The organism is Streptomyces sp. NPDC027185, assembly GCF_055567035.1.
Window position 1 is genome coordinate 28565 of sequence record NZ_JBVHRF010000005.1, and the last position, 56803, is coordinate 85367.

54 protein-coding genes (1 of these 54 only partly in view) are annotated in these 56803 nt (G+C 73.3%); 25 read left to right on the top strand and 29 right to left on the bottom strand.

The window, feature by feature from the left end; genetic code table 11:
* On the top strand, nt 1-200 hold a 200-nt coding region (locus ACZ4M8_RS17420; RefSeq protein ID WP_467608125.1), incomplete at its 5' end, for a hypothetical protein.
* 255 nt (nt 201-455) lie between these two features.
* On the opposite strand, the gene ACZ4M8_RS17425 is transcribed toward ACZ4M8_RS17420, so the two are convergent.
* The 5 genes from ACZ4M8_RS17425 to ACZ4M8_RS17445 all read right to left on the bottom strand — a co-directional run bounded on the left by ACZ4M8_RS17425 (nt 456) and on the right by ACZ4M8_RS17445 (nt 3164).
* The gene (locus ACZ4M8_RS17425; RefSeq protein WP_467608127.1) at nt 456-866 is read right to left on the bottom strand and encodes a rodlin; all 411 of its coding nucleotides are present in this window, start codon (nt 864-866) and stop codon (nt 456-458) included.
* Nucleotides 867-1096: 230 nt separating this feature from the next.
* Nucleotides 1097-1387, bottom strand: coding sequence for a hypothetical protein (locus ACZ4M8_RS17430; protein ID WP_467608129.1), 291 nt, complete (start codon nt 1385-1387; stop codon nt 1097-1099).
* Nucleotides 1388-1659: 272 nt separating this feature from the next.
* Complete coding sequence (locus tag ACZ4M8_RS17435) at nt 1660-1893, bottom strand: chaplin (RefSeq protein ID WP_467608132.1); 234 nt, start codon at nt 1891-1893, stop codon at nt 1660-1662.
* Nucleotides 1894-2257: 364 nt separating this feature from the next.
* The gene (locus tag ACZ4M8_RS17440; protein WP_467609127.1) at nt 2258-2665 is read right to left on the bottom strand and encodes a rodlin; all 408 of its coding nucleotides are present in this window, start codon (nt 2663-2665) and stop codon (nt 2258-2260) included.
* A gap of 250 nt (nt 2666-2915) precedes the next feature.
* Entirely contained in the window at nt 2916-3164 is a 249-nt protein-coding gene (locus ACZ4M8_RS17445; RefSeq protein ID WP_467608135.1) for a chaplin, read from the bottom strand.
* 329 nt (nt 3165-3493) lie between these two features.
* On the opposite strand from ACZ4M8_RS17445, the gene ACZ4M8_RS17450 reads away from it, so the two are divergent.
* Both ACZ4M8_RS17450 and ACZ4M8_RS17455 read left to right on the top strand, forming a co-directional pair.
* Nucleotides 3494-5173: a bifunctional 3'-5' exonuclease/DNA polymerase gene (locus tag ACZ4M8_RS17450; protein WP_467608137.1), complete on the top strand. Its 1680-nt coding sequence runs from the start codon at nt 3494-3496 to the stop codon at nt 5171-5173.
* Between the two features lie 938 nt (nt 5174-6111).
* Entirely contained in the window at nt 6112-6993 is an 882-nt protein-coding gene (locus tag ACZ4M8_RS17455) for a DeoR/GlpR family DNA-binding transcription regulator (protein ID WP_467608139.1), read from the top strand.
* A 75-nt stretch (nt 6994-7068) separates the two neighbouring features.
* On the opposite strand, the gene ACZ4M8_RS17460 is transcribed toward ACZ4M8_RS17455, so the two are convergent.
* From ACZ4M8_RS17460 to ACZ4M8_RS17510, 11 genes are all read right to left on the bottom strand, one after another.
* Complete coding sequence (locus ACZ4M8_RS17460; protein ID WP_467608141.1) at nt 7069-8250, bottom strand: acyltransferase family protein; 1182 nt, start codon at nt 8248-8250, stop codon at nt 7069-7071.
* Nucleotides 8251-8461: 211 nt separating this feature from the next.
* Nucleotides 8462-9382, bottom strand: coding sequence for a glycerophosphodiester phosphodiesterase (locus ACZ4M8_RS17465; RefSeq protein ID WP_467608143.1), 921 nt, complete (start codon nt 9380-9382; stop codon nt 8462-8464).
* A gap of 241 nt (nt 9383-9623) precedes the next feature.
* Nucleotides 9624-10892 (bottom strand): carboxylesterase family protein, encoded by a 1269-nt coding sequence (locus ACZ4M8_RS17470; RefSeq protein ID WP_467608145.1) that lies wholly within the window; start codon nt 10890-10892, stop codon nt 9624-9626.
* Nucleotides 10893-11208: 316 nt separating this feature from the next.
* Entirely contained in the window at nt 11209-12246 is a 1038-nt protein-coding gene (locus tag ACZ4M8_RS17475; RefSeq protein WP_467608147.1) for an amidohydrolase family protein, read from the bottom strand.
* Nucleotides 12243-12776, bottom strand: coding sequence for a 3-hydroxyanthranilate 3,4-dioxygenase (locus ACZ4M8_RS17480; protein WP_467608148.1), 534 nt, complete (start codon nt 12774-12776; stop codon nt 12243-12245). Before ACZ4M8_RS17480 ends, ACZ4M8_RS17475 begins: the two co-directional genes overlap by 4 nt.
* Nucleotides 12777-12805: 29 nt before the next feature.
* Nucleotides 12806-13225 (bottom strand): RidA family protein, encoded by a 420-nt coding sequence (locus ACZ4M8_RS17485; protein WP_467608150.1) that lies wholly within the window; start codon nt 13223-13225, stop codon nt 12806-12808.
* Nucleotides 13222-14067: a 2-keto-4-pentenoate hydratase gene (locus ACZ4M8_RS17490; RefSeq protein WP_467608153.1), complete on the bottom strand. Its 846-nt coding sequence runs from the start codon at nt 14065-14067 to the stop codon at nt 13222-13224. Before ACZ4M8_RS17490 ends, ACZ4M8_RS17485 begins: the two co-directional genes overlap by 4 nt.
* On the bottom strand, nt 14064-15134 hold the full coding sequence (dmpG, locus tag ACZ4M8_RS17495; RefSeq protein ID WP_467608154.1) for a 4-hydroxy-2-oxovalerate aldolase: 1071 nt from the start codon (nt 15132-15134) through the stop codon (nt 14064-14066). The genes ACZ4M8_RS17490 and dmpG overlap by 4 nt, the downstream gene beginning before the upstream one ends.
* Nucleotides 15131-16072 carry an acetaldehyde dehydrogenase (acetylating) gene (locus tag ACZ4M8_RS17500; RefSeq protein WP_467608156.1) on the bottom strand — a complete coding sequence of 314 codons (942 nt, stop codon included), beginning with the start codon at nt 16070-16072 and terminating at the stop codon, nt 15131-15133. Before ACZ4M8_RS17500 ends, dmpG begins: the two co-directional genes overlap by 4 nt.
* Entirely contained in the window at nt 16069-16977 is a 909-nt protein-coding gene (locus tag ACZ4M8_RS17505) for a 2-keto-4-pentenoate hydratase (RefSeq protein ID WP_467609128.1), read from the bottom strand. The genes ACZ4M8_RS17500 and ACZ4M8_RS17505 overlap by 4 nt, the downstream gene beginning before the upstream one ends.
* Before the next feature lie 38 nt (nt 16978-17015).
* Nucleotides 17016-18494: a 2-hydroxymuconic semialdehyde dehydrogenase gene (locus ACZ4M8_RS17510; RefSeq protein ID WP_467608158.1), complete on the bottom strand. Its 1479-nt coding sequence runs from the start codon at nt 18492-18494 to the stop codon at nt 17016-17018.
* An 84-nt stretch (nt 18495-18578) separates the two neighbouring features.
* On the opposite strand from ACZ4M8_RS17510, the gene ACZ4M8_RS17515 reads away from it, so the two are divergent.
* Nucleotides 18579-19511 carry a LysR substrate-binding domain-containing protein gene (locus ACZ4M8_RS17515; RefSeq protein ID WP_467608160.1) on the top strand — a complete coding sequence of 311 codons (933 nt, stop codon included), beginning with the start codon at nt 18579-18581 and terminating at the stop codon, nt 19509-19511.
* Nucleotides 19512-19645: 134 nt separating this feature from the next.
* Here ACZ4M8_RS17515 and ACZ4M8_RS17520 read toward each other — a convergent pair whose 3' ends face one another.
* Nucleotides 19646-20455 (bottom strand): hypothetical protein, encoded by an 810-nt coding sequence (locus ACZ4M8_RS17520; RefSeq protein WP_467608162.1) that lies wholly within the window; start codon nt 20453-20455, stop codon nt 19646-19648.
* Between the two features lie 85 nt (nt 20456-20540).
* A complete protein-coding gene (locus ACZ4M8_RS17525) occupies nt 20541-21029 on the bottom strand; it encodes a hypothetical protein (RefSeq protein ID WP_467608165.1) in 489 nt (162 codons plus the stop codon).
* Between the two features lie 370 nt (nt 21030-21399).
* On the opposite strand from ACZ4M8_RS17525, the gene ACZ4M8_RS17530 reads away from it, so the two are divergent.
* Nucleotides 21400-21840, top strand: coding sequence for a VOC family protein (locus ACZ4M8_RS17530; protein ID WP_467608167.1), 441 nt, complete (start codon nt 21400-21402; stop codon nt 21838-21840).
* 204 nt (nt 21841-22044) lie between these two features.
* On the opposite strand, the gene ACZ4M8_RS17535 is transcribed toward ACZ4M8_RS17530, so the two are convergent.
* From ACZ4M8_RS17535 to ACZ4M8_RS17570, 8 genes are all read right to left on the bottom strand, one after another.
* Entirely contained in the window at nt 22045-22299 is a 255-nt protein-coding gene (locus ACZ4M8_RS17535; RefSeq protein ID WP_467608169.1) for a hypothetical protein, read from the bottom strand.
* Nucleotides 22300-22574: 275 nt separating this feature from the next.
* Nucleotides 22575-23258, bottom strand: coding sequence for an MOSC domain-containing protein (locus ACZ4M8_RS17540; RefSeq protein ID WP_467608172.1), 684 nt, complete (start codon nt 23256-23258; stop codon nt 22575-22577).
* Between the two features lie 156 nt (nt 23259-23414).
* Entirely contained in the window at nt 23415-23762 is a 348-nt protein-coding gene (locus tag ACZ4M8_RS17545) for an SCO0607 family lipoprotein (protein ID WP_467608175.1), read from the bottom strand.
* A gap of 323 nt (nt 23763-24085) precedes the next feature.
* Nucleotides 24086-25087 (bottom strand): D-alanyl-D-alanine carboxypeptidase family protein, encoded by a 1002-nt coding sequence (locus ACZ4M8_RS17550; protein ID WP_467608178.1) that lies wholly within the window; start codon nt 25085-25087, stop codon nt 24086-24088.
* A gap of 831 nt (nt 25088-25918) precedes the next feature.
* Nucleotides 25919-26650, bottom strand: coding sequence for a DUF7873 family protein (locus ACZ4M8_RS17555; RefSeq protein WP_467608179.1), 732 nt, complete (start codon nt 26648-26650; stop codon nt 25919-25921).
* A gap of 62 nt (nt 26651-26712) precedes the next feature.
* On the bottom strand, nt 26713-28107 hold the full coding sequence (locus ACZ4M8_RS17560; protein ID WP_467608181.1) for a LysR family transcriptional regulator: 1395 nt from the start codon (nt 28105-28107) through the stop codon (nt 26713-26715).
* 172 nt (nt 28108-28279) lie between these two features.
* Entirely contained in the window at nt 28280-28483 is a 204-nt protein-coding gene (locus tag ACZ4M8_RS17565) for a tautomerase family protein (RefSeq protein WP_467608183.1), read from the bottom strand.
* 293 nt (nt 28484-28776) lie between these two features.
* Nucleotides 28777-29529, bottom strand: coding sequence for an rRNA methyltransferase (locus tag ACZ4M8_RS17570; protein ID WP_467608186.1), 753 nt, complete (start codon nt 29527-29529; stop codon nt 28777-28779).
* 217 nt (nt 29530-29746) lie between these two features.
* Here ACZ4M8_RS17570 and ACZ4M8_RS17575 point away from each other — a divergent pair, with 217 nt between their 5' ends.
* Both ACZ4M8_RS17575 and ACZ4M8_RS17580 read left to right on the top strand, forming a co-directional pair.
* A complete protein-coding gene (locus ACZ4M8_RS17575; protein WP_467608189.1) occupies nt 29747-30826 on the top strand; it encodes a methyltransferase domain-containing protein in 1080 nt (359 codons plus the stop codon).
* Nucleotides 30827-30892: 66 nt separating this feature from the next.
* Entirely contained in the window at nt 30893-32104 is a 1212-nt protein-coding gene (locus ACZ4M8_RS17580; protein WP_467608191.1) for an HNH endonuclease signature motif containing protein, read from the top strand.
* Between the two features lie 285 nt (nt 32105-32389).
* On the opposite strand, the gene ACZ4M8_RS17585 is transcribed toward ACZ4M8_RS17580, so the two are convergent.
* Entirely contained in the window at nt 32390-33064 is a 675-nt protein-coding gene (locus ACZ4M8_RS17585) for a histone deacetylase (protein ID WP_467608193.1), read from the bottom strand.
* Between the two features lie 407 nt (nt 33065-33471).
* Between ACZ4M8_RS17585 and ACZ4M8_RS17590 the strand changes: the two genes are divergently transcribed.
* Nucleotides 33472-33975 (top strand): PaaI family thioesterase, encoded by a 504-nt coding sequence (locus ACZ4M8_RS17590; RefSeq protein ID WP_467608195.1) that lies wholly within the window; start codon nt 33472-33474, stop codon nt 33973-33975.
* 269 nt (nt 33976-34244) lie between these two features.
* On the opposite strand, the gene ACZ4M8_RS17595 is transcribed toward ACZ4M8_RS17590, so the two are convergent.
* Together ACZ4M8_RS17595 and ACZ4M8_RS17600 are read right to left on the bottom strand one after the other, a co-directional pair.
* Nucleotides 34245-34823, bottom strand: coding sequence for a TetR/AcrR family transcriptional regulator (locus ACZ4M8_RS17595; RefSeq protein ID WP_467608197.1), 579 nt, complete (start codon nt 34821-34823; stop codon nt 34245-34247).
* Between the two features lie 195 nt (nt 34824-35018).
* Nucleotides 35019-38855, bottom strand: a complete 3837-nt coding sequence (locus ACZ4M8_RS17600; protein WP_467608200.1) for a type I polyketide synthase — start codon at nt 38853-38855, stop codon at nt 35019-35021.
* A 294-nt stretch (nt 38856-39149) separates the two neighbouring features.
* Here ACZ4M8_RS17600 and ACZ4M8_RS17605 point away from each other — a divergent pair, with 294 nt between their 5' ends.
* From ACZ4M8_RS17605 to ACZ4M8_RS17685, 17 genes are all read left to right on the top strand, one after another.
* Nucleotides 39150-39965 carry an alpha/beta fold hydrolase gene (locus ACZ4M8_RS17605; RefSeq protein WP_467608201.1) on the top strand — a complete coding sequence of 272 codons (816 nt, stop codon included), beginning with the start codon at nt 39150-39152 and terminating at the stop codon, nt 39963-39965.
* A 64-nt stretch (nt 39966-40029) separates the two neighbouring features.
* The gene (locus ACZ4M8_RS17610; protein WP_467608204.1) at nt 40030-40854 is read left to right on the top strand and encodes an oxidoreductase; all 825 of its coding nucleotides are present in this window, start codon (nt 40030-40032) and stop codon (nt 40852-40854) included.
* 34 nt (nt 40855-40888) lie between these two features.
* Nucleotides 40889-42124 carry an MFS transporter gene (locus tag ACZ4M8_RS17615; protein WP_467608205.1) on the top strand — a complete coding sequence of 412 codons (1236 nt, stop codon included), beginning with the start codon at nt 40889-40891 and terminating at the stop codon, nt 42122-42124.
* Between the two features lie 413 nt (nt 42125-42537).
* Entirely contained in the window at nt 42538-42999 is a 462-nt protein-coding gene (locus tag ACZ4M8_RS17620; protein ID WP_467608207.1) for a TIGR03618 family F420-dependent PPOX class oxidoreductase, read from the top strand.
* A 55-nt stretch (nt 43000-43054) separates the two neighbouring features.
* Entirely contained in the window at nt 43055-44200 is a 1146-nt protein-coding gene (locus ACZ4M8_RS17625; protein ID WP_467608208.1) for an FAD-dependent monooxygenase, read from the top strand.
* Between the two features lie 48 nt (nt 44201-44248).
* The gene (locus ACZ4M8_RS17630) at nt 44249-45346 is read left to right on the top strand and encodes a phenazine biosynthesis protein (RefSeq protein WP_467608211.1); all 1098 of its coding nucleotides are present in this window, start codon (nt 44249-44251) and stop codon (nt 45344-45346) included.
* A 1-nt stretch (nt 45347) separates the two neighbouring features.
* On the top strand, nt 45348-46700 hold the full coding sequence (locus tag ACZ4M8_RS17635; RefSeq protein WP_467608214.1) for an aldehyde dehydrogenase family protein: 1353 nt from the start codon (nt 45348-45350) through the stop codon (nt 46698-46700).
* 41 nt (nt 46701-46741) lie between these two features.
* Nucleotides 46742-47944 (top strand): acyltransferase family protein, encoded by a 1203-nt coding sequence (locus ACZ4M8_RS17640; protein ID WP_467608215.1) that lies wholly within the window; start codon nt 46742-46744, stop codon nt 47942-47944.
* 120 nt (nt 47945-48064) lie between these two features.
* On the top strand, nt 48065-48580 hold the full coding sequence (locus tag ACZ4M8_RS17645) for a hypothetical protein (RefSeq protein ID WP_467608217.1): 516 nt from the start codon (nt 48065-48067) through the stop codon (nt 48578-48580).
* Between the two features lie 50 nt (nt 48581-48630).
* Nucleotides 48631-49863, top strand: coding sequence for a 3-deoxy-7-phosphoheptulonate synthase (locus ACZ4M8_RS17650; protein ID WP_467608218.1), 1233 nt, complete (start codon nt 48631-48633; stop codon nt 49861-49863).
* Between the two features lie 128 nt (nt 49864-49991).
* Nucleotides 49992-50522 carry a hypothetical protein gene (locus tag ACZ4M8_RS17655; RefSeq protein WP_467608219.1) on the top strand — a complete coding sequence of 177 codons (531 nt, stop codon included), beginning with the start codon at nt 49992-49994 and terminating at the stop codon, nt 50520-50522.
* Nucleotides 50509-52215, top strand: coding sequence for a GH3 auxin-responsive promoter family protein (locus ACZ4M8_RS17660; protein WP_467608222.1), 1707 nt, complete (start codon nt 50509-50511; stop codon nt 52213-52215). The genes ACZ4M8_RS17655 and ACZ4M8_RS17660 overlap by 14 nt, the downstream gene beginning before the upstream one ends.
* A 59-nt stretch (nt 52216-52274) precedes the next feature.
* On the top strand, nt 52275-53132 hold the full coding sequence (locus ACZ4M8_RS17665) for a class I SAM-dependent methyltransferase (RefSeq protein ID WP_467608224.1): 858 nt from the start codon (nt 52275-52277) through the stop codon (nt 53130-53132).
* 1 nt (nt 53133) lies between these two features.
* Nucleotides 53134-54582, top strand: a complete 1449-nt coding sequence (locus ACZ4M8_RS17670; protein WP_467608226.1) for an FAD-dependent oxidoreductase — start codon at nt 53134-53136, stop codon at nt 54580-54582.
* On the top strand, nt 54579-55733 hold the full coding sequence (locus ACZ4M8_RS17675) for a hypothetical protein (protein ID WP_467608227.1): 1155 nt from the start codon (nt 54579-54581) through the stop codon (nt 55731-55733). Before ACZ4M8_RS17670 ends, ACZ4M8_RS17675 begins: the two co-directional genes overlap by 4 nt.
* Nucleotides 55730-56485 (top strand): DUF6182 family protein, encoded by a 756-nt coding sequence (locus tag ACZ4M8_RS17680; protein WP_467608230.1) that lies wholly within the window; start codon nt 55730-55732, stop codon nt 56483-56485. Before ACZ4M8_RS17675 ends, ACZ4M8_RS17680 begins: the two co-directional genes overlap by 4 nt.
* Nucleotides 56478-56803, top strand: the 5' portion of a protein-coding gene (locus ACZ4M8_RS17685) for a substrate-binding domain-containing protein (RefSeq protein WP_467608232.1). Its footprint extends 313 nt past the window's final position; 326 of the gene's 639 nt are visible here — the first part of the coding sequence; its start codon is at nt 56478-56480; the stop codon falls past the right edge of the window. Before ACZ4M8_RS17680 ends, ACZ4M8_RS17685 begins: the two co-directional genes overlap by 8 nt.

Genomic DNA, 56803 nt, shown 5'->3' on the forward strand with positions numbered 1-56803 from the left:
TCCAATCTGTGTTCGCGCCGTGGTCGTTACCGGTCGCCATCGCCTGCGAGACCGCAACGGCCGAGAACCCGAGCATTGACACCTCGACGGCGGCGCGGGCCCAGTGCCGCTTTCCGGCGGCATACCCACGCGTCCGCAACCCCATCAATCCCGCGAACGCATGGGCATGCGCCCCTCCACACACCATGACCAACGAATGACCCGGACCGGCAACGGTCACATACGGATAACGATGCCGAGAATTCAGTACCGCATTTTCCGACACGTTTCCGGCAGTCCGAAATTACCTGCCCACATTCCCCGCGCAAGCATTCCGTAACCCCTACGCGCACACCTTCCGATATCCATATGCATCACCACACCGGAAACCTTCCGGAAGGAAGAGGGAGGGGGCAAAGGAAACCCGGACCGTCCGGAAGAAGGAAGGCCGGGCGGCCCGGGTCGGATCGCGCCGGTCAGCGGTTGCCGGCGCCGTTGGCCGAGAGGATCGGGATGTCGTCCAGAATGTGCGACAGCGCCTCGTCACCCTTCGTCTGGGTGGAGTTCTCGGTGCACTGCTGGTTCTGCGGCGAGGACAGCACGTTGATGTCCTGAACGGTGATCGGCACGAGGCCGATCAGCGAGCCGAGGTTCAGCTTGGCGGGCAGACCGATGCAAGGCTTGTTGAGCGAGCCCTGGATGAGACCGATCTGCGGGCTCATGTAACCGTACGTGGCGGAGTTGCCGTACGACTGCAGGGCGCCATTGCCGTTGACGGTGCTCGTACCGTGGTCGTTGCCGGTCGCCATCGCCTGCGGGGCGGCAGCGGCGCCGATTCCGACGATGGACGCAGCCGCGGCTGCGGTCGCCAGAGCCTTCTTGATCATTGATTGTCCTTCGTTTTCCGAGTTGCCCGGGGCCGGGCAACGTGCCCAACTTCGACCGGCCGGCCGAGTTGCGTTGATTCACTCGAATGAGCCAGCGTCCCCGATCCGCACTGCGGGATCGGAATCGCCGGGGAAGTACCCGCAGGAACACGGGGCATCCGGCGTCGCGAACCGGGAATTCTCCGGTGCTGAGCCTTCCCGCACCCGCCCGCCGCGCCCTGCGTACGGAATTACTTCCCGAGCGGCAGACCGCCGAGCAGCTTTCCGCCCTGGGTCGCCCCCGTGGCGCCACCCAGGACCTTCTTCGACCCGGACTTCGCCTTGTTCGCCGCACCCGCGACGGTGTCGACCAGCGGCTGGAGCTGGTGACCGTCGAGCTGTTCGCTGTGGAGCGCGTCGTTGAGGCCGCCGTTGAGGCTCATGCTCGGCATCGGCGGCTGCCCTTCCGCGAAAGCGGGAACAGCCGTGCCGAGAGCCATGACGGAACCGGCCAGAACGGCGGCGGACTTCGCGTACTTCACTGTGAACTGTCCCTTCCCGGGCGGTGTTCGACGGGGCGCGACATCCCGGCCGCGTGAGCATTCACTTCACTGCTCGGATCACCGCATTCCCTCTTCCCAACGATTCCCCGCACGCGGAGAAACCCCCGAACATGCGTCTCGCCCGGAATGCGCGCCGAACAACACGCAACGTTCCGTGAATGCGGCGAATTCGGGGCGGGGAACCGGTCGGCCCCGGCACACGAAATGTGTACCGGGGCCGACCGGGACAACGCGATCCGAAAAGCTCCGGATCAGTCGTTGACGCAGGTGTTGCCGAAGGCCGGGTTGAGCAGGCCGATGATGTCGATGGTGTTGCCGCACAGGTTGATCGGCACGTGGATCGGCACCTGGATGGCGTTGCCGGAGATGACGCCGGGCGAGTTCGCGGCGACACCGTTGGCACCCGCGTCGGCGAACGCCGGGGAGGCGGCACCGACGGCCATCAGCGTGCCGGCGGCAACAGCGGCGATCTTGGTGTACTTCACTTTGAGCCCTTTCCTGCAGCGGTTCGATAGCGCGCACGTCCTTCGTGCCGCACGGGCGCAAACCGCTCGCCCGTCACTCCGCTGCCGATATTGGTAACGATGTCCCCTCGCCTACGAAACTCCCGCGGAGAAGTTTTCGGAAAAATCGTCCGAATGGCCTGGACCGTCCGTCGATGGGCGCCGTGTTTTCACACAGCCCTGTCGCCAAAATGCCACCGCGGGACACATGTACGAGGGATTCGCCGAATAGGAATTCCTGCCGAGAGGGGTGATGCCGCCCCGCCACACACGTGCGGCGGGGCGCCGCCGGTCCGGTCCGCCCGGGAGGAGAGAACCAGGGAACCGGCCGACGGCTGACGCGGGATCAGCGGTTGCCGACACCGTTCGCGGACAGCGCCGCGATGTCGTCCAGGATGTGCGACAGCGGCTCGTCGCCCTTGGCCTGGGTGGAGTTCTTGGTGCACTGCTGGTTCTGCGGGTTGGACAGGACGTTGACGTCCTGAACGGTGATCGGCACCAGGCCGATGAGCGAGCCGATGTTCGCCTTGAGCGGCAGGCCGACGCAGAGGTCGTTCAGGGTGCCCTGGATCAGCTCCAGCTGCGGGCTCATCTCGCCCTTGGTCGTGGAGTTGCCGTAGGCGGTCTTGGCGCCGTTGCCGTTGACCGTGGAAGTGCCGTTGTCGTTGCCGGTCGCCATCGCCTGGGGGGCGACCGTCGCCGAGAGGCCGACGAGGGACGCGGCTACGGCCGTCGTGGCCAGGACCTTCTTGATCACGATTTACCCTTTCGAAGCGGAGTGCCCGTATCCGGAGCGTCCTGGACAACTTGCTTCACAGGGTGCGGTTTCGCCGGTTCACCCGAATGACGCGAAACCATAGGCAGATATCACCGCATCCGGGTGGCGTGGGGCGGTGGGCCGTGTCCCTCGGCCGGGAACGGCGAAGGCCGGCCCGGAACCGCGAGGTCCCGGACCGGCCTTCCTGGCGGGCGGTCCGCTTCGTACGAACGCCTGCCGGGGGGCGTCAGGCGTTGACGCAGGTGTTGCCGAAGGCCGGGTTGAGCAGGCCGATGACGTTGACGGTGTTGCCGCAGACGTTGATGGGGACGTCGACCGGGACCTGGATGACGTTGCCGGAAACGACGCCGGGGGAACCGACGGCGGCACCCTGGGCACCGGCGCCGTGGCCCGCGGCGGAGGCGACACCGGCACCGCCCATGACGGCGATACCCGCGGCGACGGACAGAACGGCGGCCTTGGAGACAAACTTCACGGCGAACCTCTTCACTGAAGCAGCTATCGGGACATGTGCGCGGCTGGGCGCCGCGCAGCCGCGTGGAGCGACAAGCTGTTCAACGCATGAACCGCCAACTGGTGGCGCCACTTTCGAGTGAATCCGGGGCAGGGGTGTTCGTAGGAATCCCGGTGGGTGACCCGCGCGGGCGTGCGGGGGTGCGTGCCCCGCGTGCGGGCGGGCGGATGCGGCCGTCCCCGGCTGCCGCGTGGCCGCGGACCGCACGGCGCTGTGCCCGCGAAGCGCGTGCGGACCGGTGAAATGCCTGGTCAGAGGCGATTGTCAGACCCTGGTGCGAGACTCACGGCATGAGATGGGCAGTGGCGGAGACGGACGACGGGGGTGTGCGTCTCTGCCCGCTCGCTCCGGACGGCAGGCCCGCCGGACCGGTGGTGCGGGAGCCGTCGCTCGCGGCGGCGGTGCGGGCCCGGCCCGGGGTCGAGCGGTGGGTGTGGCGCTCGACGCCCGAGCTGTACCGCGGGCTGCTGGCGGCGGGGCTGCGGGTGGAGCGGTGTTACGACGTCGAGGCGGCCGAGGCGCTGCTGATCGGGCACGAGGAGGGGCAGCGGGGGCAGCCGCGGTCGCTGGCGGCGGCGTGGGCGCGGCTGCGGGGGCTGCCGGTGCCGCCGGACACGCCGGTGCGGGCGGCCGACACCCAGCCGTCGCTGTTCGAGCCGGGCCCGGTGCCGTTGCCGCCGGGGACGGACGGGCTGACGGCGCTGGTGGAGGTCTACGCGGGTCAGGTGGCGCGTACCGAGCGGGCGGAGCTGCCGGAGCGGCTGCGGTTGCTGCTGGCGTCGGAGTCGGCGGGGATGCTGGTCGCGGCGGAGATGACGTACGCCGGGGTGCCGTGGCGGGCCGATGTGCACCGGGCGTTGCTGGACGAGATGTTGGGTGAGCGGTTCCCCGGCGGGCTGGAGCCGCGGCGGATGGCGGAGCTGGCCGAGGAGGTGTCGCGGGCATTCGGCGGGGCGCGGGTGCGGCCCGATCTGCCGCAGGACATCGTCCGGGCGTTCGCGGGCGCGGGCATCACGCTGAGCTCGACGCGGAAGTGGGAGTTGCAGCGGATCGACCATCCGGCGGTGGCGCCGCTGCTGGCGTACAAGGCGCTGTACCGGCTGCACACGGCGCACGGCTGGGCGTGGTTGCAGCAGTGGGTGCACGAGGGCCGGTTCCGGCCCGCGTATCTGCCGGGCGGGACGGTCTCGGGCCGCTGGACGACGAACGGCGGCGGGGCGCTCCAGGTGCCGAAGGTGGTCCGGCGGGCGGTGCGGGCCGATCCGGGGTGGCGGCTGGTGGTGGCGGACGCCGATCAGATGGAGCCGCGGGTGCTGGCGGCGATCTCGCGCGACCGCGGGCTGATGGAGGTGGCGGGCACCGGCCGTGACCTCTACGCGGATCTCGCCGCGCGGGCCTTCGGGGGCGACCGGGACCGCGCCAAGCTGGCGCTGCTGGGCGCGATCTACGGGCAGACGTCGGGTGACGGGCTGAAGCATCTGGCCGATCTGCGGCGGCGTTACCCGGCGGCGGTGGCGTACGTCGACGACGCGGCGCGGGCGGGCGAGGAGGGGCGGCTGGTGCGGACGTGGCTCGGGCGTACGTGTCCGCCCGCTTCGGTGGCGCCGCCGGAGGAGGCCGGGTTGCCGCAGGAGGAGGAGCGGGAGGGCGCCGGGTGGGGCGGGGGTGCGGCGGCGCGGGCGCGCGGCCGGTTCACCCGTAACTTCGTGGTGCAGGGCAGCGCCGCCGACTGGGCGCTGCTGCTCCTGGCCGGTCTGCGGCGCACGTTGCACGAGGCGGGTCTGCGGGCGGAGTTGGTCTTCTTCCAGCACGACGAGGTGATCGTGCACTGCCCCGCCGAGGAGGCGGAGACGGTCGCGGCGGCCATCGCGTCGGCGGCGGACGCGGCGGGCCGGCTGACGTTCGGCCCCACGCCGGTGCGGTTCCCGTTCACGACGACGGTGGTGGATTGCTACGGGGACGCGAAGTGAGGGGAAGACGCCTCGGCGGGCGGGCGCGGGACGAGGCCCCCGTGACCAGGTGCGGTGCCGGCGGGCCCGGGGCATCGCGTACGGCCGGAGCGGCGTGCCCGGCGCGGCCACGGCGCGGCGCGGCCACGGAGAAGCCGGCTCGGGCCGACGCGCCGGTCTGTGCGCCCGGGGCGAGGCGCCCGTAAAACGTGCGGGGCCGGCCCGGGGCATCGTGTAAAGCCCGTCGCGCACGGCCTGAACAGCGCGCCCGGTAGGGCCCGCGCACGGAAGGGACAGGCGTGGGCGGGAGGGGAGGTCGGAGGGGGTGGGCGGGGGTTCGGCCGTCGGTCCACAGGCCGCACGCCGATTCGAGGCACGACCTAAAATCCCGGGTAGGGGGCCGGCCGTGCTGAGGGCGGCCGACATCCGATCCGCGAAGGGACGACGCGTTGACCGACAGCGAAGGCAATCGGGACTCGGTCACGGACGGGGGCCCGTTCGGCCGGGCCCCGAAGACCGCGTCGCCGGGCCCGGCGGCAGGTCGGCGGAGTCCGGGAGCGGGCCGCCCGGAGGCGGAAGACCCCGGCACCGGCGCGCGGCCCTCGTCTGCGGAACCGCAGGCCACCGGCGCGCGGCCCTCGTCTGCGGAACCGCAGGCCACCGGCGCGCGGCCCCCGTCTACGGGCCCGCAGGCCACGGGCGAGGGCTCACCCACCGCGGGGACGGGCCGCCCCGCCGGGGTCCGGGCCCCGCGGCCCCCCGGCCCGGAGCGGGACCGCCCGCACACCTCCCCGGGACAGGCCGAGACCGGCGGACAGGCCCAGATCACCGGGCACCCGCAGCCCACCGACCGGGCGGAAACCACCGGACAGGGACCGGCCACCGCACGTACGGAAGCCACAGGCCAGGCCCAGGCCACCGGGCATACGCGGGACACCGGCCGGGGGGAAGCCGCCGAGGTGGCGCGGCACGCCGGGCGCACGCGCGACACCAGCCGTGCGGACCGCCCCGGGCAGGCACCGGCCGCCGGGCACTCCGCCGCCGGTGAGACGCCCGCCAAGCTCTCGCCCCGGGAGCGGCGGAAGCGGATCGCGGACCGGGTGCTGGCCGAGGGGCAGGTGACCATCGAGGAGTTGGTGCAGGAGCTGGGCGTCAGTCAGATGACGGTGCACCGGGATCTGGACACGCTGGAGCATCAGGGGTGGCTGCGGAAGGTGCGGGGCGGGGCGACGGCCGCGCCGAACGCGCTCTTCGAGTCCAACGCGCGGTGGCGGGGGAACGAGCAGGTCGCGGCGAAGGAGGCGATCTGTGCGGCGGCGCTGGCCATCGCCGAGCCGGGCCAGGCGGTGATCATCGACGACTCCAGTACGGCGCTGCCGCTGGCGCGGGCACTGTCCTCGCGCGGGGCGTACACCGTCATCACCAACTCCCTCCAGGTCATCAACGAGTTGGCGGAGGAGCCCGACATCCGGGTGATCGCGCTGGGCGGGGAGTACCACGCGGCGTTCAACGCCTTCCTCGGGATGTCCACCGCCGACAGCGCCCGCAGTTTCCGCGCGGATGTCGCCTTCCTGTCCACCTCGGCCGTCGACAACGGCCACTGCTACCACCAGGCGCAGGAGAACGTGCTGGTCAAGCGGGCGTTGATGGCGGCGGCGCGGCGGAAGGTGCTGCTCGTCGACCATTCGAAGTTCGGCCGTCAGGCGCTCTACGAGCTGGCGCCGCTCGCCGATTTCGACCTCGTCATCTCCGACGTACGGCTGCCGCAGGCGGAGCAGGACGCGCTGCAGTCGCTGGGGGTGCGCTACGAGTTGGTGTCCGAGGAGCCGCACCGGGCCTGACGCGGGCGGGCACACGGCAGGGCGCCCGCCGCCGGAGTGTTCCGGTGGCGGGCGCCCTGGTGTCCGCGGGCGGGGTCAGCGGCGGTGGCGGGCGGCGCCCACCGGGTCCTTCCTGAACGCCCAGTCCATCTTGGGTTCCATCGCGAAGCGGAAGACGCGTTGCACGGGCGGGGTGCACAGCAGGGTGATGACGGTGCCCGCGAGGAGGGTCAGCACGATCGCGCCCCACGGGGTGTGCAGCCAGGCGGCGTCGTACCAGTGCCAGAAGCGGGAGCCCTTGGCGAGGAAGCCGTGCAGCAGGTAGCCGTAGAGGGTGCCGGCGCCGAGAGCGGTGCACCACATCGTCCGGCCGGGGATCCAGGCGAAGAAGCAGGCGACGAGGACCAGCGAGCAGCCGAACATGGCGAGCGTCATGACGGCTCCGCTCCACCACGGGGCGTGGAGTTCCTGGGCGGCGTCGCGGTGGTAGAACCACGCGGCGTTCATCCGGGGCGCGGCCCAGTACGCGAAGAGCAGCGCGCCGGCCATGACCGGGACGGCGGCGATGCGGGCCCTGCGGTTGCGGACCAGCTTGAAGTGCTCGGCCTTGAGGTTCAGTCCGAGGACGAAGAACGGCAGGAACTGCAGCACGCGCTGGAGGTCGAGGTCGTCACCGATCTCCGGTGAGACGGAGGCGGCGACGGCGACGGCGAGCGCCAGCGGGACCGGCCAGCGGACGATCTTCCACAGCGGGGTCGTCAGCCGCCAGATGAAGAGCGCGACCAGGAACCACGTGAGGTACCAGGGGTCCAGGAGGCTGATGGGGTAGCCGGGGTCGTCGTTCGCCCACCGCTTGAAGAGCGTGTACGCCGTCTCGAAGAGGATGTACGGGACGGCGACACCGGTGACGAGCCGCTGGAGCCGGTCCTTGCGCATGTCGAAACTGCGCGAGAAGTAGCCGGAGATGATGATGAACGCCGGCATGTGGAAGGCGTAGACGGTGATGTAGAGGGCGGCGGCGGAGCGGCTGCCGTCCCGCAGCGGTTCCCAGGCGTGGCCCATCGCGACCAGCACGATGGCGAGGTACTTGGCGTTGTCGAAGAACGCGTCCCGCTGCTTCTTCGGCGCGGGCGCCGCGTCCTGCCGCGGTGCGGTGGGCTGCCGGGGAACGGCCGTCACGGCGGGCGGCGCGAGGACCGTGGCGGTGGCGCCGCCGCCGGTGGCCGGTGGGGGCATCGGCACCCGGCGGTCACCGTGGTCGGGTATGTCGTTCGTCAAGGGCCCTCCCGGTACGAACCCAGAGGAGGGGCAGGACGGGGAATCGCGCCGGGTGCCACATCGGAACCCATCGGCCTGATCCTGCGTCTTGCTACGTATGCGGGGGGCGTGGCGGCGTCGAACATCCCTGGCACCTTAGCTCTGCCGCGCGAATCTGGTAAATCCCCGCCTGTGCAGGCCCCGCAAGGGCCGGATACGGTCCGCGGGCACGTTATGCGACAACTCCGTCGATTCCTCGCACCGTGGCGGCGACGGCACCGGGGGCCGCCTCCGGGCCCCAGCCGCAGATCCGCAACGGGTCGCCGTGGGCGCCGCGCAGGCGGTGGACGGCGGCGGTCCAGCGCGGGGTGAGGCGGTCCATCGGCGGGTTGATGCCGTCGGTGAAGCGGGCGTAGCGGGCGGCGTCGCGCGGGGCGGGTGCGCCGAGGACGGCGGTGCGCAGCCGCGGTGCGAGGCGGTGGACGGTGCCGACGCAGCGGGCGCAGAAGCTCTGGACGATGAGGCGTCGCAGGTGGGCGCGGTCGAGCCAGCCTTCGGCGCGGAGCAGGTGGAGGGTCTGGGCCTCGATGCCGGGGTAGGCGGCGGGGCTTTTCAACTCCAGCAGCAGCGACTGGTGGTTGCGGTCCAGGCGGCGCAGATAGCGGTCGAGGGTGGGCACCCGCTCCCCCGCGAACCGGGCGGCGAACCAGCTTCCGGCGTCGAGCCGGGCGATCTCGGCGGCGGTGAGGTCGGCGACCCGCCAGGGGGCGCGGCCGGGCAGGGCGCGCGGGGCGTCGGTGGTGCGGCGCAGCGTCGCGTCGTGGACGACGACGAGCTGTCCGTCCCTGGTGCGCCGGACGTCGTTCTCGACCCAGGTCAGCCCGGCGCGGTGGGCGGCGTCGACGGCGGCGAGGGTGTTCTCCGGTGCCTGTCGCGACGCGCCGCGATGCGCGATGACCAGCGGGGACGCGACGGCGGCGGTCGGCGGGCCCGGTTCGCCGGCTCCGCCGGGGGTGTCGCGGGGGTGTGCCGCGGGGCGGGTGGCGGTGGTCCGGGGGCCGGGCCGGGCGGCCGGGGCGGTGAGGGCGGTGCCGGTGGCGAGGGCGGCGAGCAGGGCGACGGCGGCGGCGCGCCGTAGCGGTACGTGCGGCACGGTGCTGCCTCCAGCTCGTTCGCCCGGCGGACGGCGCCGTGGCGGCCCCGCCCCGTGCCGCGCCGCCGGGAGCCCGCACGGTCCCGGCGGACGGCACTCCTCGACGGTCGCCCGGGGACGGCGGCGGGGCGAGTCGGGGGCGGCTGTCCGGGGGGCGGGGAGGTTTCAGGAGGCGGGGCCGTCCGGCGGGGCTGGGGGCGAGGTTTCCGGCGGGGCCAGGAGGCGGGGCCGTCCGGCGGGGCTAGGCGGCGGGGGTTTCCGGCGGGAGCTCCGGGTTCCAGGTGATCGGGTGGCCCGCCGTCGTCGCCGGGTCGACGGCTCCTGTCCGTACGAAGCCGGTCCAGGCGCGGCGCAGGGCGCGGCCGAAGGTGTCGATGGCGGGCCAGGGGGCCCCGCCGAGCATCGGGGCGCCGCGCCAGGCCGCCTCGTCGCCGAGGAGGAGGGGGAGTTCCAGACAGTGGACGGCGCCGAAGGGGGAGCCCTCGGGGGCCCAGTCGAGGCGGTAGGTGGTGATCCGGGCGCCGGCGGCGGCGGATCGGGCGGTGAAGTCGGCGATCGGGCGGGCGAAGGCGGGGCCCTCGGCGGCGCGGGCGTCGGGGCGGGAGAGGCCGAAGGCGGTCAGTTCCTCGCGGTTCCAGCCGATGAGCAGGTCGATGCCGTCGAGGCCGGTGGCGGGCGGGGTGGCCGGGACGGGGTCGGCGCCGACGACGGGGGAGAACGGCGGGGAGACGCGGTTGCCGGTGCGCTGTGTGACGCGGGCGGCGGCGGCCGCGCGGGCGGTGAGGAGCGCGTCGTGCCCGGCGGTGAACGGGTCGCCGTCCAGGGACGCCAGGAAGTCGGCGCCCTCCGCCTCGGCCTCGGCGGGGGTGGTCTGGGCGGGGCCGAGGACCGGGCTCTGGAGGATGGCGCGGCGCAGCAGGCCCGGGGTGCCGGGGTGGCGCAGCAGTAGGGCCAGGGAGATCGCCCCGGCGGACTGTCCGGCGACGGTGACCCGGTCGGGGTCGCCGCCGTGCCGGGCGATGTTCGCCTGTACCCAGCGCAGTGCGGCGAGCTGGTCGAGGAGGCCGAGGTTGCCGGGGGCGACCTCGGGGTGGCGGAGGAAGCCGAAGGGGCCGACGCGGTAGCTGACGGAGACGGTGACGAGGTCGCCCTCGGCGCTGAGCCGGGCCCCGTCGTACCAGTCGAGGAGGCCGGAGCCGCTGGTGAAGCCGCCGCCGTGGAGGAAGACGAGGACGGGCCGGGGCGGGGCGGGGGCGGCCGGGGCGGTGATGCTCAGGTGCAGGCAGTCCTCGTCCTGCGGGAGGTCGTGGGAGGGCCCCATCACGGCGCGGAGCCGGGACGGTGGCTGCGGGCACATCGCGCCGGGCACCGGGACGTCGGTCCCCGCGGGGACGGTCACCGGTGGCCGGAACCGTGCGGCGGTGGCGTACCGGAGGGGCCCGGTGCGGCGGACCGGGACGGGCCCCCGGTCGGTGGGGATGTCGACGGGGTGTCCCGGTTCGCTGTTCACGCGCGTGTCTCCTTCGGTGCAGGGGGCGTTGCCGCCCGCACCGGAGCCGGCTCCGGGGCGTTCCCGGTGGGTGCCCCGCGGCTCCTGGTGGACGGCGGCCCGTACAACGTACGGACCCCGGCGGTGGCCCTGGTGACGAGGGCGGTGTCACCGGGCGGTCCGTGCGGCCCCGGTCCGGTACGGCTCCGGTCCGGCGAGGGCCGCGGCCCGGCCGGTGTACGGGGCCCGGTGGCCGGCCAGCCCCGGGGGAGGCGGGGCGGGCCGGCCACCGGGGCATGAACACCAACTCCCCTCGAATAGCGGGGAGTTGGCGACGTCAGCCCGGTCCCAGCCCCAGGAACCGGCGGGCGTTGCCGCCCAGGATCGCCGCGCGCTGGGCCTCGTCCAGGAAGTCGGAGCGGTGGACGACGGCGCCGACGGGGCGTTCGCCCAGGGGGTAGGGGTAGTCGCTGCCGACCATGACCTGGCTCGCGCCGAGGGTGTCGACGAGGGTGCGCAGGGCGGCGGGTTCGAAGACGACGGAGTCGACGGAGAAGCGGTCGGTGTAGTGCGACGGCGGATGGGCGGAGGTGGCGATGATGTCGGCGCGGCGGTGCCAGGCGTTCTCCAGACGGCCCAGCCAGAACGCGAACGAGCCGCCGCCGTGGGCGAAGCAGATCCGCAGGGTGTCGGGGACACGGTCGAAGACGCCGCCGAGGATGAGGGCGAGCACCGAGAGGTGGGTCTCGGCGGGCATGCCGGTCAGCCACTGGGCCATCCAGCGGTCCAGGCGCGGGGAGGCGGCCATGTCCCAGGGGTGGACGAAGACGGGGGCGCCGCGGTCCGCGCAGTGCTGGAGGAAGGTGATGACGCCCTCGTCGTCGAGGTCGCGGTCGCCGACGTGGTTGCCGATCTCCACGCCGAGGTGGCCGTTGGCCAGGCAGCGGTCGAGTTCGCGGCAGGCGGCGTCCGGGTCCTGGAGGGGGACCTGGGCGAAGGGCAGCAGCCGGTCGGGGGCGGGGGCGCAGATCTCCAGGGCGAGGTCGTTGAAGATCCGGGCGACCTTGGCCGCCTGGTCGGCGGGGCGGGCGTAGTTGAAGAAGACCGGTGTCGGGGAGACGACCTGGGCGTCGATGCCGTCGGCGGCCATATCGGCGAGGCGGGTGCCGGCGTCCCAGCAGTCGGCGCCGATCCGGCGGAACTCCCGGGAGCCGACCATGATCATCGCTTCGCGTTCGGAGGTGACGCGGAGCGAGGGCCAGTCGGGGGCGGGCCCGGCGGCGGTCGTCAGATCGGGCCAGCCGCGGGGGACGTAGTGGGTGTGGATGTCGAAGCGGGTGGCGCCGGGGAGGGCGCCGGGGGTGGTTCTGTTCACGGTGCGGTTCCGCCCTTGCCGGGGTGCAGGGTGCCGCAGGCGCGGCAGGTACGGGCTGCGGTGTCGCCGTGGAAGGCGGCGAAGACCGGGGGAAGGTCGCGGACGATGTCGCGGACCTGGAGTTCGACGTCGTGGACGAGGGCGTGGCAGGCGGGGCAGTACCACTGGAAGCGTTCCCGGGTGCCCTCGTCCCGGACGCGTTCGACGACGAGGCCGACGGAGCCCGCCTCGGGGCGCTGCGGGGAGTGCGGGACGCCGCCGGGCAGCAGGAACATCTCGCCCTCGCGGACATCGATGCGCCGGGGCCGGCCGTCGACCATGACGTTGACGTGCATATCGCCCTTGACCTGGTAGAACCACTCCTCGTAGGGCTCCAGGTGGTAGTCGGTGCGGGCGTTGGGCCCGCCGACGACCTGGACGATGAAGTCGCGGCTGCCGTCCCAGATCTGCCGGTTGTTCACGGGCGGCCTGAGGTCGTCGGCGTGGTCGCGTACCCACTGGGCGAAGTTGATGACCGGGGGCAGGTGCATCGGCACTCCTCGGGTTGGCGGCAGGGCGGTCACGGCCGGGCGGGGCGGTGGGCGATGCCCTGGATCTCGATGAGCAGGTGCGGATGGGGGAGTTGGTGCACGGCGACGGTGGTGCGGGTGGGTCCGCGCTCGTCGAAGTGCTCGGCCCAGACGGCGTTGTAGCCCGCGAAGTCGTTCATGTTCACCAGGTACGTGGTGACCTGCACGAGGTCGTCGAGGGTGGCGCCGGCGGCGGCCAGTACCTCGCGGACGTTGGCGAGGACGGCGCGGGTCTGTTCGCGGATGTCGAGGGTGGTGGCGCCCAGGTCGTCGGCGGTGGCGCCGGCGATGGTGTTGTCCGGCCTGCGGCTGCTGGTGCCGGAGAAGAACACCAGGTCACCGGCGGTTTTGACGTGCGGGAAGCGGCCGCGCGGGGTGGCTTTGCCGGGGACGACGATGCCGTCGCTCATGGGGTGGTCCTTTCCGTTGCGGCGCCGCCGTCACCGGTGTCCCCTGCCCCCGCGACCGTGAGGGCGGCGCGGCCCAGTCCGGTGACGGTGGCCTCGATGTGGCTGCCGGGGGTGAGGGCGACGGCGGGGGTGGCGGCGCCGGCCAGCAGGATGTCCCCGGCGCGCAGCGGGTGGCCCAGTTCGCGGGCGCGGCGCAGGGCGGCGTGGACGGCGCGCAGCGGGTGGCCGAGGATCGCGGCGGTGGACCCGGTCTCGGCGGTGCGACCGTCGATCTCCAGCCGGACGCCGCGGTTGGCGAGGTCCCCGGCGTCGGCGAGCGCCGTCCAGGGCCCGAGGACGTAGCCGGCGGCGGAGGTGTTGTCGGCGACGACGTCCTCCAGGGCGAAGCGGAAGTCGCGGTACCGGCTGTCGATGATCTCCAGGGCGGGGGCGACGGCGTCGATGACCGCCTCCGGGTCGACGGCGGCGTCCTCGGGCCGGACGTCGGCGGCGAGCCGGAAGGCGACCTCCGGTTCGACGCGCGGGTGGACGTAGCGGTCCAGGGCGACGCGGGCGCCGTCGGGCAGCCGCATGGCGTCGGTGAGGCGGCCGAAGATGACGTCGAAGACGCCCATCTGGGCGGCCTTGGTGCGGCTGGTGAAGCCGAGTTTGACGCCGCTGGGGCGCTCACCGCGGGCGGTGCGGCGCCCGACCAGCAGCCGCTGGACGTCGTACGCCGCGTCGAGGGTGAGCGGCGCGGTGGCGGTGAGCTGGGCGACGGGGGCGGCGTCGGTGGCCGCGGCGTCCAGCACGGCGGCGGCTTCGGCGGGTTCCCACCTCAGCTCGGCGGCGGCGGAGTTCATACGGCGGTTTCCTTCCGGGCGGCGGCCAGGTCCAGCGCCACATCGGTGATCATGTCTTCCTGGCCGCCGACCATGCCGCGGCGGCCGACCTCCAGCAGCAGGTCGCGGACGTCGAGTCCGTGGCGGGCGGCAGCGCGTTCGGCGTGCAGCAGGAAGCTGGAGTAGACGCCCGCGTAGCCGAGGGTGAGGGTTTCCCGGTCGACACGGACCGGGCGCTTCTGAAGGGGGCGGATCAGGTCCTCGGCGGCGTCCTGGAGGGCGAAGAGGTCACAGCCATGGCGCCAGCCCTGGAGGGTGGCGACGGCGATGAACGCCTCGATCGGGCAGTTCCCGGCGCCCGCGCCCTGTCCGGCGAGGGAGGCGTCGACGCGGCGGACGCCGTTCTCGACGGCGACGACGCTGTTGGCGACGGAGAGCGAGAGGTTCTCGTGGGCGTGGATGCCGATCTCGGTGGCCGGGTCGAGGACGTCGCGGTAGGCGCGGACCCGGGCGGCGACGCCGTCCATGGTCAGGCGCCCGCCGGAGTCGGTGACGTAGACGCAGTGGGCGCCGTAGCTCTCCATCAGGGCGGCCTGCCGGGCGAGGCCCGCCGGGTCGCTGAGGTGACTCATCATCAGGAATCCGGAGACGTCCATGCCCCTCTCGCGGGCCCAGGCGATGTGCTGGGCGGCGACGTCCGCCTCGGTGCAGTGGGTGGCGATCCGGACGCTGCGGACCCCGGCGGCGTGGGCGCGGCGCAGGTCGGCGAGGGTGCCGATACCGGGGAGGAGCAGGGTGGTGAGGCGGGCGCGGGTCACGACACCGGCGGCGGCCTCGATCCACTGAAGGTCGGTGTGGGCGCCGTGCCCGTAGGTGACGCCGGAGCCGGCGAGGCCATCGCCGTGCGCCACCTCGATGGCGTCGACCCCGGCGGCGTCGAGGGCGGCGGCGACGGCGGTGACCTGCGCGGTGGTGTAGCGGTGGCCGACGGCGTGCATACCGTCCCGCAGGGTGACGTCCTGGACGTAGAGGGCGGGCGGGGCGTCCGGGGCCGGACTCATCGGGTCCGTCGGGCTCATCGGGCTCATCGGGCTGCCGCTCCTTCCCGGCGCCGGGCGACCAGACATTCGGCGGTGCGCAGGGCGGCGGAGGTCATGATGTCGAGGTTCCCGGCGTACGCGGGCAGATGGTGGCCGGCGCCGGTGACCTCCAGGAACACCGACACCTGGGTGCCGCGGAAGGGCCCGCCGGTGCCCGGTACGAACGGTTCGTCGACCGGGGTGAACTGCACCTCCTGCTTGAGGCGGTAGCCGGGCACGTACGCGCGGACCGCGGCGGTCATCGCGGCGACCGACCGGCGGACCTCCTCCTGGGCCGCCGCGTCGAGCGCGCCGGTGAGGCAGTGGACGGTGTCCCGCATGACGAGGGGCGGTTCGGCGGGGTTGAGGACGATGATCGCCTTACCGCGGGCGGCCCCGCCGACCTGTTCGAGGGCGGCGGCGGTGGTCTCGGTGAACTCGTCGATGTTGGCGCGCGTCCCGGGCCCGGCGGAGCGGGACGCGATCGACGCGACGATCTCCGCGTAGTGGACGGGGGCCACCCGGGAGACGGCGGCGACGACCGGGACGGTGGCCTGACCGCCGCAGGTGACCATGTTGACGTCGGACGCGTCGAGGTGGTCACCGAGGTTGACGGGCGGCACGACGTACGGGCCGAGCGCGGCGGGCGTGAGGTCGACCATCGCCTTGCCGGTGGCGCGGACGGCCTCGGCGTGGCGGGCGTGGGCGGCGGCGGAGGTGGCGTCGAAGACCACCTCGACCCCGGCGAACTCGGGCATCCGCAGCAGTCCGTCGATGCCCTCGGCGGTGGTGGCGACGCCCAGCTGACGGGCGCGGGCGAGTCCGTCGGACGCCGGGTCGATCCCGGCGACGGCCGCGACGTGCAGCGTGCCGGAGAGCCGGTCGATCTTGATCAGCAGGTCGGTGCCGATGTTCCCGGAGCCGATGATCGCGGCGGGGGCGGTCACGAGGTGCTCCTTCCGGTGGTGCGGGGTGCGGCGGCAGGACTGTCAACAGGCTTGCCGCGCACGACAGTTGAGGACTCCGGGCGGTCACCGTCCGGCGCGCACGGCTCCCGTACGAAGTCGGCGCGGACCTCCCCCAGCCCGTCCAGGCGGGCGCGGAACACGCCCGGTCCGGTGACCGGCACCATCGGGCCGAGCGCCCCGGACAGGACGAGGTCCCCGGCGCGCAGCGGGTCGCCGCGGCGGGCCGCCTCGCGGGCGAGCCAGACGACGGCGGCCACCGGGGAGCCCAGGCAGGCGGCGCCGGAGCCGGTGGAGACGGTCTCACCGCGGTGGTCGAGGGCCGCGCCGAGACCCGGCAGGTCGACGGCGGCGAGCGGGCGCGGGGCGGTGCCGAGGACGACGGCGCCGCTGGAGGCGTTGTCGGCGACGGTGTCGGTGATCCGGATGTCCCAGCCGGCGATCCGCGAGTCGACGATCTCCAGCGCGGGCAGCAGGAAGTCGGTCGCCGCGATCACCTCGGCCGCCGTCACCGACGGCCCGTCCAGATCCGCGCCGAGGACGAACGCGACCTCCGCCTCGATCCGCGGCTGGAGGAAGCGCCGCAGGTCGAGCGGTTCCCGGTCGGTGTGGACCATGTCGTCGAGCAGCACTCCGTAGTCCGGCGCGAAGACGCCGAACTGCCGCTGTACGGCCGGGGAGGTCAGCCCGATCTTGTGACCGGCCCGGCGCGCGCCGTCCGCGAGGCGGCCCTCGCGCACCGCCCGCTGCACCGCGTACGCCGCGTCCTGGTCCCAGCCGCCGATCAGCTCCCGTACGGGGGCGCAGGGCACCCCGGTGGCGGCGGCGTGGCGCAGCCGCTCGGCGGCCTCGGCGATCTCGGCGTCGGTGGCCCGCCCGGCGATCAACTCACCGCAGTACGCGTCCTGCTGAAGTTCTCGCACGGTCACAGCTGCACGCACACGTTCGTCGGCTCGGTGTAGAAGTGGAGGGAGTGGGTGCCGCCCTCGCGGCCGATGCCGGAGAGTCCCGAGCCGCCGAAGGGCGACCGCAGATCGCGCAGGTACCAGGTGTTGACCCAGGCCATCCCGGTCCGCATCTTCTGCGCGACGCGGTGGCCGCGCTCCAGGTCCCGGGTCCAGACGCAGGACGCCAGCCCGTACCGCGAGTCGTTCGCCAGCCGGACGGCCTCCTCCTCGGTGTCGAACGGGATCAGCCCGGCCACCGGCCCGAAGATCTCCTCCCGCATGGTGCGGGAGGTGTGCGCGAGGCCCGTCCACAGCGTCGGCTCGATCCACGCGCCGCCGTCCAGCTCCGCGCCCATCTCCGGCACACCGCCCCCGGCCAGCACCTCGGCGCCCTCCTCACGGGCGAGGGCGAGGTAGCCGAGGACCTTCTCGCGGTGGGCCCGGGAGATCAGCGGGCCGGTGGTGGTCGCCGGGTCCTCGGGGCGGCCGGGGCGCAGGGCGCGGGCGCGCTCCGCGAGGCCCGCCGCGATCTCGTCGAAGACCGGCCGCTGGACGTAGACGCGCTCGGTGCACAGACAGACCTGCCCGGTGTTGGTGAACACCGACCGGGCCAGCCCGTCCACCGTCCGTGCCACGTCCGCGTCGTCGAAGACCAGCGCGGCGTTCTTGCCGCCCAGTTCGAACGAGACGGGCCGCACGCCCGGCGCCGTCGCCCGCATGATCTCCGTACCGGTGGCGGACTCGCCGGTGAACGTCACCCCGTCCACGTCCGGGTGCCCGGCGAGGAACGCGCCCGCGGAGCCCGGTCCGAAGCCGTGCACGACGTTGCAGACGCCGTCCGGCAGCCCGGCTTCCTTCAGGATCTCCGCGAGCAGCGTCGCGGAGGAGGGCGTCAGCTCCGACGGCTTGACGACCACGGCGTTGCCGCAGGCCAGAGCCGGTGCGAGCTTCCAGGTGAGGAGGAGCAGCGGGAGGTTCCACGGCACGATGACGGCGACGACGCCGAGCGGCCGGCGGACCGCGTAGTTCAGCGCCGTCCGCCCGCCGGGCAGCTCGGTGAGGAAGGAGTCGAGCCCGGCGGCGGAGACGGTGTCGGCGAACGCCCGGAAGTTCGCGGCGGCGCGGGCCACGTCCAGGTCCCGGGCCATCGCCAGCGGCTTGCCGGTGTCGGCGACCTCGGCGGCGACCAGTTCGTCGGCGCGCCGGTCGATGACGTCGGCGATCCGCCGCATCAGCTCGGCGCGCTCAGGGACGGTGGTGTCGCCCCAGGGGCCGGACAGGGCGCGGCGGGCGGACCGGACGGCGACGTCGACGAGGGTCTCGTCCGCCTCGTGCACCCGGCCGGTGAGCGCGCCGTCCACCGGGCTGAAGCGGTCGAAGGAGCGCACGCCGTCCACGAAGGCGCCGTCCACGAAATTGCGGATCTCCCGCACGGGGAGCGAAGTGCTGCGGCTCATGCGCCGAGGCTAGGGAGCACCGGCCATGCCTGAATAATGCTCTTTGCGTTCCCCGTGATGCCCCTACGGGCATAACGTGACCCCATGGAGAGCGAGAAACTGCTCGACGGCCGCCTGAAACTGCGCCACCTCACCCTCGTCACCGCCATCGCCGACCAGGGCAGCGTCATCCGCGCCGCGCAGGAGCTGCACATCACCCAGCCCGTCGTCACCCGCGCCCTGCACGAGCTGGAGACGATCCTCGGGGTGCCGCTGTTCGAACGGCACCACCGCGGGGTGACGCCGACGCTGTACGGGGAGTCGTTCGTCGGCCACGCCCGCGCGGTCCTGGCCCAGCTGCGGCAGGCGGGCGCGGAGCTGGGCCATCTCGCCGCCGGTCACCTCGGCTCGGTCACCGTCGGCGTCCATCTCGCCGGGTCCAACCTGCTGCTGCCGCGCGCCATCGCCGCGCTGAAGAAGGCCCATCCGGCGGTGACCGTCGTCGTCCGCGAGGCCACGCCCGACACGCTCCGCGCCGGGGTGCTCTCCGGTGAGATCGACCTGATCGTCGGCCGGCTCTCCGGCCAGCCGCCGCGCCGCCTCACCCAGGAGCAGCTCTACCGCGAACCGGTCCGCCTCACCGCCCGCGCCGGCCACCCCGTGCACCGTCTGCGCCACCCGTCCCTCGCCGAGCTGCGCCGCTACCCGTGGGTGCTGCCCGTCGACCGCACCTCGCTCCGCGCCGAGCTGGAGCAGCTCTTCACCCACGCCGACGTCGAACTCCCCGACGACCGTGTGGAGTGCACCTCCATGCCCACCCTCCGCCACTTCCTGCTGGCCACCGACGCCCTCGCCGCCCTCCCGCTCCTCATCGCCACCCAGGACCCCGACCTCCGCCTCATCGACACCCCCCTGAAATCCATCAACCAGGCCGTCGGTCTCACCCGCCCCGCCGACCGCCCCCTCTCCCCCGCGGCGGACACGTTGCGCACCCATCTGCGGCAGGAGGCCCGGGGGTTGGCGCGGTTGGTGGAGTAGGGGCGCTCGCGCGGGGCGGTCGGCAGCGGGGCTTCGCCGCTGCGCGAGGGCGGGACCGTGCGGCAGCGGCAGGGCTCAGCGGGCGGGCCCCGCGCAGCCGGACAGGGGCGGCGGCGTCCCGCGCCGCCGCTCTCTCAGCCCTCCGAGGAGACCGTGACGAGGACCGGACCCGACGCCCCCGTCACCGCCCGGATCGCGTCCGTGAACACCTCCGTCGTCCACGCGGCGACATCCGTCGACCACTCCCGCACCCCGCACCGGAAGGCGAGCGCCGGACGCATCCCCTCGGCCTGCACCACCCCGGCGAGCGGACGGGCGAGCCCCGGGGCCGTCACCCCGGCGGGCTTGAGGGACGCCACCGTCATATGGCCGTACGTACGCTCCAGCGCCGCCTCCCGGATCCCGTCGGCCCGCCCGGCCAGGCCCGCCGACGGCAGTGCGGACACGGTGACCGTCAGCGTGGCCGCACCGGCCGGATCGGCGAGGGCGAACCAGTCGGCCGTCTCGGCGAGTTCGGTGCGGGCGTCCCCGGCGCGGTGCAGCGGTACGAGGGCGTGGGCGCCGGTGAGGCGGACGGCGCCGACGCGGCGCAGCGCGTCGGCCAGGACCGTGACGGCGGGCAGGAGCGGAAGGCGGCGGGCGCGCCGCTTTTGCCCCGGGACGGCCGCCGGCCTCGGCAGCGACGCGTGCAGCCAGGCCAGCTGCCGGACCTGGCCGTCCTGTGTCCAGTCGCCGTCCGCGTCGTGGTGGTCCCAGAGGTTGTCGGCGGGCGGGTCGGTCAGGGCGGTGGAGCTCCAGCCGAAGGCGGCCGCCCGCTTCACCGCGAGCCCGAAGACGTCCTCGTCGAGGTCGAACTCGGCGTTCACCCGGTCGATCCAGGGGTGCCGGTCCAGCACCCCGTGCAGTCCCACGATGAAGGTGGCGTCCGGACCGGCGTCGTTCATGGTCGTACTCCTGGATCGAGCGGGGGAAGGGCGGGCCGGGGGCGCCGCCACGGTGGAACCGCGACGGCGCCCCCGGCTCAGGGAATCAGACGCCGCACTTGACCGTGACCGGCTTGGTGTACGCCTTCTCCGGCGAGTCCGGCACGCCGATGAGGTCGACGTCGATCTTGGTGCGCCACTGGTGCCTGCTGCTGTTGGCGCACTTCTTGCGCGCGACGACCCGGCGGGCGCTGCCGCCGTTGCCGGACTTGAGGTTCTTCGCGTTCTTGGCGACCGAGTGCCACTTCTTCCCGGACTTCATCTGCAGCCAGATGGTCACCTTGGCCTTGGTGCCGGGCCCGCTGACATGGGTCCACCAGGCGTGGGCGGAGGCCGTACGCGGCGGGGTGCTGGAGATGTGCACCCGGTCGCCGTTGGTGATGAAGACGCCGGGGCCTCGCGCGCCGGCCGGCGCGGCCTGCTCGGTGGCCAGGGCGGTCGGGTCGGTGGCCGGCGCCGCCGTCGCGGGGGCGACGGTGCCGCCCAGCAGCGCGGTGGCCAGCGCCGCCGACGTGATGAGAGTGCGCATGCGCATGGTCTGGTGTCCTCCGTTGGTCATGGTGCCGTGTGGGCGGGAGGTACCGACGGTGGGCAGGACTGACGTTTCCCCGGCATGGCGGACGTACCGCCCCCGCGCCGGTCGAGCGCAGGCGTATGACAAGGCGTCAGCCCCGAAAGCATCCCCGTGATCCCCGTTCCCCGTAGGCGGCCGGCAGGAGCACTGCCGTCCGCGCCCGCCCATGCTACGGAGTGATCACCCGGCGGCGCCATCACATAAACCGCTCCGGTCACCGCCACCGGACCGGTCGCCCGGACGGCCGGGAGAGGCCGCCGTCCGCCCGTACGGCTCACCCGTACGCCTCCGGAGCGGGCCGGTTGTCAGTGGCCCGCCCTACGATCCGTCCATGACTGTTCAGCGGATGGACAACGTCGGCATCGTCGTCGACGACATGGCGGCCGCCCAGGCGTTCTTCACCGAACTCGGCCTGGAGCTGGAGGGCACGGCCCCGATCGAGGGCCCCTGGGTGGACCGCATCCTCGGCCTCCCCGGCGTCCGCACCGACATCGCGATGATGCGCACCCCCGACGGCCACTCCCGCCTCGAACTGACCACGTTCCACACCCCGCCCCCCGTCACCCCCGCACCCGCGCCCCCGCCGCCGCACACTCTCGGCTTCTGCCGCCTCATGTTCGCCGTCGACGACATCCGGGACACGGTGGCCCGCCTGCACACCCACGGCGGCGAACTCCTCGGCGAGATCACCCGGTTCGAGGACGCCTACCTGCTGTGTTACCTGCGAGGACCGGGCGGCGTGATCATCGCGCTGGCGGAGGAGCTGGGGTGAGGAGCGGCGCCCGGGGAGGGAGAGCGGGGCTCGCCGCGGGAGAGGTCCCGCACGTGGCGGCGCCGGGGCCCGCACCTCGGCGGCGTACCCGAGCTTCCCGTCCGCGGGCCGCAGCCTGCCGCCCGCCGGACCGCCCCGCCGCCGGACGCGCCGCGAAATGAGCGAGTCAGGCCGCCCGGCGACCTGACTCACCCCCCCCTGGGATCAGCCCGCGTACGTGCCGCGGTAGCCCACCGGACCCTCACCGGGGAACTGGGCGGTCCCCTGGAAGTTCTGGCCGTCGTCGAAGAACGTCACCGAGCCCTTGCCCTCGTCACCGCTCCAGGTGACCGTGGTGCCCGTCGAGGGGCGGGCGTTCTCGGGGACGGGCTGGTTGCGGTTCGCGATGCTGATCGTGAGCGGCTGGTCCGGCTGCCAGCCGCCGCCGCCCGTCGAGATCTCGGTGTTGTACCTGGCCATGAAGTCCTCCTCGTTCCGTAGCCGTCCGGGCGTCCGTACCGCGCCCGCACCCCTACGTTCGCCGCCCGCCAACTGCCGTAACCGTCAAGCGAGTTGACCGCAACGCCAAACCACTCCTGTGAAGGAGACACGCCGTGGGGCCCCGGGAGGCGGGTTGACGCGCGTTTCCCTTCGGGCGGGCGCCCGCCCCCGGGCGGACAGTCCCACCGGCCCAGGAGGCCACTCCCGTCCCGGAGACCTGACCCGAACGGCGCGGCCCGGCGCCCCGAGCGACCTCACCCGCCCGCGCCGCCCTGCCGCCCCTCGACGCGGTTGCGCGCCGACTCCCGTACGTGCTCCGGAAGTTCGGCCACCGCCAGCAGCCGCGGCAACAGCTCCGCGTCCGTCATCACCGCGCGGAACGTGTACCCGACGCTCACCCCGTGCGCGGGCCGGTGCACGACCGCCACCGGGTCACCGGCCCGGATCTCCCCCGGCGTGATCACCCGCAGATACGCGCCCGGCAGCCCGGCGCTCGTGAACCGCCGGTTCCAGCCGCTCCGCCCCATCCATCCCTGGAACGTCGCGCACGGAAGCCGCGGGCACGAGACCTCCAGCACCACGTCGGCGCCGACCCGCCACCGCTCCCCGATGACCGCCCCGTTGACGTCGATCCCGCAGGTGGTGAGGTTCTCCCCGAACGCCCCGTTGGCGAGCGGCACGCCCAGCTCCCGCTGCCAGCCGTCCAGATCCTCCCGCGCGTACGCGTAAACGGCCTGGTCGGCGCCCCCGTGGTGCGCCACGTCGTACGCCCGGTCACCGGCCAGCCCGACCGCTCCCGCCCCCTCACGCACGGGAGCGGCGACGGCCACCGGCCCTTCCACGGGCCGCTTGTCGATGCCCGTGCGTCCACCGGTCCCCTGCTTGCCCTTCCAGGGGTTGGGACGGGGCCTGCCTACATTGACGGAGAGCAGCTTCATACCCGGACGGTAGGACGAGGGCCACGCGCGGGCCAGTCCTTTCCCGGGCGACCGCCCGCCGGGACGCACCACGCACGGGACGCCGTTGCGCACACCGCGCACGGACCCGCCGGGACGCCACCGCGGGCGGGCGGCTCACCGGCCCGGGCGCCGGGCTCACTTCTTGCCGGGCACCTTCACGATGTCGCCCTTCTCGTCGACGGTGTGCGTACGCCAGTAGACGTCCCACTTGTCGTCGACCTTCTGCGGCACCTTGCCCTCGGGATACCGCGTGTACCCCTTCGGCGGCTTCTCCCCGTTCCTGACGCACGCGGAGCCGGTGCTGCCCACGGTCATGACGGGATACTCACCGTCCCCGCAGACCGCGTCCGCGAGCGGCGACGCCCCGGAACACCCCGCCAGCACCGCCGCGGCGGCGGCCCCGATCAGCGTGGCGGCGCCACAACGGCCCCGGCGACGCCGGGAAGCGGAACGGAAACGGCTGGTGCCGGATGTCACGGTCATCTCCAAAGGCTCGTACGGTCTCTCCCCCACCCTCTCCCACCTCGGACGGCGGGGGCGGGCGGGTCCTGGGGATCCGTACCCCGAACATGGCGGGCGTCCCGGGCGCCGAACGGTACGGAACGGGCCGAGCCGCACCGCCGGCCGGGCGTGCCACCGGCCGTCCCACGCCGAAACCCCCGCCCATCCGCCGTGGGGGCGGGGACGGGGCGGGGGTCTCGACGCGGGCGCGGCTCCGGCTCCGGGGCTCGGCGGCCCAAGGGCTCAGTCGGCCGGGTCGGGCCTCGGGGCGGGTGCCGGGTGGTGCGGTGCGGGCGCGGCGCGGGTCAGTGGGCGAAGCCCCAGTCGAGGATCTTCGTCGCGTCGTCGAAGCGGCCCTGGTCGTCCTTGAGGATGGCGCCGACGAGGGTGCGGTTGTCGCGCTCGGCGGCGAAGACGAGGGCGTAGCCGCTCTCCGGGCCACTGCCGGTCTTGATGCCGAGGGCACCGTCGTAGCTGCTCAGCAGCTGGTTGGTGTTGTTCCAGGTGTAGTAGCGGGTGTGGCCGTTGGCCGCGGGGGCCTCGGTCTTGAACTGCTTGTTCTTGACGACCTCCGCGAACACCGGCTGGAGCATCGCGCGCTGGCCGAGCTTGGCGAGGTCGCGGGCGGTGCTGTGGTTGTTGCCGTTCGAGATGCCGTCGTAGGTGTCGAAGTGGGTGCCCTTCAGACCGAGCTGCTGCGCCTCGTCGTTCATCTGGCGGACGAAGTCGGCGATCCGCTCGTCCGTGGTGGCGCCCTGACCGTAGTGGTCGGCGAGGGCGCGCGCGGCATCCGCGCCGGACGGGATCAGCATGGCGTGCAGCAGCTGGCGGACGGTGAGCGTGTCACCGGTCTGGAGGTCGGCGGTGCTGGCGCCGACCTTCTGGACGTAGTCGCGGTACTCCTGCTTGACCTGGATGCCGTGCTCCAGCCACTCGGGGTGCTTGAGCACCACGAGCGCGGTCATGATCTTGGTGGTGCTGGCCATCGACACGCTCTCGTCGGCCTTGGCACCGGCCCACATCTCGCGCTCCTGGCTGCCGTCGCGGGCGTCGAGGAGGAAGGCGTGGTCGGCCTTGACCTGGGGCGTGTCCTGGGACTTGAGGTCCTGGGCGGCGTCGGCGGCGCGCTCCTGCACGGCCTGCTGACGGTGCGCGTCCTGGTTGTCGTCGGCGGAGTGCGTGGCACCGGGGGCGGCGGCCTGGGCGATGCCGGTGGCGGTGATCGGCAGGGCGGCGCCGACCATCGCGACCATCGCGATCCGGACCCCGGTGCGGTGTATCCGGTTGGGGCGGGCGTGGGAACCCATGGGGCGTCCCTTCTCCCGGCGCGGGGACGCCGGTTGGTAGCGGAAACTCGGTTTATACCGAACCTACTTGTGCGCGGACGCCGACCGTCAAGCCGGGCATGTCATAGCCCGGTAACGACTCGGAAGAGGTGGAGAAGTTGCGTACGCGACGGGTGGGGCATGTGGGGGTGCTCGCGTGGAGTGAACGGATGGGCGCCGCGAGGCGTCCGGGGGCTTCCCGCTCCCCCGGCTCGACCGATCACCGATACAGGCTGGAAATACGGCCCTGACCTGCCCGATTCGGTGGCGTACGAGCCCACCGCGCCGAACAGCGCGCCCGTTTCCGCCCGCTTGCCCCGCGCGGCCGCGCACCCACCCGATCACATTCCGTGAGGACCCAACAGGGGCGTACGTGAACGGGCTTGAGGCGTGCGGCGTGCGGCGTGCGGGAACGGCAGCGGGCCCGGGGGCGTAGCCTGCCCCCGGGCCCTGTGGTGCCGCCATGTACGGCGCCGGCGCGGTGAAGAGCGCGGGTCATGCTGAAGTCGTCGTGTTCTGCCTTTGAACTACCGCGCATCGGGAAAAGTGGCTGCACGGGCCGGACTTGAACCGGCATCCGACGACGCGGGCCCGGCCCGGTCGCTCCGGAGCTCGGCGGCGCATACTGAATCTGGAGCAAGAGTCTGAGATTGATCGCGGTGTGCCTCTGCCGAGTTGGGCCACCGCGGCCCGAGTGCCGCGGGGAGGACTTGAACCTCCACTGACCACCGCGTCCGTCACGACAAGCCTCAGTTTCAGCTTGCGCTCCTCGCGCACCCCGGACGCGCACAGGCGCCCGGGGAGTAGACGGGGCTACCCGAAGAGGTAGCCGAAGACGGCGTCACCCACCCTCTGGTCGGTCACCTCCGCGCCGTTCGCCTCCTCGCGGGCGAACTTCACGGCGGTCTGCAGCTTCTCGACACGGTCGAGGAGCTCGTTGACCCGGCGGGCGGGGAGCGCGCCGGAGAACTTCACCGTCGTCCAGTACCCGACGGGTATGTCCTCGTAGTACACGTCGACCTGCGCCGGATGCTTCTCCGTCGCCTCGGCCTTGACGTGGTTGCGCGGGACCTTCTTCGTCCGGACGGTGCGGACCGGCTCGGTCTTCCAGGCGTCGGTGGACGGGTCCTGCACCCAGGACTCCGACGCGTCGAGCACCGGCAGCTTGCGGACGAAGGCGGCGAGGTCGGTGAGCTGCTTCTCCAGGAAGAGCAGGTACGACACGGGCACCTGGGAGAGGATCACGCGGCCCTCGACCGTCACATCGGCACGGGCGGTGCAGTTGGCCCAGTCCTTGGTGGCGGTCACGTCGAACAGCCTGGTCAGGGTGGTGGCCGTGTCCCGCAGGACGTCCTCGGCCCGGACCTGCACCCGGGTGGACTCGGGCGGCAGCTGCTCGCCCTCCTCGTCCTTGGGCTGGTACGTCCGCGCGATGCCGGCCAGCAACGCGGGCTTGAGGAGGCCGTGCTGGGCCGCCGCCAGGTCCTGCTGGGACTTGGACTTGACGCCCTTCTCGACCGCGATGATCTGATTGAGTTTCGCCACGTCCACCACCCAACCACGCGGCTCCGCCGTTGCCGAATGATTATTCGAGCGGGGTGCGCGCCTTACGGGGGCGGGTTTCCGGGGTCCGCCGCTGCCGGCTCCGCTCCCCCGGCCCGCGTCCGCAGCCGGGCGCTGGCGGCGGTCAGCGCTGCCAGGCGTTCCGGGTCGGTGGCGGCGCGGACGGCGAGGTACATGCGCAGGGTCAGCGGAGCGCCGTCCAGCGGGCGCAGGGTCACGCGGCGGGAGGCGACGGTGTCCGTGACCGTCGGGTAGAGCGGGGTCCAGCCCGGCTCACCCGCCCCGATGTCGGCCAGGGTGTCCTGGAGACGTTCCGATGGCGCCCCCATGACGGGGACGAACCCGGCGGCGCGGCAGGCGGCGTGCACGGCCTCGAAGAGCACCGGGTTCGTCTCACGCGGGGCGATACGCAGCGGCAGGGCGGCGAGATCGGCCAGCCGGAGCGGGGCACGGGTCGCGAGCGGGTGCGCGGTGGGCAGCGCGACCTTCAGCGGCTCGTCCCAAAGAGGGAGATAGCGCAGGTCGGGAAGGGTGCCGCGGGTATGGGGCGTCCCGTGGCCAGGAGGCGTTCCCGGTCCGGGGAGCGTTCCCGGGGCAGGGGACGGCGGGCGGCCGGGGGCCGTTCCAGGGGCGGGGTGCGATCGGGGGCCGAGGTCCGTTCCAAGGCCACGGTTCGTTCCTTGCCCAGGGCCTGCTCCTGGGGCGGGCTCCGTTCCAGGGCCACGGTTCGTCCGGTGGCCGGGGGCCGTTCCACGGGCGGGGCCTGTTCCATGGCCAAGGCTCGCCTCGTGGCCGGCTCCCGTTCCATGGCCAACGCCCGTCTCATGGCCGGCCCCCGTTCCATGGCCAACGCTCACCCCGGGGAGAGGCAGCATTCCATGGCCAACGCCCGTCCGCTGGGCGGGCGTTGACTCATCTCCCGGGTACGGCAGGCCGGGGGCGCCCGGTGGCAGTTCCTCCTCGGGGGCGTTCCCCGGGCCGTTCGCGTCGGGGCGCGCCGCCCGGATGAACGCCGCGTCCAATCGGCCGGCGCGCAGCTCCGCCAGGCGGTCCGCGGCCGGCAGGGTGCGGAAGACGAAGCGAGTGCCGGCGCCCTGGCCGGGGAGGGCGTCCAGGAAGTCGTCGAGGCGCCGGCCCAGGCCCGTGCCGATGCCGAGGTGAAGGACGGCCGCCTCCCGGGCGGCGAGCCGGCGCGCCCCGGCGGTGAACGCGTCCCGGGCGGCGAGGAGCCGGCGTCCCTCGGGCAGCAGCTCCCGTCCGGCCGGGGTGAGGGTCACGGTCCGCCCGGAACGGTCGAAGAGCGCGAGGCCCAGCTCCCGTTCCAGCCTCCGTATCTGCTGGCTGACCGCGGGCTGACCGATGTGCAGCCGCTCGGCCGCCCGCCCGAAGTGCAACTCCTCGGCGACCGCGACGAAGTACTGGATCTGCCGCAGTTCCATGCCGTCCCGCCCCTTCCGCGGGACGCCCGGCGGACCGTGCCCGCGCCCCGTACCCCGCGCCTCCCCGGTCGGGGCGGGATACGGAAGAGCGTCGCACGGCCCGCCGGCACCGGGTGGGCGGGGCGGCGGCCACCGGACGGCGGCCACCGGGCGGGTCACGCCCCGGAGGCCGTCAGCCCGCGGCGGCGGCCCGCCGCTCGGCCAGCGTCCGCCCGCCGATGGACCAGCTGTCGGCGGCGATCTCCTGGATCGCGACCCAGACGGTCTCCCGGTTGCCGCCGTTGACGGAGAGGTACGCGTCCGTCAGCGCGCGTACGAGTTCGGCCTTCTGCTCGGCGGTCTTACCGGGGGTCTGCTTCACCTGGATGAACGGCATGACGTCTCCTGCTCGGACGAGTGGATCGGATGGTGTGAGGGGGCTCGGGACGACGGGGACACGCCCCGTAGGGGCCCCGGCGGGGCCCGGCGCGTCCCGCGTCCCCGGCCGTTCCAGTCCAGCAGCAGGCCCCGCACCGGCCAAGGCGCAATCCGCACCGGCAGCGATCAGGAATCGTGATGAGCCCAGGTCAGCGGCGTTCCGGGCGGGGCACAGGCGCCGCGTCCCAGGGGAATCCGGGCGCGGTCACGCGTACCGCGCCGGCATGCGTCCCGCTCAGGAACGCCTTCCGCTCACGCCTGCGGACCGGCGGCGCGTACGTCCGCCACCCGGAACAGGCCCATCGAGCGCGTTCCCACCCGGAACTTCCGGGCCGCCACCCCCGGGACCGGCGGGAACTTCCGGCCCCGGACGCCGATCGCGATGACACCGTGGGCCGGCAGCACCCGGGCCAGGCTCGCCAGCATCCCGGGGAGCCCGGTGCCGCTCGCACCCCGCCACTGGACGCGTTCCCCGTAGGGGACGTCGGTGACGACGACGTCGGGGGCGAACCCGGTGGCGGCCCGTTCCAGGGCGGCCGGGTCGAAGACGTCGGCGTGGGACACGGTGTGCGGGAGGTCACCGCCGTCCGCGGTGAGACGGGCCGCGAGGCGGTCGGCGGCGGCCGCGGCCTCGGCGTAGCCGGGCTTGCCGAAGCGGTGCGCCTTCTCGCGCTGTTCGGCGGCGCGGGCGGCGAGACCGCGCGCGGTGAGCAGGGCGAGGTTGGCGCGGGCGATCTCCAGGGAGGGGGCGTCGATGTCGGACGCCACCACCGCCGCGATCCGGTCGCGGTGCACCAGCCCCAGCACCGTCGAGAGGTAGCCCTTGCCGCAGCACGGGTCCCACAGGACGGCCGGCCCGTCGCCGCCGCGCAGCGCCAGCGCGCGCTGGAACGTCTCCGACGCCAGCCGCACCGGGAAGGCGGTGAAGCCGGGCGCGGAGCGCAGCACGAAGCCGCTGGCGAGGTCGGAGTGGTCGACGCGCTCCGTCGCGTAGCGGTAAGCCACCGGTCGTCTCCTCGGCCCTCTCGGTACGCGCCACGGCGCGCGGCCCGCGGCCACACGCCCCCTCGGCCCGTCCGTGGCGCGCCGTCCGGTCACGATATCCGCCCTCGTCACAGGGGCCGCGACGGCGTGACGGCGGCCCGGGAGCCGACCGGCGCTGCCGTAGACTCCCGGGGAGTTTTACGGCAGGAACAGGACACAGAGGGCGGAGGGCTCGCGCGTGGGCGTGCGGTTGCTGGCGCGGACCCTGCGGGGCGCGGAGGAGGTCTGCGCGCGGGAGATCACCGACCGCGGGCTGGGCACCGTGGAGCGGCTGCGCCACCGCGAGGTGTGGTTCACCGCCGAGGAGCCGGACGCCCGGCTGCTGGAGCTGCGCACCGCCGACGACGTCTTCCTGGTGGCCGCCGTGATCCGCGGCGTCGGCCACACCAAGGCCGACCTCGCCCGCTTCACCCAGCCGTCCCGCACCGCGCCGTGGCGCCGTCTGCTGCGGCTGCGCGGCCGGTGCGGCGGGCCCGCCGCCGCGACCCGTGTCGACGTCGTCGCCTCGTACGTCGGCAAGCGGAACTACAACCGCTACGACATCGAGGACACCGTGGGCGAGCAGGCCGCTGCCGTCCTCGGGCTGCCGCACCACTCGCGGCGGGCGGGCGCGGTGCCCGAGGACGGGCAGCCGTTCCCGATCCGGGTGACGGTCGAGGGCACCGAGGCGGCGCTCGCGGTGCGGCTCACCGAGCGCCCGCTGCACCGCCGCGCGTACAAGCGGGAGTCGGTGCCCGGCACCCTGCACCCGCCGCTCGCCGCCGCGATGGCGCTGCTCGCCGGTCTCTCCCCCGGGGACCGCGTCCTCGACCCGTCCTGCGGTACCGGCACCCTGCTCATCGAGGCCCGGCTGACCGTCGGCGGGCTGCGCACCCTGGGCACCGACCACAATCCGGCGACGCTCGCCGCCGCCGTGGCCAACGCCGCCGCCGCGCGGCCGTCCGGCGGCGGCCACGCGGCCTGGGCGGTCGCCGACGCCGGGCGGCTGCCGGTCGCCGACGGCCACGCCGACCGCGTCCTGAGCAACCCCCCGTGGGGCCTCCAGGTCGCCCCGGACGGCACCCTCGCCACCCGCCCCGCCGCGTACTACGAGGAGATCCGCCGCGTCCTGAAGCCGGGGACGGGCCGCGCCGTGCTGCTGCTCCACGACGCCGACACCCACCTCCCGCTGGCGCGCGCGGCCGGGCTGCGGGTGCACGACAGCCGCCCGGTGAGTCTGTTCGGCAGCCACCCGGCCGTGGTGACGCTCGGCGCCTGAGCGCCCGGCCGGTGGCTTTACCGCTGGTCACCGGCGATTGTCAGTGCCCTCCCCTACTGTTCCCGCATGGCGTTGGCAGACCTCACCCCCACGGCGGTCCTCCAGGCGATCGAGGAGTACGACCGCCTCGGCCAGGACGCGTTCCTGCGCACGTACGGCTTCCGGCGCGCCCTGCGCTACGTCCTCGTCCACGACGGCCGGCGGTACGACTCCGAAGCGATAGCGGGCGCCGCCCACGGCCGCCTCGACGGCCGCGGTCCGCTGCGGCCGCGGGACCTCTCCGGCGGTGCGCAGCACGCCGCCGAGCGGCTGCGCGGCCTCGGCTTCAAGGTCGTCGACACCGCCACCCAGGCCGATGGCGAACTCGGTCAACTCCTCCTGCGCACAGGGCAGTTGCGGGTCAGCCGGGTCGACGGCCGACCGGCGCTGCACCAGCCGGTCGCCCTCCTCTGGGCCATCGGCCGCGCCGCCCGTGGCGCGGCCCGGACCCTGCCCTGGCCGGAGACGGAGCGCGCCCTCGGCGAACTGCTGCGCCGCCACGGCCTCCCCGGCTCCCGCCCGCGCCCGGACCACCCGATCGCCGCCCTGCACCGCGCCGGGCTCTGGGAGCTGGCGGGGTACGCGGAGCCGGTCCCCCGCGCGCACGGCGACGCCGTGGTGCGCCGGTGGTTCGAGACGCAGCAGCCCGTCGGCGGGCTCGACGCGGCGGCGTACGACCTGCTCAGCCGCTCCGCCCCGGCCCGTGAGGCGGTCGTCGACGCCCTGCTCACCAGGTTCTTCGAGGGCCTCGACCCGGCGCCGCTGCTGCGCGCCACCGGCCTGGACGAGGTCCTGCCCGGCCTCCCCGCCGCCGTGCCGGAGGCACCCTCGCAGGCCGTCGGGGCCGTCTGTCTCGCCGCCGCGTACGACCGGCTGTACGAGGCCGCCCGGCAGCGGCAGGAGCGGGACCGGGGCCGCCGCAGGCCCGGTTCGGCCGCCCCCGTCCGGTCGCCGGAGGCCCGGCAGGCCGTACTTCTGCGCAGCCAGGGCCACTGCGAGAACCCGGGATGCGCGGGCCAGCCCGACGACGTCACGGCAGGCGGCGAGCCGATACTTGAGGTCGACCATGTCCACGATCTCGCCACCGGCGGCCCCGACCTGCCAGACAACATGGTCGCGCTCTGCCCCAACTGCCATGCGGTCAAGACCCGGGGCCGGACGAGCGGGGAGCTGCGCGCCGCCCTGCTCACCGTGGCCCGGGAGAGCCATGCCCGCCTGCGACGACGCCCGCCCGCCTGACGGGCCGGACGCCCGGCCCGTACCACCGCCCCGGCGAACCCCACCGGCCCGCCCCGCCCCCGTACCCGGGCCCGGGGAGACCGCGAGTCCGGCGGGTCGGCGGCCAGGTCACGGTGGGCGCCACGGCACACCGCACCACGCACCGCGGACACGGCGCACCGCCCCGTGACGCGCCGGACGCCGCACGCCCCACCGAGCCGCACCCCTCCCACCACCGCTCGCGCCCGTGCCCGGCCGTTCACCGGAGCGGCGGGCGCCGGGGCCTCCGGCACCGGACCGGCGCGCCTACGGCGTCCGCGCTCCGGTCATCAGCTCATGGACGTCCTGCGGACTCCAGTGCCCGGCAGCCCCGGGCCGCGCCGCGACGTACGCCGCGACCGTCCCGGCGTCCCACGCCCCGGCCTCCAGCAGCCCCGTCCCCACACACCGCACGTACGCGGCGGTCGGCGCCGTCCACGCCACGTCCCGTACGCCCCAGGGGGCCGTGAAGGTGAGCACGGGCGCGCCGCCCAGCCAGCCCGCGCAGACCAGCGTCTCGTACCGCCCCTGCCCCAGGACCGCACGGCCGCGCGTCAGCGCCTTGGTCAGGTCCAGGTCGGCGCCCGGGTCCCGGAGCATCTCCTGCGCCGCGATGTCCGCGAACTGGCCCGCGGTCACCAGATGGGCCCGCGCCAGGACCCGCCCCTCGGCCCCCGGGTCGTAGAAGGCGCAGCCGCCGCCCCACACCACCGACCGGGTCGCGAGGTACATCTCCCCCGCCAGTTCCACCGCGGCCGATTCGCGGGGCATCCGCCGGTCCCGGCACCCCGGATACGTCCGCGCCGCCCCCGCGGGCCGCCCGCCGCCGACATAGCAGGCCAGCCGCTCCAGGGCGGTGTTCGACCCGTAGGAGGCGTACCAGACCCGCTCGGGCGCCATCGGCCCGCCGGGTGCCGCCTCCGGCACTCGTACCACGCTCATACGGTCAGTCTCCCCGCCTTCGACGCCCACCGGGAGGGTCCGGCCGCCGGGCGGGCGCGTCAGCACCGCCGGGTGCGCGTCCGTCCGGACCAGCGCCCGGCCACCGTACGGAGCGCGCCCCGCTCGGGAGCCGCCCCGCTCCCCGTCCTCCGGCACCGCCGGCCGAGGGCTTTCCGGCCGCCCCGGGCGGGAGGGGAGAACCGGTCCGCATCCGATTTCCGGGCCTGACCGGCCGCCCCGCCGGTGCCCCTCCCCGCCACCAGCGCATATGCCCGCCGGAACCACAACTCGCCGGTAGACACCCGCAGATGGGGAGATGTCGATCACAGTGCCGGGCCGAGCGGATGGGGCAAACTACGGAGCTACGAGCGTTCCTTTCCGACCCCACCGCCGATCGGAGCCGCACCATGGGTGAGCAGACCCAGACGCAGACCACACCGCGCGCCGGGGTGAGGATCCCGGCTGAGGTCCTCAGCCGTTTCGCCGACGCCGGCGTCGATCTGGAGGCGATGTTCGCCTCCGGACACCTCGGCAACCGCATGGGCGTGGAGCTGCTCGAAGCCACCGCCGACCGCGTCGTGGGCACCCTCCCGGTCGAGGGCAACACCCAGCCCTACGGCCTGCTGCACGGCGGCGCCTCCGCGGTCCTCGCCGAACACCTGGGCTCGATCGGCGCGACGCTGTACGCCGGCCCCGAGAAGGTGGCGGTCGGTGTGGAACTGAGCTGCACCCACCACCGGGGAAAGCGCTCCGGGACGGTCACGGGCACCGCCACCCCGGTCCACCGCGGCCGCACCATGGCCACCTACGAGGTCGTCATCACCGACGACCTCGGCCGCCGCGTCTGCACCTCCCGCCTCACCTGCCTCATCCGCGATGCCGCCCCGACCAGCGAAGGCGCGTCGGGCTGACCTCCCGCCGGGCGCCCGGCGGCGGGAGACGTCCGGGCGGCGCGCCAAGGTCTCGACCGGCCCCCGCCTCAGGGGTGTTGACCGCGACGGCACGGCCGGCGGCCCTCGGCAAGCGCGCGAGGGGTACGCCCCCGTCTCCCGCATCCGGACCGGCCCCGGGGCGCCCCTGACCGCCGCGGGGTCCGGCACCGCGCACCGGGGCGCCCCCGGAAACGGCTCCGCCCGCCTGCTGATGTGACATCAGCAGGCGGGCGGTGGGCCGTCGACGGTTACTCCGGGGCGTCGGCGGCGGTGTCGTTGACGATGCTGGGGAGCAGGAAGTCCACGATGTTCTGCAACTCGGCGGCGAGGCCGTCGCCCTTCAGGTCGCCGCGACACCAGCGGAACAGCGCGCCCAGGTAGGCGTCGCGCAGCAGGTAGCCCACCTGGATGGGGTCCACGCCGGGCCTGATCCGGCCCTCCTCCACCCCGGTCCGGATCACATTGGCGAAGACCTCGGCCGCACGCGGCGGTTCGGAGATCGGCAGCCCCGCCCGCACCCACGAGGTGAGCATGACGCGGTTGAGCCCCGGCTCCTCCTCCTCGTTGATCTCGACGAGCGCCGTCATGCACCGCCGGAGGGCGACGCGCAGGTCATCGTTGGCGGGCGTGTTCTGCCGCAACTTTTCCTCGAATCGCGATTGACGCCGGCTGCTCCAGGTCGTGACCAGCTCTTCCTTGTGCTGGAAGTGGTTGAAGAACGTGCCGCGTGCGACGTCGGCGCGCTCCGTGATGTCGTCGACCTTCGTCTGTTCGAAACCTTTCTCGGCGAACAGACTCAGGGCGGCGGAGAAGATGCGCGCCCTCATCCGTTGCTTGTTGCGTTCGCGGCGGCCCGTGGCAACAGGGGCAACAGAGGGATCAGCAGACATACATTCTCCAGCGACAAGACCTTGTGACCATGTATTGCGTGGCCCGAAGGGGCATTGCACGGTTCTAGGGCGGGCCTGGTTCCCCTCCCAGCGAATTTATACCAGAATTTAACTTTGATTCAAAGTACTCATTTAAACCTCGGTCGAGGCCGCCAGCTGACCGATGCTCTCCCTGCCGAGCAGCCGCCCCACCGGCAGATCTATGCCCAGCGCCGTCCGGATGCGCTGCCGCAGCCGGACGGCGGTGATGGAGTCGAGGCCCAGCTCGCTCAGCGGGCGTCGCCGGTCGATGCGTTCGGGCGTCATCCCGAGAACCGCGGCGGCGTGCGCCAGTACGGACGCGGCGGCGCCGGCGGCCGGCTCGGGCACGGGCTCCCGCGCGCTCCTCGGCGCAGGCGGCGCGGGTTCCGCGGACCGGGTCTCCCGCCGCGGCGGCGCCTTCCGGACGTCCGCCGCCCCCCTGACACCGGACAGTTGCAACAGCTGGATGCCGTACAGCTCCGCCAGTACGCGCTCCCCGTCGTCCGCGTGGATCACGATGTCCGCGCGGACGACGGAGTCCCGGGACGTGGTGGCGCTCTCCGGCTCCGTGTGGAGCACGGCCGCGCTCCACACCTCTCCCGTCAGGTCGGACGAGTCGCCGTGCACCCGTACGGAGTCGATGCCGACCGGCAGATAGCTGCGGGGCGCGCCGTCCGGACCGCTGCCGGGCAGGACCGCGAGCAGGGGCTGGAGGGGTATCTCCCATGCGGCGGTGTGCCCGGGGGACGGTGGACGCAGCCGGGCCACCGCGCGGCCGTTCCGTCTCCAGATCCGCCGGACGCCCGCGAGGTCGGCGGGGAGGTCGTAGCCGTGACCGCGGAGCTCGTCGTAGAAGTCCGCTCCCGACAGGTACTCGGTGCAGTGCGCGAGCGACGCGTCCACGCTCTCGGGCGCGCCACCGTCCGGGAGCGGGGACGAGGTGACGCGGGCCGTCAGGCAGGTGCGGGGCGGTTCCCCGGACGGTCCGGGGGCGACGACCTGGACCGTCGCGAGGTGGTCGGGGCCCGCGGGGCGCAGTTCGACGCGGAGCGAGGCCCCTTCCGCCCGGTGCCGGTCGACCAGTTCGCCGGTCAGTGTGACCTCCTCCAGGCGGGGGTGGCCGCCGAGTTCGGAGCGCGCCGCCTTCAGCACGGCGTCGACGTACACCATCGGCGGTACGACGGCCGTGCCGCGGAACGACGCCGACAGGGCCTCTATATAGAGGGGACGTTCGTGAACGAAACCGGGGGCCGCCGTAAGGGGCGCCGGAGGGGCCGCCGGCTCCCGCAGGTGCTCGTTGTCCCAGGGGTAGCGCGGCAGGGGCACGGGCCGGGCGGCGCCCCGGAACCAGCGGGAGAAGTCGATACCGGCGCCCGCGGCGTGGAGCCGTCCGGCGGCGCGGGCGAGTTCGGCGCCCTCGCCCTCCCGCCGGCGCAGGGAGGCGACGGTGAGGTTCGGGGTGCCGACCGCGTCCAGGGTCTCCTCCACCGCCGAGGTCAGCAGCGGGTGCGGGCCGATCTCCAGGAAGACGCTCTCCGTCTGCTTCGCCAACTGCGCCACGACGCCGGCGAACCGTACCGGGCGCCGCAGGTTGTCCATCCAGTACCCGGCGTCGAGGTCCGTCCCGGGGACGGGGTCGGCACGCACGGTGGAGTGGAGCGGCAGGGCCGTCCCGCGCGGCGCGAGGCCGGTCAGGGCGCGGAGAAGATCGGGCCGCAGCGGGTCCATGTCGGGCGAGTGGGAGGCCACACCGACGTTGACGAAACGCGCCAGCCGGCCGCGCTCCGTCATGGACTCGGCGAGCCCGGCGAGGATTTCGGGATCTCCGGCGAGGACCGTGGAGTGCGGTGAGTTCTCCGCCGCGACGCACAGGGCTCCGGAGTGCCGGGCGACGACCAGCTCGGCCTCGTCCGGCGAGAGGTCGGTGGCCAGCATCCGGCCCCGGCCCCCGAGGCGGCGCATGAGCCGGCTGCGGCGGCAGATGACCGCGGCCGCGTCGCGCACCGACAGCGCGCCGGCGACCACGGCGGCGGCCGTCTCCCCCATGCTGTGCCCGACGCAGGCGGCCGGGCTGACGCCGAGGTCCCGCCAGAGGGCGGCCAGCGACACCTCCATCGCCCAGAGCGCCGGCTGGACCACGTCGATCCCGGTGGGGAACTCCTCCTGCTCGCACCGGAGCAACGCGATGACGGACCAGCCCAGTTCCTCCTGGATCGCGGCGTCGCACTCGGCCATCCGCGTACGGAAGGCGGGGAAGGCGTCGAGCAGCCCGCGCCCCATGCCGGACCACTGCGCCCCCTGCCCGGGGAAGACGAACACCGTCTGCCGCGCCGCGCCGAAGCCGGCCTCACCGCGTCCGCCGTCCGCGATCTCCGCACCGGCCGCCAGCGCCTCCAGCCGGCCGGCCATCTCCTCGTGGCCGCCGCCGATCACCCACATCCGGTACGGGTGGTGATCGCGGCGCAGCGCCGCCGCGGCGCAGATGTCGCGCAGCGGCACCTGATGGCCGGCGCCACCGGGCCGCAGATGGCGCGCGTAGGCCACCGCGAGCCGCTCCAGGGAACGTTGCGAGCGCGCGCTGATCACCAGCAGTTCGGGCCGGGTGTCCGCGGCGGGGGGCGCGGGGCGGGCGGCGGGCTTCGAGGGGACCCGGCCCACGACGACATGGGCGTTGGTGCCCGACAGACCGAAGGAGCTGACCCCGAGGTAGGTCCCCTCGCGCTCTGGCAGGGGTTCGTTCCCGGTGACCACGCGGAGGGGGAAGCCGGGCTCCCGCAGCAGCGGGTGCGGGGTGCGCATGTGGAGCGAGGCGGGGATCACGCCGTGGTGGGCGATGAGGACGGTCTTGATCAGCCCCGCGATACCGGCGGCCGCCTCGGTGTGGCCGATGTTGCTCTTCACCGATCCGGTCAGAAGCGGGCGCCGTGCACCGCGCTCCGGGCTCAACGCCGCGGCCAGTGCCGTCAGTTCCACGGCGTCCCCGACGGAGGTGCCGGTGCCGTGCGCCTCGACGTAGCTGAGGTCGTCCGGGGTGATCCCGGAGGTGCGGCACGCCTCGCGGACCATCTCGGCCTGGCCCGTGACGGACGGCTTCACCAGCAGCCCGCTGCTGCGCCCGTCGTTGTTGACCGCGCTGCCGGTGAGCTGTGCCAGGACCGGGTCACCGTCGCGCCGGGCGTCCGCGAGGCGCTTGAGCAGGACGACGCCGACGCCGTCACTGCGGACGAACCCGTCGGCGTCGGCGTCGCCGAACGCGCAGCGGCCCTCCGGCGAGAGCATGGCCGCCTGCGAATAGGCGATGGAGTCCCGGGGTGAGAGGATCACGTTGACGCCGCCGACGACGGCGAGGTCGCTTTCCCCGGTGAGCAGACTCTGCCGGGCCATGTGCACCGCCACCAGGGACGAGGAGCAGGCCGTGTCCAGCACGATGCTGGGACCGCGCAGGTCCAGCGCGTACGAGACGCGTCCCGCGGCCATGGACCGTAACTGGCTGCTGAGGGTGTACCGGATGTCCTGCTCACTCAACGGCCGCTGCTCGTCGCCGTATTCGGCGGTCGCCTGCCCGACGAAGACGCCGGTGCGGCTGCCCGCCAGGGCGGAGGGGCGGATGCCCGCGTCCTCCAGCGCCTCCCAGACGACCTGGAGCAGGACGCGGTGCTGCGGGTCGATGGCGCGGGCCTCGGCGGGTGAGACGCCGAAGAAGCCGGGGTCGAAGGCGAAGGGGTCGTCGATGAATCCGCCCTTCGCCGAGACCGACTTGCCGGGCGTGCCCGGCTCGGGAGCGTGGTACGCGGCCACGTCGTACCGGTCGCCGGGAATCGCCGTGACGCTGTCGGCATTGCCGATCAGACGCTCCCAGAACTCGTCGGCGTTCGAGGCGCCGGGGAGCCTGCACCCCAGACCGATGACGGCTATCGAACGATCGGACGCTACTTCGGACTGATCCATGTGGCGTACCTGCCTTCACGTGTGAGCGAAGCGTCGGTGATGCAGGAGTGATAGTCGTTCAATGATTGACGCAAGGTCAAGATTGAACTCACCGCGTCCAGTTGCCCCGCTGCACCCCGGAAAAGGGCCTCACCTGCGACGGACGGCTCCGCGGCGGGCGGGCAACCGCGCCGGTCGCGCTCCAAGTCGCTCACTTACTTGGCTTTCAGTTAAAAGTGATACTTGAATCTAACCTCGACTCGTGGTCCCATCTTGTCCGGCAGTTGATGAATCTCTCTCTAGGAGGCAGCCGACATGCCGAGTGCGGGGTTACGGATCAGCGGAGGCGATGCCGACGTCGCGTACGGCATCAGCGGCAGCGGCCCGGCTCTGATACTGGTGCACGGCACCGGGACCCGCGGTACGGCCTGGGAACAGCAGGCCGAGCAACTCGCAGAGAAATTCACCGTCGTCACCCCGGATCTCTCCGGCTCCGGTGACACGACCGACCACGGCGGCCCGCTGACCTTGGACGACCTGGTCGCCGAGGTGCTGGCGGTGGCCGACCACGCCGGGTTCGGCTCCTTCCACATCGCCGGCCACTCCCTCGGGGCGGTGGTCGCGCTCCGCCTCGCGGCCGAGCACCCCGGGCGCGTGCTCTCGATCGTCTCGCACGCCGGCTGGGCCCACACCGATGAGCGCATGACGGCGGACTTCAGCTACTCGCTCGATCTCCTGCGCACCGACGCGGAGTTGGGCACCTCACTCGTTCCGCAGATGTTCCCCCTGGCGACCCTCGGCCCCCGCTACTGGGCGGCATCCGACAAGGCGTCGCACGAAAAGCTCGTCCAGCACCTCGCGGAGAACGGCCAGCCCGGCACCGCCCGGCACTTCGAGGTCGGTCTCACCGTCGACCTGCGGCCGCTGCTCGGCCGCATCACCGCACCGACTCTGGTGTTCGCCAGCGCGCACGACCGCGTCTGCGGCGCACACCAGCAACAACTGCTGCGCGAGGCGATCCCGGACACGGACTACGCCGAGATCGACACGGGCCACAACGCGCTGGCGGAGGACCCCGAGGGGTTCACCGCGGTGCTGGCCCGGTTCTTCACGCAGCACGCCGGCGTCTGAGGGACGCCGACCGCACACCGCGGCCAGTCGGCCGTCGCAACACACCGAAAGTTGGAGGAAGTTCATGTCCGTTTGGCTGATCACCGGCAGTTCCCGTGGCTTTGGCCTGCACATCGCCCGGGAGGCGCTGGCCAACGGGAACCAGGTCGTCGCGACGGCGCGCGACGCGGAGGTCGTGCGGGCCGCGCTCGGTGAGCACGGTGACAAGGTGCTGGCCCTGCCGCTCGACGTGACCGACGAGCAGCAGGCACAGGAAGTGGCGAAGGCCGCGATCGAGCGCTTCGGCCGGATCGACGTCCTGGTGAACAACGCCGGCCGCGGTCTGCTCGGCGCCGTCGAGGAGGCGTCGGACACCGAGGTGCGCGCGGTCTACGACATCAACGTCTTCGGGCTGCTCGCCGTCACCCGGGCGGTGCTGCCGCACATGCGCCGGCAGCGCTCCGGCCGGATCCTCAACATCAGCTCCGTCGGCGGCTTCACCGCCGGCTCGGGCTGGGGCATCTACAACAGCACCAAGTTCGCGGTCGAGGGCCTCAGCGAGGCCCTCCGCGCCGACCTGGCGCCGCTCGGCATCCACGTCACCATCGTCGAGCCCGGTGTCTTCCGCACCGACTTCCTGGACGGCTCCTCGCTGCACGCCACCACGGCGATCGACGACTACGCCGGCACCGTCGGCAAGACCCGCGAGTGGGCGGTGGACAACAACCACCAGCAGCCCGGCGACCCGGTCAAGGGCGCGCGGGCGATCGTCACCGTCGCCGAGGCGGACGAGCCCCCGCTGCGCCTGCCGCTCGGCGCGGACTGCGTCGCGCGCATGGAGAGCAAGCTGGAGGACGTCGCCAAGGAGATCGACACCTGGCGGGGTACCGCGCTGGATACCGCCATCTGATCTGAGATCACCCTCTCTGGAAAGGACGACTCCGATGCGCTCGGTGAGTTCGGCCGGGCGGGTGGACCCACGGGTGTGGGTCCTCGCGCTGGGAACATTCGCAACCGGCACCGACCTTTTCATCGTCTCCGGACTGCTGCCCGCAGTGGGACGGGACCTGCATCTCTCGACGGCACTCGCAGGACAGACCTCCACCGCGTTCGCTGCCGCGTACGCGGTGGGAGCGCCGATCCTGGCCGGACTCACCGCCAAATTCCGACGGAAGCCGCTGCTCATCTCGGTGATGTTGGTCTTCGGCCTCGGCAACGCCCTGTCGGCGTTCTCGACCAACTTCACCGTGCTGCTGATCAGCCGGGTGATCACGGGTGCGGGCGCCGCCCTGTACTCGGCCAACGCCTCCGCGGTCGCCGCCCGCATCAGCCCGCCGGAGGTACGGGGCCGGGCGCTGGCCATCGTCTACGCGGGCATGACCAGCGCCATCGCCTTCGGTGTGCCGATCGGCAACTGGGTCGGTGAACTTTCCTCCTGGCGCTGGGCGTTCGGCCTGGTCGCCATCCTCGCGGCCATCACGGTCGCCGGTATCCAGCTCTTCCTGCCGCACGTCTCCACCGGCCCCGGCGCCACGGTGCGGGAGCGGATGGCCGCGATCCGGATCCCGCAGGCGCCCACCCATCTGATCGTGACCGCCGTGTGGACCGCCGGTACGTTCACCGTCTACACCTACCTCGGCTCCATCCTGGAGCAGATCACCGGGCTCACCGCCGGCCAGCAGTCGTGGATCCTGCTGCTCTTCGGTGTCGGCAGCTTCGGCGGTGTCTTCGTCGGCGGCCGGCTGGCCGACAAGTTCGGCGCGGTCGTCGGCCTCTCGCTCACCATCAGCGCGCTCGGCATCTGGCTGGTCGTGCTCACCCCGGCCATCCGCTGGCCGCTGGCCGCGGCCATCGCCGTCGGGGTCTGGGGTCTGGTCCACTGGCCCAGCTTCCCGCTGCTGCTCCACCGGGCCCTGGGCATCGGCGGGGACCGCGGTGACATGCTCCTCGCCCTGAACAACAGCGCCGTGTACGTGGGTCAGATGGTCGCCGCCGCGGTCGGCGGACTGCTGGCCAACGCGGGCATGCTCCGCTGGAACCCGCTGGCCGGCGCCGGCTTCGAACTGCTCGCCGGTATCGCCCTCATCATCAGCGTGGGCGCGCTCCGCGGCCGCAAGCGCTCCCGCCCGGCGGCCGAGCCCACGGAGACGGAGGAGTCCAGCCCCGCGCTGCGGGGATGAGCCCCGCCCCGGCCACGGTGCGACCCCAGCCCTCCCCCGCACCGCCTCCGGCCCTCTCCCCGCCCTGATCCGGCGCCCTCTCCCACCACGTCCCCGGCACCCGTCCCGTAGCGCGCCCCGGCACCCTCACGTCGTGCCCGGCGGCCTCCCCCGTCACGTCCCCGGCCCCGCCCCGCGGGCGCCCCGGGCGCCTTCCCGCCGCGACCGCGGCGCTCTCCCCGCCCTCGGCGCGGCGCTCTCTCCACCCGCGTCCCGGGCTTGCCCCTGGCACTTTCACCCGCTGCCCGAGGCACCTTCTCTCCGTGCCCCGGCACCTCTTGCGCGTCCCCCGGCTCCCTCGCCGCCGTCTTCCCGGCGGCCGGGCGCCGGCGAAGAAATCCCGAAGGAACACGCTCCCGAAGGAAGGACACAGCATGCCCGCTCACCAGGAGATGGACATCGAGGTGGGTCCCCGCCTCGACCCGGAGGTCCGCGCCCTCGCGGACGGACCGAACTTCGCCGCGCTGACCACCCTGATGCGCGACGGGACCCCGCAGACCCAGATCGTCTGGGTCTCCACCATCGGTGACCACCTCGCCGTCAACAGCGAGGTGGCCCGGCAGAAGGTGCGCAACCTGCGCCGCGACCCGCGGACCACCCTCACCATCTGGCAGCACGACGACGCCATGAACTTCGCCGAGATACGCGGCCGGGTCGTCAAGGAGATCCTCGGCACCCAGGCCCGCGAGCACATCGACGAGCTGTCGCGGAAATACCTGGGCGGCCCCTTCGCCGACGAGTTCATCACGTCGGACCGGGTCCTCTTCCTGATCCAGCCCGACCGGCAGCTCGTCCGCAACCACGCCCGCTGGGTGGCGGGCCTGCCCCAGCACTGACAGCAGCACCAGCACCAGTGACCCGGAATCGTCCCATCATGCGTGAGGAGTCACAGTGAAACGCCGCATCCTGATCATCGGAGGGGGCATCGGCGGTCTCGCCGCCGGCGCCGCGCTCGGGCAGCAAGGCATCGAGACCACCGTCGTCGAGATCCAGTCGGAGAACCTCGTCGCCGGTGTCGGTATCAACATCCCGGGCAACGCACTGCGGGCCCTGAAGCAGCTCGGTCTGCTCGACGACGTGCTCGCCCACGGTTTCACCTTCGACCGTGTCGATTTCCACGACTCCGCCTCCCGGCTGCTGCTCGCACTGCGGTCGAAGCTGGGCGTCGGCGGCGTACCGGCCAACTGCGCCATCCAGCGCCGGGACCTGGCCCAGATCCTGGAGCGGGCCTGCGTCAGCGTAGGAACCAAGATCCGCTACGGCACTTCCGTGGACACCATGCGGACCACCGCGGACGGCGGGGTCGACGCCACCCTCACCGACGGCAGCACCGAGCACTACGACCTGGTGGTCGCGTTCGACGGGATCCGCTCGTCGTTCCGTAAGGCGGCCCTCGGCATCGAGCCCCGGTTCACCGGCTACTCGGTGTGGCGGGTGGCCCTCGACCGGCACCCCGACGTCACCCGGAACATGTACTTCCAGGGCATGGGCACCAAGGCGGGCCTGTTCCCGCTCAACCAGGACGTCATGTACCTGCTCCACGTCACCCCGGAGCCGGGCAACCCCCGCCACGCGCGGGAGCGGTTCTACGACCACCTCACCGAGCGGCTGTCCGGCTACACCGGTCTCCTCGGCGAACTGCGCGAGCAGATCAAGCCGGACGACGACATCGTGTACGCGCCGATCGAGGAGGTGCTCCTCCCGCTGCCCTGGTACCACGAGGGGCTGCTGCTGCTCGGGGACGCCGCCCACGCCATGGCGCCGCACCGCACCCAGGGCGCGGCCATGGCCATCGAGGACGCCGCCGTGCTGGGCGAGACGCTCGGCCGGGACGGTGACCTGCGCGGTCTGCTGGCCGAGTTCCAGGAGCGCAGGTTCGCCCGCGCCAAGATCGCGCAGGACGCCTCCCGCAACATCCTCCTGGCCGAGATGAACACCACCGACCAGGCATCCCTCGACCGGCAGGTCGACTTCCTCAAGAACGGCCTGGAAGCGGTGGCGCACCAGGTCGACGACGCGCTCAACCAGCCGTTCTGACGCGGCACCGCACTGCACCGCACTGCACCGCTCCGAAGGGACGATCGCGTGACCCTCACCCCTGCCCCCCTGCCCGATCCACCCCGGCCACCGACCGGGGAGACCGACTTCGACGCCCACGTCCGCGCCATGACGGCCTGGCACTTCGACGACCGCACCGGCTCGCCGTTCTGGCTCGCCCACCGCGACGACCTGGGCTTCGACCCGCGTACCGAGGTCACGGGCGCCGCCGACCTGGTCCGCTTCCCCGACGTCAGCCGCGAACTGCGCACCGTTCCGGCGGCCGACCTGATACCCCGGGGCGCCGCCCCCGGCCAGGTCTTCCGGGTCTTCGAGTCCGGCGGCACCACCGGCGCCCCCAAGCGGATCGTCGACGGTGCCTACCGCTCCCGGATGGGCCTTTGGACCCGGCAGCGGCTGACCGACCACGGTGTGCCGGAGACCGGCGACTGGCTGCACCTGGGGCCCACCGGCCCGCATGTGGTGGCCTTCGACACCTCCCGCTACGCCGAGCCCGCCGGCGGCCTGTGCTACACCGTCGATCTCGACCCGCGCTGGGTCAAACGCCTCCTCGGCGCCGGCCGGCAGCAGGAGGCCGACGACTACATCGACCACCTCCTCGACCAGGCGCGCGAGGTCCTGCTGAGCCAGCCGGTACGGATGCTCAGCACCACACCGCCGCTGATCGAGGCCATCTGCGCCCGCCCGGACCTGTACGAACTCGTCGCCTCCCGCGTCGAGGCGATCATCTGGGCCGGTACCACCTTCAGCCCGGAGAGCCTGCGCCTGGTGCAGCAGGACTTCTTCCCCGGCGTCCGCCTGGTCGGGATCTACGGGAACAGCCTCATGGGCGTGGCCCCGCAGCGCGTCCGGACACCGGAGGACACCTACCCGTGCGTCTTCGAACCGTTCGCCGAGACCACCCGGCTCGACCTGGTGGATGACAACGGCGAGCAGGTCGGCTACGGCGAGCGCGGCCGGGTCCGGGTCAACCTCGTCAGTGAAGAAATGTTCCTGCCCAACGTGCTGGAGCGGGACAGCGCCATCCGGGTCCCGCCGTCCGAGGAGGGCGGCGTCGACGGGCTGGCCGAGGTGGCGAGCGTGGCGACCTACGAGGACGCCGACGTCGTGGAGGGGGTGTACTGACGTGATCGTCGTCGACCCGTTCGTCGCCGGGGAGAGACAGACCAGCGCCGACCGCAGCGTCCTGCGGGACGTGCACGGCGAACCGCTCGCGGACATCGGTCTCGCCCCCCGGCTGGCCGCCCAGTCCGCCGTCAACCGGCTGCGCCGCGCCGCCGACGGGCTGCCGCCCCGGCCGGAGGTCTTCCGTACGGCAGCGCAGCTGTTCGCCACGGCCGAGCTGGACGGTGAGAGCCCCGAGGAGTACGTGCGCCACACGGTGCGCGCCACCGGTCTGGCGTCCACCACCATCCGGCGGGGCCTGACCGACATGGCCACCGAGATCGAGGAGCTGCCCGCGACCGCCGCGGCGGAGCTGCCCGCCGCGCAGCTGCGGCCCACCCACCGCGTCCACCGGGCACCCTCGGGCCGGCTCTTCACCGCGGTGATGGCCAGCAACCACCCGCTGCCGCACGCCACGTGGGTGCAGCCGCTCTACCACGGCTACAGCGTCATCGTCCGGCCCGGCAGCCGGGACCCGTTCACCCCGCGGCGGCTCGCCGCCGCGCTGCTCGCCGCCGGGCTGCCGCCGGAGAAACTGGCCTTCCTGCCGAGCCCGCACGCCGTCGGCACGTTCCTGCTGAACGCCGCCGACCGCGGCATCATCTACGGCAACGAGCAGGCCGTGAGCGCCTGGGACGACCGAGCCCGGGTGGCCACCCGCGGTCCGGGGCGCTCCCGGGCCCTGGTCGACGTCCCGCTGACCGACGCCCTCCTGGATCATCTGACCACGAGCGCGGCGTTCGACGGCGGCACCCGCTGCACCAATCTCTCCGCCGTCTTGACCAGCAACGACGTCCAGGAGACCGCGGCCGGGCTCGCCGAGCGGCTGGCGCGGATCCCGGTGCTGCCCGCCGCGGACCCGGAGAGCGTCCTCCTCGTCGTCGGGCGGGAGCGCGCCGAGGCGCTGCGCCGGCAGATGGCGAAGCTGACCACCGAACTCACCGACCACAGCACCCCGCTGTACGGCGACGACTTCCTCGTCGACCTCGGTGACGGCTCCTTCCTGCCGCGGCCCGTGGTCCTGACCGCCGACCGCGCGGACCATCCGGCCATCGGCACCGAGCTGGGCTTCCCGTTCGTCGTTCTCGCCCCCTGGAGCCCGGCCGACGGCATCGCGCCGCTGCGGCCGTCGCTGGTGCTCAACCTGCTGACGGACAACGCCGCGGTCACCGGACAGGCGCTGCTCGACCCGTCCGTCCGGAAGATCACCGACGGTGCCGTCCTGCCGTGGGAACTGGTGCCGGGCATGCCGCACGACGGCAATTACACCGAGTTCCTCCTGGACGCCAAGGGCGTCGTCACACCGGCGGGTTGACCCGGCCGTTCCACCGCTCACACACCTCGGGAGTCCTCACCATGTCCAGCCCGACCAGGACGACCGTGCCCGCGTCCGCGCGCTTCGCACGGCTGCCCTCGCTGACCGGCATGCGGTTCTTCGCCGCGTTCCTGGTTTTCCTCTTCCACTCCACGCTGCCGCCGTACACGCCGTTCACGGGCGGCAGCGCCGAATCCGTCACGACCGTGGTCAGCAAGGCGGGCTGGCTGGGCGTCGGATTCTTCTTCGTGCTCAGCGGGTTCGTGCTGACCTGGTCGGCGCGGCCGGGCGACAAGCCGCGGCAGTTCCTGCGGCGGCGGATCGTCAAGATCTACCCCAACCACGTGGTGACCTTCGTCATCGCGATGGTGCTGTTCGCCTGGGCCACCAACACCTGGAAGCAGGGGCTCCCCAACTTCTTCCTGCTGCACACGTGGATCCCGGACCCGAAGACGTTCCAGAGCGTCAACCCGCCCAGCTGGTCGCTCTCCGTCGAGATCATCTTCTATCTGTGCTTCCCCTGGCTGCACCGGGCGATCCAGCGCATCCGGCCCGAGCGGCTGTGGATGTGGGTGGGCGTCCTGGCCGCCTTCGTGATCCTCGTCCCGGCCGTCGCCTACGCGGCCCTGCCCGACACGCCGACCATGCCGCTGGGGTTCAAGACCTCCGTGCTGCAGTACTGGTTCGTCTGGCAGCTGCCGCCGTTCCGGATCGCCGAGTTCGCGGTGGGCATCCTGATGGCCCGGATCGTCATGACCGGCCGCTGGATCAACTTCCCGGTCCTCCCGGCGCTGCTCCTGGTCGCCGTCGCCTACGTCGCCGAACTCCTGTGGGTGCCGTGGCTGTTCGGCATGAGCGCCGTGACGCTGGTCCCGATCGCGCTGCTGATCGCCACGATGGCCACCACCGACATCTCGGGCGGGCGGTCGGTCCTGCGGAACCGGGTCTGTGTGTGGCTCGGTGAGATCTCGTTCGCCTTCTACCTGGTCCACGACATCACCGTGCACGTCTTCGTCGACCGCTTCGGGCTCAGTCCGGTGCACAGCTTCCCGGCCGCGGCCGGACTGCTCGCCCTGGAGGTCGCCATCAGCGTGTTCTTCTCCTGGCTGCTGTACATCAGCGTGGAGCGGCCGATGATGAACCGCTTCGGGCGCACCCGCCCGCCGCTGCCCGCCGGTACCGCGACCGGTACAGGCGGCACCGAGCCCGGCAGCAAGCCGGCCGAAGCGGCGCGGGCGAGCTGACGCGCCCCGTCCCACCGGGGTGGCCGCGCCCCGACCCGCGGCGTGGCCACCCCGCCCGTACCGGCGCGCTCACCGGATGTTCCCTCTCCAGCACACCAAGGGCAGCTCAGGAGACCCACGATGACCCTCCTCCATACGAAACCTGAACTGAGCGCCAGCACCCGCATGCTGCTGGCCTGCGACGGTTCCACCACCCTGCTCTTACAGGCCCTCACCGGCCACGAGCTGTCGATCCGGGTCGACGCCCAGGGCGACACCACCGCGGACCGGCTCCCGAGCGGGATCCGTTCCGCGCTCGGACTCGTGGACACCACCGTCGTTCTGGAGCGCCGCTCCTGCCTGGTGACCTCCGAGCAGGAGGTGGTCAGCATCAACCGGGTGGTGTTCGACGGCGCGGCCCGCAGCCGTATGGGCGTGCCCGACTCGCTCACCCCCATCGGCCTGCAACTGCGTGACCAGCACGTCCACCAGCACCGTGAGCAGCTGTCCACCGGGCTCATGCGCTGGCGCGACAGCCTCACCGAGCAGTGGGTGGACTCCGCCTTCAAGGAGTACGTCATCCACTACGCCGGCGGTGGACGTGCCTATGTGCACGAGCAGTTCAACCCGCACATGGTCCAGCTCGCGGATGACTGACCCGAGCTGCCACCCCCCTGATCGCCGTCCGACACAGTGAAGGAACTGTCATGCCCCAAGCCCTGGCGGCCGCCGACGAGGCGGCCCGCACTCCGCATTCCCACGCCGGGGACCAGACCGGCTGGCGCTTCTACCGGTCCGGCCAGCAACCCTCCTGGGCCGATCCGGCCCGGCGGGACGAGGTCTGCGCCGACCTCTCCGGCCGCCCCGTCCTCACCCGGCTGCCCGACCTGCTCCAGCTGCGCCGCGAACTCGCCGGCGTCGCGGCCGGTGACAGCTTCGTGCTCCAGGCCGGCGATTGCGCGGAGAGCTTCGCGGAGTGCACGCCCGAGCACGCGGCCCGCAAGGCGGAGGCGATAGCGCGCCTCGCCGGCGCCCTCGCGGACCCGACCGGGCTGCCGGTCGTGCGGATCGGCAGGCTCGCGGGGCAGTTCGCCAAACCCCGGTCGGCGCCCACGGAGAACGTCGACGGCCGTCTGCTGCCGGCCTTCCGCGGTCACATCGTCAACTCCGAGGACCCGGCCCCCGCCGCCCGCCGGCACGACCCGGACCGGATGCTCCGCGCCTACCGGGCCGCCAAGACGGTGGCCGACGCCCTCGACGAGCGGCACGGCCCGAGCCCGGCGCTCGGGGAGCGCACCTGGACCAGCCATGAGGCGCTGGTCATGGACTACGAGACGGCCCTGGTGCGGTTCAACGAGTCCACCGGTGGCTGGTTCCTGGGCTCCACCCACCTGCCGTGGATCGGGGAGCGCACCCGGCACAGCGAGGGTGCGCACGTCCGGCTGCTGGCGGACGTGCTGAACCCGGTCGCCTGCAAGGTCAGCGGCAAGGCGTCGGTACGCGACCTGCTCGACGTGGCCGAGCGCCTCGACCCGAAGCGGGAGCCGGGCCGGCTGACGCTGATCGCGCGGTTCGGGAAGGACGACGTCCGCCCCCTGCTGCCGGAGCTCGCCCGTGCGGTGAAGAACGCGGGGCACCCCGTCGTCTGGCTCTGCGACCCGATGCACGGCAACACGTACAAGGCCGCGAACGGGCTCAAGACGCGGAGCCTGGCGGACATCTCCGACGAGATCCGGGGGTTCGTCTCCGCGCTGCGCGAGGCCGGGGTCCGCCCCGGCGGTCTGCACCTGGAGGCCGCCGCCGAGGGCGTCACCGAGTGCGTGGGCGCGGACGTACCGGACGAGGCGGCGCTGACCGCGCGCTACACCAGCCTCTGCGACCCCCGGCTCAACCCGGTCCAGGCGGATCTGGCCGTCAACACCTTCGTCTCGGCCCTGTAGAGGAGGCTCCCATCGACTGCGACACCGGGCATCCGCCCTTCTGCGTACTTCTCGGCCCCGATTACTCGGGCAAGTCGTCGGCGCTCGACCGACTCGCCCGGACCGCGCCTTCGTGGCGGTTCCTCTCCGTGGACGACGACCGTCTCGCGCCCGAGCACGCCCTCATCGGGCGGCTGCGGCGGAACGTCGTCAAGGACGTGGCGCCGCACCGGGGCGACTGGTCCCCGGACTTCTTCGCCACGCTCGTGCAGACCGCCGTCGTCCATCTGCGCGACGAGCTGCTGCGCGGCGATGCCGGGACACCCGTTGTCGTCGATTCCTACTACTACAAGCTGCTGGCGAAGTGCCATCTCGCCGGGGCCGGGGAAAGTCCGCTGCTCACCTGGTGGCGGACCTTCCCCCGGCCCAGCCGGGTGATCTACCTCGACGTACCGCCCGAGACGACCTGGCAGCGGTGCGGGCAGGGCGCCGAGCTCAACATCCTGGAGCACTACGGCCCGCGGCCGGGCTGGGACGGCTTCCGCCGCTACCAGACGGACCTGGCGAAGGTCATGCGGGAGGAGATCGGGGCCCTGCCCGTCACCGTCATCGAGGAGATGGACCGCCCGGAGCCCACCGCCGAGGCGATACGAGAGGTGCTCACCCATGAGTTCAGCTGAAGCCTGGGCCGACCCCGCTCGCGTGCGGCGCTACCGCGAGCGGGTCCTCGCCGAACGGCGGGCGCTGCGCGCCACCTTCGCCGATCCGGCCGGCCACCAGGAGCGGGCGCTGCGCGATCTGCTGGAGTTCAACGCCGGTACGGAGTACGGGAAGCGGCACGGTTTCGCCCGCATCCGCACCCTCGACGAGTACCGCTCGGCCGTCCCGGTGCAGACGTACGCCGATCTGGAGCCGTGGATCGAGCGGGCCGCGGGCGGTGAGGCGAACGTGCTGACCGCGGACCGGCCCGCGGTGTTCTTCACCAGCAGCGGCTCCACCGGCGCGCACAAGAAGATCCCGGTCACCCCCCGCTTCATGCGGACGACCTTCTTCCCCTTCTACTACGCCGCGTGGGCGCCGCTCATCGAGGACTTCCCGGACGTCCTGGCCTCCCCCGACGCGGTGCTGAACCTCAAGCACGACCCGATCGCGGCGCCGCCCACCACGGCATCCGGGAAGCCCCATGTCGGCGCCAGCCAGGTCGACTTCGGCGCCGCCTTCGGCGAACCGCTCTCCGCGGAGCCGGGCACCGGCGCCCCCTGGGCGACCCTGCCCGTGCCCGTCGCGGCGGACCAGCACGCGGAGAAGATGTACCTGCGGTTGCGGCTGGCGGTGGAGAGCGACGTCCGCTGCGTCATCGGCATCAACCCGGCGATGGTCGCCGCCGTGCCGTACCAGCTGAACCTGTGGTGGCCGCGGATCGTCAAGGAGGTCCGCGACGGCACGCTCGGCGGGCTGCCGCACCGCGCCCCCAACCCGGCCCGCGCCGAGGAACTCGAACGGCTCGCCCACCGCCACGGCGCCGTGCTCCCGGCCCACGTCTGGCCGCGGATGCGCGCGCTGTTCTGCTGGACCACCGGGCTGGCCTCGCTCTACCTCCCCCGGCTGCGCGAGGATTTCGGGCCGGACGTCGCCGCCCTGCCCGCGCCGGTGGCCGCCTCCGAGGGCCCGGTGGGCGTCGCCCTCGACCGGCACCCCAGCGCCGGCAGCCTCGTGGTGAACGCCGCGGTGTACGAGTTCGCCGACGCCGATCAGGACCTCGGCCCCGGCACCGCCACCCTGCTCCCCCACGAGCTGGAGACCGGCCGCGACTACCACGTCGTCTTCAGCCACGTCGGCGGGCTCTACCGCTACGCGGTCGGCGACGTCGTCCGCGTCCTCGACCGGGAGGGCGGCGTCCCCCGCCTGGAATACACCGGCCGCGCGAACCGCTCCGACCACGCCGGGGAGCGGCTGCGCGACGCCCAGGTCATCAGGGCCCTGGACAGCGCGCTGACGGCCACCGGGCTCGCCCTGCGCAACGCCGCCTGCCGGGTCATCGGCGCCCCGGGCCGGACCCCGGGCTACGTGTTCGCCGTCGCCCCGCGCACCCCCTGGGACCAGGACGCGTCCGACCGCTTCACCGTCCTCCTCGACGAGGCCCTGGGGCGCGAATCGGCCGGCTACCGCACGGCACGCGCCCAGGGCCGGCTGTCCGCTCCGGCGCTGCTGCGGCTGGACCCCGACGCCTTCCTCCGCGACTGGCAGGCCCAGGTCGAGAGCGGCATCCGGCCCACCCAGGTCAAGGACCGGCTGTTCCGGCAGGACCCGCGCCAGTGGGCCCGGCTCACCGGCCAGGACCCCGAACGGCACGGCAGCGCCGCCACCCCCTGAGCCCGGCGGACGAGCCTCCGCCACATGCCGGTACACCCCCACCCGACCGAAGGACCGACATGAGCACATCACTGGACGCCGTGGAGCGGACCGCACTCCTCACCGCCGCTCTGCGCGCCGCCGAGACCCAGCGCCCGGACCGGCTGTACGAGGACCCGCACGCCGCCGACCTCGCCGGCGACATCGGCCCCGACCTGCTCGCCGAGGTACGGCACGCCACCTTCCCGCCGGGCCGCGAGCGCACCCTGCCGAGCACCCCCGACTACAACGCGATCCGCACCCGGTTCTTCGACGATCACCTCCAGGAGGCGGCCGCCGACCCGCGGACCACGCAGATCGTGCTGGCCCCGGCCGGTATGGATTCCCGCGCCTACCGCCTGAACTGGCCTGAAAGGGTGCGGTGGTTCGAGGTCGACCGCCCGGCGGTCCTCGCCTACAAGGACGAGCGGTTCGGGACGGCCGAGCCCCGCGTCGACCACCGCAAGGTCGCCGTCGACCTCACCTCCCCCGACTGGGAGGACGATCTGAAGGCCGCGGGGTACGACCCCGCCGCCCCCTCCACCTGGCTGCTCGAAGGGCTCCTCTACTACATCCCCGAGCCCGACGCCCACCGCATCCTGGAGCGGGTGGCCGCGATCATGGCCCCCGGCAGCCGGATCGCCGCCGACATCGTCAACGCCGCCGCCCTGACCCTGCCCCACATGCGCGGCCTCCTCGACGTCTTCAGCGGCTGGGGCTGCCCCTGGCTGTTCGGCACGGACGAGCCGGAGGCGCTGTTCGAGCGGTACGGGTTCGACGTACGGGCCACCCAGCCCGGGGAGAGCGGCGCCGACTTCGGGCGCTGGCCCGACCCCGTGCCGCCGCGCAGTGAGCGCGACGTGCGCCGGGTGTTCTTCGTCCACGGGCGGCGACGCTGACATGACGACCGCAGTGATCGCCGGCGGCAGTGTGGCCGGGCTGGCGAGCGCACTGGCACTGTCCGGCATCGGTTACCGCGTCCTGGTGCTGGAGCGTGCCCCCGAGCCGCCCCCGTGGTCCACGACCGAGGACGCCGCCGCCGGATGGCAGCGCCCGACCGTGCCCCAGGGCTCGCAGTCGCACACCCTCACCTCGCTCGGCGTCCGCGTCCTGCGCGAGCGCGCACCGCACGTACTGGCCGCACTGCGGGCCGCGGGCGCGCCCCTCCTCGACCTCACCCGGGCGCTGCCCGCCGACGCCACCGACAGTGCCCGGGAGCCGGGCGACAAGGAACTGGTCGCGCTCGGCTGCCGCCGCGCCGCCCTGGAGATCCTGCTGTACCGGGCGGTCCGCGACACGGCGGGCGTCTCCTTCCGGCACGGCACCACCGTCGCCGGTCTCGACCTGCACCCCGCGGACCGGCGGGTACGGGCCGTCGTCACCGACGCGGGCGAGCGGATCCCCGCCGACGTCGCGGTGGACGCCACCGGGCGCCGGGCACTGTCCCGCCGCTGGCTGCACGCCGCCGGGGTGCCGCTGGCCGCCGACCGCACCGGCCCGTCCGGGCTGGCCGGCCACACCCGCTTCTACCGGCTGAAGGGCCCCGCCCTGCCGGGCCCGCTCAACCGCGGCCACGGCGTCGGGGAGATCTTCGACCACTACGCGGGGGTGCTGCACCCGGGCGACAACGGCACCTTCTCCATCGCGCTGGGCACCCTGCCGGGCGACACGGCGCTGTCGGGCCTGCGCACCCGCCGCGGGTTCACCGCCGCCGCCCTCGCCACCCCGGGCCTCGCCCCCTGGCTGGCGGACGGCGTCAGCTCCCCGATCTCCCCGGTGCGGGTGATCTCCAGCCCGCCCAGCGCCCTGCGGGGAGTGGCCGGGCCGGATCAGTCTCCGGTGCCGGGACTCTTCCAGGTCGGTGACGCCGCCTGTCTCACCAACCCGCTGCTCGGCCGGGGTGTCTCGCTCGCCCTCGACCACGCCTTACGCCTCGCGGACCTGCTGGCCGAACGGCCTGACATCGATATCACGCAGCGGCGGGCCGCCGCCCGGATGACCCACGACCTGTTCCTGCCCTGGTACGAGCAGTCCGTGGCCTCCGACCGGCTCCGTATCGCCCGGTGGCGGGCCGCCGTCGACGGCACGCCCGCACCCGCCGCGCCCGCGCGGCACGGGGAGCTGCCCACCACCGAGGAGATCGTGGACGCCGCCCGCGGGGACGGCACGGTGTGGCGGGGCCTGACGCGGATGCTGATGACGCTGACCACGCCCGCGGAGCTGTTCGCCGACGACAAGTTCCTCTCCCGGGTCCGGCAGGCGGCCCCCGCCGGACCGGCACCGTCCCCGCCGCTCGGCCGGGAGGCATTCGTACGCCGTGTCATCGCGGCAGAAGGGATGCGCGCATGACGACCCTTTCCGTGGCGGGCCCCCGACCGCTGCCGGACGCGGTGGACCGGCCGCGGGTGCTCCTCGCGCCCATCACCATCACCCCGTCCAAACCGCTCACCCCCAGCCACCTCAAGGGGCTGCTGTGGGCGGACGTGATGTACCGGGCGACGCGCCCCCTCGCATGCGTCGCCTTCCGCTACAGCCACACCACCTACCACCTCACCGAACAGACCCTGGGCTTCTGGGAATTCCTCGACCGCACCCGCGGCGCCGACGACTACGCGGACTTCACCGAGGAGCGCATCGGTGAGCTGTACGTCGCCTTCCGCGCGGCCGAGCGCGCCCCCGCGCAGGCGCTGCTCCCGTACGCCGCGGCGGTCGAACGCGGCTGGGTGCACCCGGTGAGCGCCCGCATCCTCGACATGTGGTCCGGGCACTACGCGGCGCTCGGTCTGCACGACCCGGGGCTGCTGCGGCACCAGCCGCCCGGCCTGGACCTGGAGAGTGCCCTCGACCACCTCACCGGCCTGGACATGTGCCTGGACCACCGCGCGGTGGGCGGCCCCGTCTACCTCGACCTCACCCGCTTCGGGCTGCCCCTGCGCCAGCTGGTCACCCCGGACGGCCGGCCGAACTACCTGGCCTGCGCCCTGCGGGAGCTGATCCCGCTCGCCCCGGACTTCGACGAGGTGGTCCTGCTCTACGACCACCAACTCGACGCCGACTACCTCCAGTTGGAGCGGGTACTGGCCGCGCTGGGCCCCCGTGTGCGACGGGTGTCGGTGGGCCGGGTGCCCATCGAGGGGCAGATCCAGTCGGCGCGCCACGGCGGCTGGCAGGGGCTGCACGCCGGACCGCTCCTGGCCGCCGCCCGCGCCGAGTACTCCGAGGACGCCGTCCGCCTGGGCATGCGGCTGTACTTCATCGCCGTCCTCGGCCCCGGGTGGCAGCAGTCGTTCCGCGCGGATCTGCTGCTGCAGTCCGTCAAACGGGCCGCCCGGCTGCTGGACGCGGCCGGACCGGCGCCCGAGGGATCGACGCTCCAGGACCGGCTGGCGCAGCACCGCAAGGACCACATCTACGTCGACCCCTACCGGCTGACCTCCCGCCTCCTCGGCAAGCGCCGCAGCGCGGCCGCCGCCGACCTGCTGCGAAAGGTGTTCCTGTGACGACGACGGTGCCCGCCCTGACCCAGGACTGCCTGCGCGAACAGGCGGCGCTGCGCATCCGCGTCGCCCGCCCCGACCTCGCCGCCCGGCACGATCTGACCTCGTACGACGGGCTGACCGCCGCCCGCAGCGACATCAGCGCCGAGGGCGACGCGGGCACCATGGCCGTGGTGGTGCTGCGGAACGTCGATCCGGTCCGGTGGGTGCGCGACACCTGCTCCTTCGCCCTCGGGATCGGGGCGCAGCAGGCGGCGCGGTGGCGTACCTCCTTCACCCGCACCGTCTTCCTCGCGGGCAATCCGGCGCAGCTGCGGGAGCGGTTCGACTTCGCGCACATCGCCGGCGACTGCTCCGCGGCGTGGACGGCGCCGGGGCCCGCCGCGGCGACCTCCTCGCTGCGCCGGCTGCTGAAGCTCTTCAACGCCCCCGCCGGACTGACCGCCCGCCCGGACACCCTGGTCGAGATCCCGGACGGGGACCGCCCGCCGGGCCGCCCCCGGGCCCTGCGGCACCTGTACCTCGCCACCGCGGAATGCACCGTCTCCGAGGCGCTGGTGCACGTCAACCATGTGCTGGTGGAGGCCGTCCTGGACGGCCTCATCGCCCCCGGCGACCGGCTGGTCGTCCACCAGCTGCCCCGTATCGCCGGACTGCCCGCGCGGCTGGCCAGCGTGCGCGTGACCCCCGACAAACACCTTCCCGGACGGCTGGACGTGGCCGCCGGACTCACCGAGGAGGCCCTCGTTGCCTGAGCAGACCCTGACCGCCGCCGGCACCCGGACCGTACGGTTCGGCTACCACGGCTCCACCGAGGTGGTGTCCCGCATCGTCCGGCTCGCCGGCTGCGAGGAGTCCGCCGTGGAGCTGAGCGAGTACGACATCGCCGACCCGTTCCGCGGGGTGCGCGCGGGCGAACTCGACGTCATGATCGTGAAGTTCGGCATCAACGAACCCGACCTGGTCTGCAGCCGGGTGCTCACCGAGGACGCCCGCGCCGTGGTCGTCAGCTCCTCGCATCCGCTCGCCGGCCGTGAGTCGGTCTCCGTCGAGGAGCTGGCCGACTACGACGC

Excerpts from the sequence above, each read along its gene's own strand:
- ACZ4M8_RS17490 (WP_467608153.1), bottom strand. The coding sequence starts at position 14,067 with ATGAACTCCGCCGCCGCCGAGCTGAGGTGGGAACCCGCCGAAGCCGCC.
- ACZ4M8_RS17650 (WP_467608218.1), top strand. The coding sequence starts at position 48,631 with ATGCCCCAAGCCCTGGCGGCCGCCGACGAGGCGGCCCGCACTCCGCAT.
- ACZ4M8_RS17540 (WP_467608172.1), bottom strand. The coding sequence starts at position 23,258 with ATGAAGCTGCTCTCCGTCAATGTAGGCAGGCCCCGTCCCAACCCCTGG.
- ACZ4M8_RS17620 (WP_467608207.1), top strand. The coding sequence starts at position 42,538 with ATGCCCGCTCACCAGGAGATGGACATCGAGGTGGGTCCCCGCCTCGAC.
- ACZ4M8_RS17485 (WP_467608150.1), bottom strand. The coding sequence starts at position 13,225 with ATGAGCGACGGCATCGTCGTCCCCGGCAAAGCCACCCCGCGCGGCCGC.
- ACZ4M8_RS17660 (WP_467608222.1), top strand. The coding sequence starts at position 50,509 with ATGAGTTCAGCTGAAGCCTGGGCCGACCCCGCTCGCGTGCGGCGCTAC.
- ACZ4M8_RS17530 (WP_467608167.1), top strand. The coding sequence starts at position 21,400 with ATGACTGTTCAGCGGATGGACAACGTCGGCATCGTCGTCGACGACATG.
- ACZ4M8_RS17515 (WP_467608160.1), top strand. The coding sequence starts at position 18,579 with ATGGAGAGCGAGAAACTGCTCGACGGCCGCCTGAAACTGCGCCACCTC.
- ACZ4M8_RS17480 (WP_467608148.1), bottom strand. The coding sequence starts at position 12,776 with ATGCACCTGCCCCCGGTCATCAACTTCGCCCAGTGGGTACGCGACCAC.
- ACZ4M8_RS17605 (WP_467608201.1), top strand. The coding sequence starts at position 39,150 with ATGCCGAGTGCGGGGTTACGGATCAGCGGAGGCGATGCCGACGTCGCG.
- ACZ4M8_RS17665 (WP_467608224.1), top strand. The coding sequence starts at position 52,275 with ATGAGCACATCACTGGACGCCGTGGAGCGGACCGCACTCCTCACCGCC.
- ACZ4M8_RS17450 (WP_467608137.1), top strand. The coding sequence starts at position 3,494 with ATGAGATGGGCAGTGGCGGAGACGGACGACGGGGGTGTGCGTCTCTGC.
- ACZ4M8_RS17535 (WP_467608169.1), bottom strand. The coding sequence starts at position 22,299 with ATGGCCAGGTACAACACCGAGATCTCGACGGGCGGCGGCGGCTGGCAG.
- ACZ4M8_RS17585 (WP_467608193.1), bottom strand. The coding sequence starts at position 33,064 with ATGAGCGTGGTACGAGTGCCGGAGGCGGCACCCGGCGGGCCGATGGCG.
- ACZ4M8_RS17640 (WP_467608215.1), top strand. The coding sequence starts at position 46,742 with ATGTCCAGCCCGACCAGGACGACCGTGCCCGCGTCCGCGCGCTTCGCA.
- ACZ4M8_RS17590 (WP_467608195.1), top strand. The coding sequence starts at position 33,472 with ATGGGTGAGCAGACCCAGACGCAGACCACACCGCGCGCCGGGGTGAGG.
- ACZ4M8_RS17510 (WP_467608158.1), bottom strand. The coding sequence starts at position 18,494 with ATGAGCCGCAGCACTTCGCTCCCCGTGCGGGAGATCCGCAATTTCGTG.
- ACZ4M8_RS17580 (WP_467608191.1), top strand. The coding sequence starts at position 30,893 with ATGGCGTTGGCAGACCTCACCCCCACGGCGGTCCTCCAGGCGATCGAG.
- ACZ4M8_RS17425 (WP_467608127.1), bottom strand. The coding sequence starts at position 866 with ATGATCAAGAAGGCTCTGGCGACCGCAGCCGCGGCTGCGTCCATCGTC.
- dmpG (WP_467608154.1), bottom strand. The coding sequence starts at position 15,134 with ATGAGCCCGATGAGCCCGACGGACCCGATGAGTCCGGCCCCGGACGCC.
- ACZ4M8_RS17520 (WP_467608162.1), bottom strand. The coding sequence starts at position 20,455 with ATGAACGACGCCGGTCCGGACGCCACCTTCATCGTGGGACTGCACGGG.
- ACZ4M8_RS17645 (WP_467608217.1), top strand. The coding sequence starts at position 48,065 with ATGACCCTCCTCCATACGAAACCTGAACTGAGCGCCAGCACCCGCATG.
- ACZ4M8_RS17610 (WP_467608204.1), top strand. The coding sequence starts at position 40,030 with ATGTCCGTTTGGCTGATCACCGGCAGTTCCCGTGGCTTTGGCCTGCAC.
- ACZ4M8_RS17560 (WP_467608181.1), bottom strand. The coding sequence starts at position 28,107 with ATGGAACTGCGGCAGATCCAGTACTTCGTCGCGGTCGCCGAGGAGTTG.
- ACZ4M8_RS17565 (WP_467608183.1), bottom strand. The coding sequence starts at position 28,483 with ATGCCGTTCATCCAGGTGAAGCAGACCCCCGGTAAGACCGCCGAGCAG.
- ACZ4M8_RS17550 (WP_467608178.1), bottom strand. The coding sequence starts at position 25,087 with ATGGGTTCCCACGCCCGCCCCAACCGGATACACCGCACCGGGGTCCGG.
- ACZ4M8_RS17545 (WP_467608175.1), bottom strand. The coding sequence starts at position 23,762 with ATGACCGTGACATCCGGCACCAGCCGTTTCCGTTCCGCTTCCCGGCGT.
- ACZ4M8_RS17675 (WP_467608227.1), top strand. The coding sequence starts at position 54,579 with ATGACGACCCTTTCCGTGGCGGGCCCCCGACCGCTGCCGGACGCGGTG.
- ACZ4M8_RS17525 (WP_467608165.1), bottom strand. The coding sequence starts at position 21,029 with ATGCGCATGCGCACTCTCATCACGTCGGCGGCGCTGGCCACCGCGCTG.
- ACZ4M8_RS17600 (WP_467608200.1), bottom strand. The coding sequence starts at position 38,855 with ATGGATCAGTCCGAAGTAGCGTCCGATCGTTCGATAGCCGTCATCGGT.
- ACZ4M8_RS17615 (WP_467608205.1), top strand. The coding sequence starts at position 40,889 with ATGCGCTCGGTGAGTTCGGCCGGGCGGGTGGACCCACGGGTGTGGGTC.
- ACZ4M8_RS17595 (WP_467608197.1), bottom strand. The coding sequence starts at position 34,823 with ATGAGGGCGCGCATCTTCTCCGCCGCCCTGAGTCTGTTCGCCGAGAAA.
- ACZ4M8_RS17670 (WP_467608226.1), top strand. The coding sequence starts at position 53,134 with ATGACGACCGCAGTGATCGCCGGCGGCAGTGTGGCCGGGCTGGCGAGC.